The sequence below is a fragment of the Pedobacter suwonensis genome, assembly GCF_044762335.1.
Classification (GTDB): Bacteria; Bacteroidota; Bacteroidia; order Sphingobacteriales; family Sphingobacteriaceae; genus Pedobacter.
Map to the genome: position 1 here is coordinate 1 of NZ_JBIWEB010000021.1, position 57671 is coordinate 57671.

The 57671-nt window shown below is 39.2% G+C and carries 44 protein-coding genes and 2 tRNA genes (1 of these 46 running past the window's edge); 30 read left to right on the forward strand and 16 right to left on the reverse strand.

From position 1 onward, the window contains the following. From ACIQXP_RS21945 to ACIQXP_RS21965, 5 genes are all read left to right on the forward strand, one after another. On the forward strand, positions 1 to 456 hold a 456-nt coding region (locus ACIQXP_RS21945; RefSeq protein ID WP_387507803.1), incomplete at its 5' end, for a group II intron maturase-specific domain-containing protein. 212 nt (positions 457 to 668) lie between these two features. Next, positions 669 to 2210 (forward strand): choice-of-anchor I family protein, encoded by a 1542-nt coding sequence (locus ACIQXP_RS21950; protein ID WP_293742920.1) that lies wholly within the window; start codon positions 669 to 671, stop codon positions 2208 to 2210. A 394-nt stretch (positions 2211 to 2604) separates the two neighbouring features. Next, positions 2605 to 3438, forward strand: a complete 834-nt coding sequence (gene thiD / locus ACIQXP_RS21955; RefSeq protein WP_387507949.1) for a bifunctional hydroxymethylpyrimidine kinase/phosphomethylpyrimidine kinase — start codon at positions 2605 to 2607, stop codon at positions 3436 to 3438. Further along, positions 3435 to 4088, forward strand: a complete 654-nt coding sequence (locus ACIQXP_RS21960; RefSeq protein ID WP_387507946.1) for a TenA family protein — start codon at positions 3435 to 3437, stop codon at positions 4086 to 4088. Before thiD ends, ACIQXP_RS21960 begins: the two co-directional genes overlap by 4 nt. A 107-nt stretch (positions 4089 to 4195) precedes the next feature. Beyond that, entirely contained in the window at positions 4196 to 5401 is a 1206-nt protein-coding gene (locus tag ACIQXP_RS21965) for an MFS transporter (RefSeq protein WP_387507943.1), read from the forward strand. A gap of 436 nt (positions 5402 to 5837) precedes the next feature. Here ACIQXP_RS21965 and ACIQXP_RS21970 read toward each other — a convergent pair whose 3' ends face one another. The 7 genes from ACIQXP_RS21970 to ACIQXP_RS22000 form a co-directional block, all read right to left on the reverse strand. Beyond that, the gene (locus tag ACIQXP_RS21970) at positions 5838 to 6131 is read right to left on the reverse strand and encodes a type II toxin-antitoxin system RelE/ParE family toxin (RefSeq protein ID WP_293742924.1); all 294 of its coding nucleotides are present in this window, start codon (positions 6129 to 6131) and stop codon (positions 5838 to 5840) included. Positions 6132 to 6183: 52 nt separating this feature from the next. Further along, the gene (locus ACIQXP_RS21975; protein WP_293742925.1) at positions 6184 to 6423 is read right to left on the reverse strand and encodes a hypothetical protein; all 240 of its coding nucleotides are present in this window, start codon (positions 6421 to 6423) and stop codon (positions 6184 to 6186) included. Between the two features lie 626 nt (positions 6424 to 7049). After that, the gene (locus ACIQXP_RS21980; protein ID WP_293742926.1) at positions 7050 to 7853 is read right to left on the reverse strand and encodes a hypothetical protein; all 804 of its coding nucleotides are present in this window, start codon (positions 7851 to 7853) and stop codon (positions 7050 to 7052) included. A 196-nt stretch (positions 7854 to 8049) separates the two neighbouring features. Further along, positions 8050 to 11244 (reverse strand): efflux RND transporter permease subunit, encoded by a 3195-nt coding sequence (locus ACIQXP_RS21985; protein ID WP_293742927.1) that lies wholly within the window; start codon positions 11242 to 11244, stop codon positions 8050 to 8052. 64 nt (positions 11245 to 11308) lie between these two features. After that, entirely contained in the window at positions 11309 to 12376 is a 1068-nt protein-coding gene (locus tag ACIQXP_RS21990; protein ID WP_387507935.1) for an efflux RND transporter periplasmic adaptor subunit, read from the reverse strand. A 2-nt stretch (positions 12377 to 12378) separates the two neighbouring features. Next, on the reverse strand, positions 12379 to 13719 hold the full coding sequence (locus tag ACIQXP_RS21995; RefSeq protein WP_293742929.1) for a TolC family protein: 1341 nt from the start codon (positions 13717 to 13719) through the stop codon (positions 12379 to 12381). An 83-nt stretch (positions 13720 to 13802) separates the two neighbouring features. Continuing rightward, positions 13803 to 14414: a TetR/AcrR family transcriptional regulator gene (locus tag ACIQXP_RS22000; protein WP_090983088.1), complete on the reverse strand. Its 612-nt coding sequence runs from the start codon at positions 14412 to 14414 to the stop codon at positions 13803 to 13805. 175 nt (positions 14415 to 14589) lie between these two features. Between ACIQXP_RS22000 and ACIQXP_RS22005 the strand changes: the two genes are divergently transcribed. The 4 genes from ACIQXP_RS22005 (at position 14590) to ACIQXP_RS22020 (ending at position 17197) form a co-directional block, all read left to right on the forward strand. Further along, positions 14590 to 15021, forward strand: coding sequence for a sterol desaturase family protein (locus tag ACIQXP_RS22005; RefSeq protein ID WP_387507932.1), 432 nt, complete (start codon positions 14590 to 14592; stop codon positions 15019 to 15021). A gap of 10 nt (positions 15022 to 15031) precedes the next feature. Then, a complete protein-coding gene (locus ACIQXP_RS22010; protein WP_293742931.1) occupies positions 15032 to 15481 on the forward strand; it encodes a hypothetical protein in 450 nt (149 codons plus the stop codon). A 41-nt stretch (positions 15482 to 15522) separates the two neighbouring features. Continuing rightward, entirely contained in the window at positions 15523 to 16539 is a 1017-nt protein-coding gene (murB, locus tag ACIQXP_RS22015) for a UDP-N-acetylmuramate dehydrogenase (RefSeq protein ID WP_387507928.1), read from the forward strand. Between the two features lie 127 nt (positions 16540 to 16666). Continuing rightward, entirely contained in the window at positions 16667 to 17197 is a 531-nt protein-coding gene (locus ACIQXP_RS22020) for an RNA polymerase sigma factor (RefSeq protein ID WP_090983094.1), read from the forward strand. A 432-nt stretch (positions 17198 to 17629) separates the two neighbouring features. On the opposite strand, the gene ACIQXP_RS22025 is transcribed toward ACIQXP_RS22020, so the two are convergent. Continuing rightward, a tRNA-Asn gene (locus ACIQXP_RS22025) sits at positions 17630 to 17703 on the reverse strand. 142 nt (positions 17704 to 17845) lie between these two features. Here ACIQXP_RS22025 and ACIQXP_RS22030 point away from each other — a divergent pair. Further along, complete coding sequence (locus ACIQXP_RS22030; RefSeq protein ID WP_293744417.1) at positions 17846 to 18766, forward strand: PfkB family carbohydrate kinase; 921 nt, start codon at positions 17846 to 17848, stop codon at positions 18764 to 18766. 135 nt (positions 18767 to 18901) lie between these two features. Here ACIQXP_RS22030 and ACIQXP_RS22035 read toward each other — a convergent pair whose 3' ends face one another. The 3 genes from ACIQXP_RS22035 to ACIQXP_RS22045 all read right to left on the reverse strand — a co-directional run bounded on the left by ACIQXP_RS22035 (position 18902) and on the right by ACIQXP_RS22045 (position 20838). After that, entirely contained in the window at positions 18902 to 19144 is a 243-nt protein-coding gene (locus tag ACIQXP_RS22035; RefSeq protein WP_293744418.1) for a cytochrome b5 domain-containing protein, read from the reverse strand. 472 nt (positions 19145 to 19616) lie between these two features. Then, entirely contained in the window at positions 19617 to 20306 is a 690-nt protein-coding gene (locus ACIQXP_RS22040) for a lycopene cyclase domain-containing protein (RefSeq protein ID WP_293744419.1), read from the reverse strand. 1 nt (position 20307) lies between these two features. Then, positions 20308 to 20838, reverse strand: coding sequence for a hypothetical protein (locus tag ACIQXP_RS22045; protein ID WP_387507924.1), 531 nt, complete (start codon positions 20836 to 20838; stop codon positions 20308 to 20310). A 212-nt stretch (positions 20839 to 21050) separates the two neighbouring features. On the opposite strand from ACIQXP_RS22045, the gene ACIQXP_RS22050 reads away from it, so the two are divergent. After that, positions 21051 to 22532, forward strand: a complete 1482-nt coding sequence (locus ACIQXP_RS22050; RefSeq protein WP_387507921.1) for a phytoene desaturase family protein — start codon at positions 21051 to 21053, stop codon at positions 22530 to 22532. 628 nt (positions 22533 to 23160) lie between these two features. Here ACIQXP_RS22050 and ACIQXP_RS22055 read toward each other — a convergent pair. Both ACIQXP_RS22055 and ACIQXP_RS22060 read right to left on the reverse strand, forming a co-directional pair. Continuing rightward, entirely contained in the window at positions 23161 to 23373 is a 213-nt protein-coding gene (locus tag ACIQXP_RS22055) for a hypothetical protein (protein ID WP_387507918.1), read from the reverse strand. Positions 23374 to 23443: 70 nt separating this feature from the next. Further along, positions 23444 to 24256 carry an ion transporter gene (locus tag ACIQXP_RS22060; RefSeq protein ID WP_387507916.1) on the reverse strand — a complete coding sequence of 271 codons (813 nt, stop codon included), beginning with the start codon at positions 24254 to 24256 and terminating at the stop codon, positions 23444 to 23446. A gap of 94 nt (positions 24257 to 24350) precedes the next feature. Here ACIQXP_RS22060 and nhaA point away from each other — a divergent pair, with 94 nt between their 5' ends. The 3 genes from nhaA (at position 24351) to ACIQXP_RS22075 (ending at position 27820) form a co-directional block, all read left to right on the forward strand. Then, complete coding sequence (gene nhaA, locus ACIQXP_RS22065) at positions 24351 to 25685, forward strand: Na+/H+ antiporter NhaA (protein ID WP_293744424.1); 1335 nt, start codon at positions 24351 to 24353, stop codon at positions 25683 to 25685. Between the two features lie 32 nt (positions 25686 to 25717). Further along, positions 25718 to 27055 carry a TIGR00341 family protein gene (locus ACIQXP_RS22070; protein ID WP_387507913.1) on the forward strand — a complete coding sequence of 446 codons (1338 nt, stop codon included), beginning with the start codon at positions 25718 to 25720 and terminating at the stop codon, positions 27053 to 27055. 183 nt (positions 27056 to 27238) lie between these two features. Then, a complete protein-coding gene (locus tag ACIQXP_RS22075; protein ID WP_387507910.1) occupies positions 27239 to 27820 on the forward strand; it encodes a YdeI/OmpD-associated family protein in 582 nt (193 codons plus the stop codon). A 154-nt stretch (positions 27821 to 27974) separates the two neighbouring features. Here the strand turns inward: ACIQXP_RS22075 and ACIQXP_RS22080 are convergent, their stop codons facing one another. Further along, positions 27975 to 28502 (reverse strand): GNAT family N-acetyltransferase, encoded by a 528-nt coding sequence (locus ACIQXP_RS22080; RefSeq protein WP_387507907.1) that lies wholly within the window; start codon positions 28500 to 28502, stop codon positions 27975 to 27977. Positions 28503 to 28803: 301 nt separating this feature from the next. Here ACIQXP_RS22080 and ACIQXP_RS22085 point away from each other — a divergent pair, with 301 nt between their 5' ends. From ACIQXP_RS22085 to ACIQXP_RS22100, 4 genes are all read left to right on the forward strand, one after another. Then, positions 28804 to 32055: a TonB-dependent receptor gene (locus tag ACIQXP_RS22085; protein ID WP_387507904.1), complete on the forward strand. Its 3252-nt coding sequence runs from the start codon at positions 28804 to 28806 to the stop codon at positions 32053 to 32055. Between the two features lie 309 nt (positions 32056 to 32364). Beyond that, positions 32365 to 32438 (forward strand) — tRNA-Asn (locus tag ACIQXP_RS22090). A gap of 788 nt (positions 32439 to 33226) precedes the next feature. Next, complete coding sequence (locus tag ACIQXP_RS22095) at positions 33227 to 34093, forward strand: 7TMR-DISM family protein (RefSeq protein WP_387507901.1); 867 nt, start codon at positions 33227 to 33229, stop codon at positions 34091 to 34093. After that, positions 34030 to 35592 (forward strand): ATP-binding response regulator, encoded by a 1563-nt coding sequence (locus ACIQXP_RS22100; RefSeq protein WP_387507898.1) that lies wholly within the window; start codon positions 34030 to 34032, stop codon positions 35590 to 35592. The genes ACIQXP_RS22095 and ACIQXP_RS22100 overlap by 64 nt, the downstream gene beginning before the upstream one ends. Before the next feature lie 292 nt (positions 35593 to 35884). Here ACIQXP_RS22100 and ACIQXP_RS22105 read toward each other — a convergent pair whose 3' ends face one another. Further along, on the reverse strand, positions 35885 to 36298 hold the full coding sequence (locus ACIQXP_RS22105; protein WP_387507895.1) for a VOC family protein: 414 nt from the start codon (positions 36296 to 36298) through the stop codon (positions 35885 to 35887). Positions 36299 to 36512: 214 nt separating this feature from the next. Between ACIQXP_RS22105 and ACIQXP_RS22110 the strand changes: the two genes are divergently transcribed. Continuing rightward, entirely contained in the window at positions 36513 to 37667 is a 1155-nt protein-coding gene (locus tag ACIQXP_RS22110; RefSeq protein WP_387507893.1) for an aspartyl protease family protein, read from the forward strand. 182 nt (positions 37668 to 37849) lie between these two features. Here the strand turns inward: ACIQXP_RS22110 and ACIQXP_RS22115 are convergent, their stop codons facing one another. After that, positions 37850 to 38464 (reverse strand): hypothetical protein, encoded by a 615-nt coding sequence (locus ACIQXP_RS22115; RefSeq protein WP_387507890.1) that lies wholly within the window; start codon positions 38462 to 38464, stop codon positions 37850 to 37852. A 201-nt stretch (positions 38465 to 38665) separates the two neighbouring features. On the opposite strand from ACIQXP_RS22115, the gene ACIQXP_RS22120 reads away from it, so the two are divergent. From ACIQXP_RS22120 to ACIQXP_RS22170, 11 genes are all read left to right on the forward strand, one after another. Continuing rightward, a complete protein-coding gene (locus ACIQXP_RS22120; RefSeq protein WP_387507887.1) occupies positions 38666 to 40201 on the forward strand; it encodes a SulP family inorganic anion transporter in 1536 nt (511 codons plus the stop codon). 504 nt (positions 40202 to 40705) lie between these two features. Then, positions 40706 to 43720 carry a SusC/RagA family TonB-linked outer membrane protein gene (locus tag ACIQXP_RS22125; RefSeq protein ID WP_387507884.1) on the forward strand — a complete coding sequence of 1005 codons (3015 nt, stop codon included), beginning with the start codon at positions 40706 to 40708 and terminating at the stop codon, positions 43718 to 43720. A 34-nt stretch (positions 43721 to 43754) separates the two neighbouring features. Beyond that, a complete protein-coding gene (locus tag ACIQXP_RS22130) occupies positions 43755 to 45272 on the forward strand; it encodes a RagB/SusD family nutrient uptake outer membrane protein (RefSeq protein WP_387507881.1) in 1518 nt (505 codons plus the stop codon). 11 nt (positions 45273 to 45283) lie between these two features. Next, entirely contained in the window at positions 45284 to 46393 is a 1110-nt protein-coding gene (locus ACIQXP_RS22135) for a discoidin domain-containing protein (RefSeq protein ID WP_387507879.1), read from the forward strand. Positions 46394 to 46429: 36 nt separating this feature from the next. After that, complete coding sequence (locus ACIQXP_RS22140; RefSeq protein ID WP_293745239.1) at positions 46430 to 47521, forward strand: DUF5007 domain-containing protein; 1092 nt, start codon at positions 46430 to 46432, stop codon at positions 47519 to 47521. Between the two features lie 22 nt (positions 47522 to 47543). Then, positions 47544 to 50690 carry a SusC/RagA family TonB-linked outer membrane protein gene (locus tag ACIQXP_RS22145; RefSeq protein WP_387507876.1) on the forward strand — a complete coding sequence of 1049 codons (3147 nt, stop codon included), beginning with the start codon at positions 47544 to 47546 and terminating at the stop codon, positions 50688 to 50690. Between the two features lie 11 nt (positions 50691 to 50701). Beyond that, entirely contained in the window at positions 50702 to 52222 is a 1521-nt protein-coding gene (locus ACIQXP_RS22150; protein WP_387507873.1) for a RagB/SusD family nutrient uptake outer membrane protein, read from the forward strand. Positions 52223 to 52238: 16 nt separating this feature from the next. Continuing rightward, on the forward strand, positions 52239 to 52979 hold the full coding sequence (locus ACIQXP_RS22155; protein WP_293745236.1) for a fasciclin domain-containing protein: 741 nt from the start codon (positions 52239 to 52241) through the stop codon (positions 52977 to 52979). A 34-nt stretch (positions 52980 to 53013) separates the two neighbouring features. Continuing rightward, positions 53014 to 54633, forward strand: a complete 1620-nt coding sequence (locus ACIQXP_RS22160) for a DUF5008 domain-containing protein (protein WP_293745235.1) — start codon at positions 53014 to 53016, stop codon at positions 54631 to 54633. Between the two features lie 35 nt (positions 54634 to 54668). Next, on the forward strand, positions 54669 to 56366 hold the full coding sequence (locus tag ACIQXP_RS22165; RefSeq protein WP_387507868.1) for a DUF4983 domain-containing protein: 1698 nt from the start codon (positions 54669 to 54671) through the stop codon (positions 56364 to 56366). 31 nt (positions 56367 to 56397) lie between these two features. Continuing rightward, a protein-coding gene (locus ACIQXP_RS22170) for a PA14 domain-containing protein (RefSeq protein ID WP_387507865.1) crosses the window boundary here: on the forward strand, positions 56398 to 57671 show its 5' portion. Its footprint extends 163 nt past the window's final position; 1274 of the gene's 1437 nt are visible here — the first part of the coding sequence; it begins with the start codon at positions 56398 to 56400; its stop codon lies beyond the right edge, outside the window.

Here is a 57671-nt window from a genome sequence, read left to right on the forward strand (position 1 = left end):
GCCTTAAGTGCAATCAAAGAGAAAATAAAAGTGCAGACTAAAGGTAGCCAACCAGTTCCATTATACCAAAGGATACTAAAGCTTAAGGAAATCATCCATGGATGGGTCAACTATTTCTCTATTGCAGAAGCAAAGAGCCATATGTTAAAATTGGACGAAATGATGAGAACCAGACTGCGGATTGTTCTATGGAAACAATGGAAAAGTATAACTGGCAGAGCTCGGAATCTAATGAAGATGGGTATGGTAAAATCAAGGGCTTATCAGTTGGCTAATACCCGTAAGGGGTACTGCAGAACTGCAAACAGCCCCACATTACTTACAACCCTCGACAAAAAGTTCTTTATTGGCCTTGGACTAGATGGATTCGCTAATTATTACTATTGGAAAACGACACACCAAACGAAGTTATTCTGGCAAACCGCCGTATACCGATCGGTACGTACGGTGGTGTGAGAGGACAGATAGGGAAATAATCCCTATCTTCCTACTCGATAGCGCTATTTCGAGCGGAGTGCAGCGATCTATCTAGAAAATGCCTTTGATCCAGAACATTACGTTTTGAATTTTCTACATCCTTCACATTTTCTTAACTAAATCATAATATAGGTGGCTTAAAAAACAGCATGATTCGAATTTATTTTTGCGGTTCAGATATTAAACAAACCATGAACTGTAAAAAACTATTTGGTGCAATTTTTATTGCTTCGCTGGCATTTGCTGCCTGTAAAAAAGATTCAAAAGATGATCCGATTGTAGATCCTCCGGTCGAAGCAGTCGTTCCAGAAAAAATAGACAGCTTTAAAGAAACTGCATCTATTGATTTAGGCGGTGAATTCGCTTCAGAAATTTCTGCCTATGATCCTTTAACTAAAAAGCTGTTTGTAGCCAGTAATGATGGAGGTGCCAAAGTTGATGTTGTGGATATGAGTAAATATCCAACAGTTACAAAAATGCAAACCTTAACTTATGCAGCTAACGCCGGGATTAACAGCGTTGCTGTAAATAATGGTTTATTGGCAATTGCTTTAGATGGAGCTGATAAACAAGGTAATGGCGATATTTTAGTGCTGAAAACATCGGATTTATCAGAAGTTAAAAAAATCACCGTGGGCGCCATGCCAGATATGGTAACTTTTAGTCCGGATGGCAACTACATTTTATCTGCTAATGAAGGAGAGCCCAATCCGGCCTACACGGTAGATCCAAAAGGAACCATCTCTATCATTAACATCAAAGATAATTATTCGGTAAAAACAATAGATTTTTCAGCTTTTGAATCACAAAAAGCTGCTTTGCTGGCTGGTGGTTTCAGGATTTATGGTTACAATGCCAGTTTTACCCAGGATATAGAACCAGAGTACATCACCGTAAGTGTCGACTCTAAAAAAGCCTACGTTACCTTGCAGGAAAACAATGGTGTAGCAGAAGTTGATATCGTTGCAGGCAAAATCAACAAAATCATCCCATTGGGTAGTATGGATTTCAGTATTGCAGAAAATGCCGTTGATTTTACGGTAAAAGATGGTAAGCCAGAATTTAAAACATGGCCGGTTAAGGGTTTTTACCTGCCTGATGCCATATCTTATTTTACCGCAAATGGTAGTGCTTATCTGGCCTTGGCCAATGAGGGCGATACACGCGATTGGTCGAAAGAAACCTCCGAAGAAATAGAGGTGGGCAGCAGTAAACTGATCCTAGACCCTGTTAAATTCCCTAATGCGGCAACACTAAAGTTAAATGAAAATTTGGGTAAACTTGTCGTTGCGAAAAATTATGGCGATACGGATGGTGATGGTGATTATGATGAACTGTATTCGTTTAGCACACGCAGTTTCAGCATTATTAATGCCAATACTGGTCAGTTAGTAGCTAATGTAGGTAAAGAACTGGCGCAAAAAGTGTCGGATGCAGGAAAATACGACCCCAAAAGAGTAACTAAAAAAGGGGTTGAGGTTGAAGGAATCACCGTAGCTGAGGTAAACGGACAAATCCTGGCATTTATCGGTATGGAACGTGCAGATGCAATTGCTATTTATGATGTGACCAATCCGGCAGCACCAAAATTTGTTCAGTTATTTTCTACCGGCGATGCGCCCGAAGGTTTGATGTTTGTTAAACCAAAAGATAGCCCCAATGGCAGAAGTTTATTAATTGTTTCAAATGAAGGAGATGGTACCGTTCGGTTCTATCAACCCGACAAAATATAATTTATCAATCCCTTTATTAATCTTATGTCAATCCCGGTATTTATATCGGGATTTTTTATTGGTGTCAACTTTTATGTGCATTTGCTGTAGAATTGCCAGCTCTTGTTTATATAATTTATTTCGAATAGACGAAGAATTAAAATTAAGCCCTATATTGCAAACAATAAAAACTTTAGGGGTGCCTTCAAATAAGTTGGCTGAGAATATACCCTTTTTGAGGTTAAAGGTTGATGGTAAAAAGGTAGAGGGTAATTTCCTTCAACCTTAAAACCCTCTAGCCATCAACCCCGAATGGACCTGATCCGGATCATGCCGGCGTAGGAAATTAGTTTGTCTGCAATATTTGCATAAAAATGCCTTCGGCATTTGAAGACTCCTGAAGTTGTACAACAAAATGAAGTCTTTAGCAATGAACTATATTCAGGTGTTAACAATAGCTGGCTCAGATAGCGGCGGCGGTGCAGGCATTCAGGCAGATTTGAAGACCTTTTCGGCCCTGGGTTGTTTTGGTACCTCTGTAATAACTGCCATCACCGCGCAGAATACATTAGGAGTGCGTTCCGTTCACGGTATTCCCGCCACGATAATTAAAGATCAGTTACAGGCCGTACTGGATGATATCAAACCCGTGGCTATTAAAATCGGCATGATTAATAGGTCAGAAGTAGTTGATGTAATTGAAACAGGGCTTAAAAATTACGCTGCAGATGTACCTGTTATTTTAGATCCGGTAATGATAGCTACCAGTGGCCATAAATTGATCGCGCCTGATACTGTTGAGCAGCTGATAGGCAAATTGTTCCCATTGGTAAGCCTGGTTACCCCCAATATTGATGAAGCCGTTATTCTCGCCGGTCAGCCCATTCATGATCTTGATGATATGGTTGCCGCGGGCAGGAAAATTATCAAAAAAGGTGCAAAAGCCGTTTTAATCAAAGGCGGGCATTTAATAGGCCCGGTAATTTATGATGTTTTTATTGGCGCAAGCGATGCACCCGTTATACTCGAAAGTACTTTTATTGCCTCTAAAAATCTGCATGGAACCGGTTGTACACTTTCATCAGCTGTAGCCGCCGAAATGGCTAAAGGCAAAATGATGCTTGATGCCATTAAAACTGCAAAAACGTACATCAGGCAGGCTTTACAAGCTGGTAGTGAAGTAAAAACAGGAGAAGGCAACGGACCTTTAAATCACTTTTTTGAACCTTTAAAAATGATTATCCAATGAAGTGGAGCGAACAGGCATGGGAAAAGGTTGAACCCATCTATAACAAAATTTTAGCGATGCCCTTTAATACAGAGCTGAGCAATGGCACCTTACCAAAAGAAAAATTTATTTTCTATTTAGCACAGGATGCCTATTACCTTTTAGCATTCGGGCGGACGTTAAGCGCGATTAGCGGACGAATGCAAAATGCAGAGTTAGTGATGGCTTTTGCCGGCTTTTCTACAGGCGCTATATTTGCCGAGCGCAGTTTGCATGAAAGTTATTTTGTAGAATTTGGTTTACCCAGCGAAGTTAAGCCCACGCCATCTACGCTTTTATATACCAGTTATATCCTTAGTCAGGCGGCCTATGCCAATGTTGAAATAGCCGTAGCAGCTGTTTTGCCATGTTTTTGGATTTATAAGGCAGTAGGAGATCACATTTTCGCCCAACAAAAAGGAGAAGAAAATCCTTACAAAAGGTGGATCGATATGTATGCGGGCGTAGAATTTGCTGCTGCAGTAGAAAAGGCAATTGATATTACAGATGAACTGGCAGCGCAGGCAAATGCTGCAACTCAACAAAAAATGTTGGAAGCTTTTGAAATGGCAACCCGTTTAGAATGGATGTTCTGGGACAGCGCTTATGAAACGGAAAAATGGAAAATTTAATATTCTAACCTGATAAACAGCAAAATTTTTTGATAAAATGTTAAAAATCTGTCGGTATTTCCAATAGATTTAAAGAACTTTGTCGTTTTATAATTTACAACATCACATTGGAAGAGCGCACGAAAGAACAGGAATTTTTAATTAAACAAGAAGATAAACCTGCATTAGCGCAAAGTTCTCCAAAACAAGTACGTTTAGCCATATCTGCCTTTTACTTTATGCAAGGGGTTTGTTTTGCCAGTTGGGCCAGCAGGATTCCAACTTTTAAAGCCTCAATGGGTTTAAATGATGCAGAATTAGGATCTATACTTTTTGCATTACCAGCAGGGCAGATTATAACCATGTTTTTTTCTGCAAAACTAACCACACATTTTGGCAGTAAGAAAATGCTAAGGGCAACAGCGCCGCTTTATGCCATTGCCTTAACTTTTTTAGCATTGGCTACTACTGGCTGGCAATTGGCTGCTTTTTTGGTTTTATTCGGCATTACGGGCAATCTGTGTAATATTGCCTTAAATACACAGGGTGTTGCTGGCGAAAACTATTACGGCAAACCGATTATGAGTTCTTTCCATGGCGCCTGGAGTATCGGGAATTTAACCGGTGCATTAATTGCGCTTGGATTAGTGAACTTAAAATTAGGTATGTACACCCATTTTTGGATGATTGCCTTAATATCTTTAACCAATGTATTATTTAATGCTAAAAAACTACTCAATTATAATAAGCCCGATATTGTAGTGGAAAAAACGAAGTTTTTTACCATGCCACAAGGTATTTTGGTATTATTGGGCGTTATTGCGTTTTGCAGCATGGCCACCGAAGGTACTATGTTCGATTGGAGCGCTATTTATTTTGAGGATGTGGTGAAATTACCCCATAACAAAGCTATTGTTGGTTATGCATCGTTCATGTTTATGATGGCCAGCGGAAGATTTATGGGCGTATATTTAATCGGTAAATTCGGGCGGAAAAATCTCCTGCAAATCAGCGGTGCCATTATATCACTAGGTATGGCACTTGCCGTCATATTTCCTTATTTAATTACTGCCATTTTCGGTTTTATGCTCATTGGTCTGGGAGTTTCAAGTATTGTACCCATGGTTTATAGCATAGCTGGAAATAATAAAAAAGTACCCGCTGGTAAAGCCATCACCATGGTTTCGAGTATCGGTTATTTCGCTTTTTTGTTTGGTCCGCCGTTAATAGGTTATATTTCGCAGCTATCCAGCTTACGCTATTCTTTCGGAATTATTTCCGTTTTTGGTATGCTGATTATCTTTTTGGTAACGAAGATTAGAGAGATCAATTAGGCTTTCCATTTCATAAAAAAAATATATCTATTATTGAGCGCAGTGCCTGAGCGCAAAATAGCGTTTCTTCCCGCTTTTTGCTTGTACGCTTCGCTTCCTCGTACCTCGTTGCTGCAGGGTACCGCTTCAATCGGGGCTAACTGGCCAAAACAGCATTTTATTTTAGGGTGGTAAGGTGCAGATAACCAGTTGGTAAACCCGATTCGGAGCCGTCGGATACAATGGAAAGCCCGGAGCGTAGCGAGGACTTGTAATGGTAAGCAGGACTACTAACTGCCAGGAACTGGTGTATGCTCATTTCCAATTCTTAAGATACTAAATATATCTTAACTTATTTCGATCCGTGAGACACCAACCGATAGGGTAATATTTCGCAGATTATCTTTTTGGTAACGAAAATTAGAGAGGTAAATTACTAGGTTTATTAATCAGCGATTTAACGGGTAAAAGGCCGCCTGCTGGAATGTCTAATCCTAAGAATTCTAATTTCTTTGTCGGTTTTTCTGAATGATATCCTATATCTGTCAATTTCAAAAGCAAAGAAACTGCCATCATTATTCTTTTTTAACCGGTCTATTTGAAATGTGTTTAAATGATTCGGAAGAGACTTGATTTTTGATAAAATTTTAACTTCTATTTTTTCAGCATAATCAATCAGAGCATTATCCTCAAGGTATTGAATAATTTCCAACAGTTGTTTCACAGCAAGTTTATTCCACTTGATTTTCATTCATTTAAGCGAAGTTACTATTTGGACTGGCAAGTTTTTTTTCACTATTACATTAAATAGCCTTACGCCTTTTTTGGAAAAGCTGTTCTACAGCTCCGTGAGAAATAAAATTTCCCGATTCAATTTCTTTATCCGCTTGATCCAATTCCTGATTGTACTGATCTAGAAATAACGTTGCAATCTCAGCTGGCTCCTCGCTAATATCTGATTGATATTTATAATCTAAACTATCTAAAAAAGCAATTAGCACTTTTTCTTCCTGTTCACTTTTTGTATTTACGAATATGCTCATATCCAAATTTAGTGAAATTTTAGATAATAGTTATAAATTATCACCTACTTCTTTCCTGACGAATCTATGTTTCTTTGAAGCTCCAACCGGAGCTAACTGGCCAAAACAGCGTTTCATTTTTTGGGTTGCAGGGTGCACCGACCTTTCTTCGTAAACCCGGTTCGATAGGCATCGGGTGCAATGAAAAGTCCGGGGCGTAGCGAGGACTTGTAATGGTAAGCAGGACTAAGAACTGCCAGGAACTGGTGAATGCTCATTTCCAGCTCTTAAGTTACTAAATATGTCCTGATTTGTTTCGGTGGGTGGGACACTAACCGATAGGATGAAATAACATCAATGGTAGGGAGTGTACAGACCTTTGTTCATAAACCCGATAGCAATGAAAAGCCCGGAGCGTAGCGAGGACTTTTAATGGAAAGCGGGACTACAAACCGCCATGAATTACTGAACGCTCATTTCCAAGTCTTAAAATACTCAATATATGTTAATTCATTTCGGTCGGTGAGACACCAACTGATAGCATAACTGTTTCGCTAAGATCCTGAAATAAATTACCTTCGGTGAGCTCGCTAAGGCTCGGTTCAGGGTGATGATTACTCGAGTGAGTCTCAATTAAATTTGCCCTGCTATTCTTTCTTTATCAATCCATGTTCTTTTAAGGCTGCCACCGCAAGCTCAATTAACCTGAAGTTTTCTTCCAGGTGTCCATGCTGTACTTCCACATTGATATAGGGGATATTATTTTGCATGGCATAAACCGAAAGGGAACCGTCGTTGGTTGCGAATTTAGATTGAAGGATAACATTCACATTGGCCTTTTTTAAACTGCTGAACAACCTTGGCTCGGTAACATAAATCAGGTCGTCGCCATCCATCTGGAAGTTGATGTAAACAGAATCGGCAGTACTGGATAAATCGTAACCTGGTAAATAAGAAGAGATGCCAAAACCACCATCAGCATTGTTATGAAGGGTTAAAAAATAACCCGTAGTTTTTGGGTCATAAAAATCTACAACCTGTTTACCTGTGCTTAGTATTGCTTTTTCAACTTCGTTAGAGCTAAACTGGTTTTTCTTTAACCGGGTATTCACCCCGACTTCAGTATATATGGCGTTAGGGTCTATACGGTACTGGTCGTCCATATACGTGAAATAATAATCCCTCACCGCTCCGTACTGGCTGTCTATGAGTTCGCCCCCATACCAGCGGATATAATCAAAACCAGCCTTTACTCCGGTGTCTTCATTATCATGTACCACTAGAAACTTTACGCCGTTGGGTTTATAGCTATATTTTACCAATGTGATATCCAGATCGTACAGCTTGACAAAGTTTGAATCGGTACGCATTGCTGCAAAAACAGGTGGATGTTGGGCTTTTACGAGAAGTGTAGAAGAGATCAGCAACAGGCTAAAAATGATTTTGAACATAATCAATAATATACAATGCTGATTAACATTTGTTTGGCCGCAGTATTGTAGAATGACTTAAAAACTCCATTTCGAAAAAAAGGAACTACAGGAAGGCATTCGTGTATTTATGAAAAATAGTTGATGAGTTTTGAAACCATAAAAAAGCCCCGATTTGGGGTCGGGGCTAATTGATTGTTAATTTGGAGGTATATAATTAATGTCCGTGATCTAGATCGTATTCATTTACATCTTTATGGTCATATGGTTCAACCATTAACTCATCAATGGTTTTGCCTTTTTTGTTGAAGCCAAAGCGCTCTAACATCCTGTCGAATATTAAGTATACTACTGGTACCACGATTAAAGTTAGGAACAATGAGCTGGTTAATCCACCAACAATTACCCATGCCAGGCCATTTTTCCACTCAGCACCCGCTCCGCTGGCCAATGCAATTGGTAGCATACCGAATACCATGGCGATGGTTGTCATTAAGATTGGTCGTAAACGTGCATGGTTGGCCAATACAAGCGCTTCTTTGGTTTCTTTACCTTCAGCTTTTAAGTGGTTGGTAAAATCGACCAGGATAATCGCATTTTTTGCTACCAGACCCATCAGCATAATTAATCCTAAAATGGTGAAGATACCGATTGAGTTATTGGTTAAAGCCAGCGCTAATAATGCTCCGATTACCGCTAAAGGAAGTGAAAACATGACTACAAGGGGATAGATAAAACTATCATAAAGTGCAACCATAATCAGGTAAACCAAAATGATTGAAGCCAATAAAGCAATACCCAAAGTTCCAAAACCTTCGCTCTGGTTTTCCTGATCTCCTGCCCAGCTATAACTTACACCAACTGGTGCCTTAAGCTTGCCATTTTCCTGCAGCTCTTCCAGTTTAGCCTGAAACTCTGCAACTACGGTACCTGTTGGTCTACCAATTGATTGTGCTTTAACCGATACTGAAGTTGATTTATTCAAACGCTCCAGCTGACTTGGACCCGAACCTTCCGTAATGGTTGCAAACTGTGATAACTTAATCTGTTTACCCTCATTATTTACAAAAATAAGGTTACGTACATCGTCAATGTTCTGGCGGTTAAAGTTTTGATACTGGATGTTAATGTCGTATTCGTACTCTCCTTTACGGTATTTACCATCGGTGTTACCGGCGAAAGCAGTCTGCATAGTTGATCCTACGGTTTGCAAGGTCAAGCCTACAGCCGACATCTTATCACGGTCTACCTGAACGTTAATTTCCGGTGTTCCTTTCTCTACCGATAATTTAATCTCAGTAGCACCAGGAATAGAGGCAAGAACCTTTTGTGCCCCTTCAGCATATTTCAGGGCGCTGTCTAAATCAGAACCCATTACCACCAACTGAATGGGTGCGTTTTCCGCGATACCCAAAATACTGATCGGCACAGTTTTTACTTTTGCGCCTACCAGTTCTTTAGCCAGTGCACGGCTCATTTTTGTGGCGAAAATATCTGAAGAAACACCTTTACGCTGATCGCGTTCAACCAGTTTTACGTTAATTTCCGATTTATAGGCTGTAGCTTGTGTACCACCGAAATCACCGGTCGATTGTCCCACAGTAGTAATTAACTGCGTAATTTCCGGTTGTTTATCCAAGAAAGCTTCTGCTTTTTGAGTAAGGAAGTTGGTTTGCTCTAAAGAAGCATCTTTTGGCAATTCCAATTGCACCAGGAATTCACCTTTATCTGATTTAGGGAAGAATTCTGACCCTATAAAACCGCCTGCTAATAAACCGCATGAACTTAAGAACATCACCACCACGGCAACTAAAGTTAACGCTTTATGATTTAAAGACCATGTTAAAATGCTGGTAATCCAAAGTGTAAATTTCTTCAATTGTTTTTCGAACCAGAGAATAAAACGGCCAAATATATTTTTGCCTTCAATGTGTTCTAACTTACCGAAACGGGAGAAGATAAGTGGTACAATGGTAAATGAAGCTAACAATGATAGTAATGTTGCAATAATTACCACGATACAGAACTGACGTAAAATATTAGATACTAAACCGGTACTTACTGCGATCGGGAAGAACACCACCACAATTACGAAAGTAATGGATACAACCGTAAAACCAATCTCTCTTGTCGCATCAGATGCTGCCCTTACTTTGTTTTTGCCCATCTCCATGTGTCGCTGGATATTCTCCAGTACCACAATCGCATCATCCACCAGGATACCTACCACGAGTGATAGTCCGAGCAGTGACATTAAGTTTAAGGTAAAGCCAAATAAGCTGATACCGATAAATGTAGCGATTAGCGAAACCGGAATTGATACCATTACAATTAAAGCATTACGTAAACTGTGCAGGAAGAAAAGCATCACGAAGGCTACCAGGATAACCGCTAAGATTAAATCGTGAATTACCGCATCAGCAGACTCTAAGGTGAAGATTGAACTATCGTTTACAATCCTCATGTCTAATTTATTGGCTGCATATTCTGTTTTAAGTTTGGCAATAATGGCGTGTACACCTTTACTTACCTCCACAGCATTCGCATCACTTTGTTTAATGATCTGGATAGCGATAGATGCTTTACGGTCAATACGTGCCAGTTTCTCTGTTTCTTTCTGCGAATCCTGAACGTCTGCCACGTCACCTAAGCGGATTTGTGCACCATCTTTGCCTGTGGTTAATACCAGGTTTCTCAATTCATCAATACTTCTGTATTTACCCGATAAACGGATCAATACGTCCTGGTTCTGCGTTTTAACACTTCCTGTAGGGAAATCCAGGTTCGAAGAAAGGATCATTTGTTGTACCTGTGGAACCGCAAGGCCATAACCCTGTAGTTTATTGGCATCAAGTGAAACCTGAATTTCACGTTCAGAACCACCCACTAAATTTACCTGTGCAATACCATTCACCCTCGAGATTACCGGGGCAATCCGTTTGTCGATTAAATCGTAAAAACTTACGTCGTCCATATTGGCAGAAGCCGTCATGGTAATTACCGGTAAATCATCAAGCGAGAACTTACTCAATGATGGTGTTTTTACATCTTCCGGTAATTGAGAAAGGATGGCATTAACCTTTCTTTGCGCATCATTTAACGAGATATCGATATTTGCTGCATCTGTTAGCGTAATGGTTACGGTTGATAAACTCTCAAACGATACCGAATTGATTTTTTTGATGTTTTCCATCGATGATACCGCATCCTCAATTTTTTTGGTTACGGTATTTTCAACCTCATTAGGCGAAGCACCAGGGTAGATGGTTGAGATAGATACTACGTTGTTAGAGAATTTTGGAAGTAATTCATAACCCAACGAAAAGTAACTTAATAAGCCAAGCAAGGTAAGTGCGGTAAATACCACAATAACCAGCGAAGGCCTTTTTATAGATATGTCTGTTATCTTCATTTTAATTCGTGTTGCGTTGTGCGATTGGCATATCGCGTTTTTAAAAGCTGAAAATTCCGCTAACTTACTTTACGATAGTAACGGGAGTACCTTCGGTTAAGTTAATCTGTCCACTGGTAATTACAGTTTCACCTTCTTTTAGGCCATCCAGAATTTCAACGTTATCTCCCAAAATACGACCAGCTACTACATTACGCGTTTTAGCTGTATTGCTGGCTTTATCCAATACAAAAACCTGGTTACTGCTCACACTGCCCACAAAAGATGTACGCGGGATAAGAATGCTTGGTGCCTGTTTAGGGAACTTAAATACTGCAGTACCATACATGCCAGCTTTTAAAGTGTTTTTATGGCTGTTCTCCACTTCAATTTCAACTGGAAAATTCAGCGTTCCATCGGCCTTAGCAGCGATAAAGGTTACTTTTCCTGAGAAGCTATCCGTTGGGAAAACAGAAGATTTGATCTCGATCTGATCACCTATTTTGAGGTTGGCCACCTGCGATTCGTTCACATTAACTTTCAGTTTTAACTTAGAAACATCAACCAGTTCGAATAACTGTGTGCCTTGAGCTGTTACAAATGCACCAACTTCAATGTACCTTTTGTTTACAATACCGGTAATCGGCGATTTAATATTCGCATCACTTAACCTTCTTTGCGAAGCCTGTAAACGTAATTTTGCATTTTTTGTAGCCAGTTTAGCCTGATCTAACTGTTGTTGGGTAACGCCACCAGTCTGGAATGAGCTTTGATATCTGGCTTCATCTCTTTTTGCATTCTCGTAAGTGGCTTCAGCAGTTTCCCTGTCTGTGTTGATGATTTCTGCATCAACACGGGCCAAAACCTGTCCTTTGCTTACCCTGTCGCCTTCATCTACATAAATAGCTTTAACCCGGCCCGCATTTTCTGATAAGAAGTTAAGTTCCTGTTTAGGAATAAAATTTCCGTTTGCGCTGAAATCTAAATCTACAGCTTTTTTCTCTACTTGAGCAACCCGAACGGCAACAGCGCCACCACCTTTAGCAATGAAAGCAGTTTTTTCTTCGTTCTTCTTTTTATTGTTGCTTAAAACATAAGCTATTGCACCGAGGGCAACAACAACTACGATGATTATGGTAATTACTCTTTTCATTTCTATTGTACTAGCGATTTAATGTTTCCGTTTGATTTGATTAATTGTATTTCGGCTATTTTATAATTTAATAAAGCCTGTGTATAACTGTTTTGTGCCGAAGTAAGCGCATTTTCGGTATCCAAAAGATCGGTTAGTGAAGCTAAGCCGTTATTATAGTTATTTTGGGTACTTCTGTAAATCTCCTGTGCTAAATCGGCATTTTTACGTTGCGATTTAATGGTATTTAAGTTATTGCGCAACTGTATTTTTGCATTTTCGTAAGCCAGATTTAAGGCGTTATTGGTTTCTCTTCTGCTTTCCCTGGCTTTTTTGATATCGACATCTGCCTGGCGGATTTTAGAGCGGGTTAAGAAGCCGTTAAATATCGGTACCCTCAGGGTTAAACCAATTGCCGATGAACCAAAACCGATGGCCGAAGCGTTGGAGTTAAGGAAATCGAAGCTATTGCTCTGGCTCGAATAGGTGTAATTTCCAGTTAAAGATAAGCTGGGATAATATTCGGCCACATAGGCTTTCCGTTGTAAGGATAGCAGTTTGTCCTGGTTATTTAAAAGTTTAACTTCAGTTCTGTTGGCCAGATCGATAGAATCTGTAAACATAGGTAATGTAGTTACTTCTGTTAATTCGGTAGGGGGTAGGCTGATCGGGGTTGCAACCGCCATTCCCATCGAAAATTTTAACTGATTTTCCAATTGGGTAATCGCATTAACGACTTGCTCGCGTTGTGTATTCAGGTTGGTTAAGTTTACGCTGATCCGGTCTACATCAATCTTTCTGGCCAAGCCATTTTTATACTGCGTGCCCACAATTTTTTCAACTATCTTAACATTTTTGATGTTGGTGTCGATGACGTTAAGCTGTTGCCTGTTTACTAAAACCTGATAGTAATTGTTGGCTACCAGTTCGATAATTTGTTCTTCAGTTAACTGCGAGGTAAGCGCGTAATATTCTTCACTTGATCGTGCAGCCTGCAGGCCGGTAAAAACCTGTTGGTTAAACAATTGCTGTGAAAGCTGAACGCCTGCGGTTGAATTCCAGTTCTGGCCTAATTTAAACGATTGTGTTGCGCCGCCAATATTTGCAACCAGCTGACCGATAATTGGATTGTAAGTTAAACCCACATTTCCGGTTATTTGTGGTAGAGCTTGTGCCCTAACTTCCTGCACCTTGTATTTTCCACCTTCAATATCTAACCTGGCATTGCGTACTTTAGTATTGTTTTGGAGCGCAAAGGTAAGCGCATCTTTTAAGGTAATTTGCTGCTGTGCAATTGCCAGCTGCGGTAAAACCGAGCCGATAATAACAATGAGCATTAATCTTACCGCATTGATTCTAAGCATAATCTATTGTTTTTTTTGTTTTTGGGTTCTTCTCTTTTATTCAGCCTTTAAGTTGAGGCTATTTGTTTCTGCTAATGTTAAGTTTAATCCGCACATCTTAAGCCTCTTACAAATATGGTGGTCAGGTTTTTTTGTTTTAATGTCATTCTATTTAATGACTTTTTATCAGGAAAAAGATCTTTTCCGGTTTCCATAATACACATGGTGGAAAGACCCATTAAACTTTCAAGATACAATTCGGCAACATGTTCAGTGTCCTCATGTTCAATTTCTCCTTTTGCTTTGGCCTGACCAAAAATCTCTGCGAAAAAATCCTTTTCTGATTCTTTTAATGTACGCAGCTTGCCTTTAATTACATCATCATTCAGTAAATCCGGGATGCCCTCCGTAATGCGGAGCATATAATACTTCTGGAAAAATGTGTTTCGTACATCAACGATGTTAAAAAGAATTTCCTGTAGTGGTAAATCAGGATTATGTTTCTTTTTGATCAGTTCAAAGAAATCGTTAAATACCCTTTCTATTACTCCTAAAATTAAATGTTTTTTATCGGGAAAATAATAATAAAGAGATGGTTTTGATACGGACAGATCTTCGGCAATATCATTCATGGTGGTTTTGCCAATGCCAAAATGGATAAAGCGTTTTATCGCACCATCAATAATCTGTTCTCTCTTTTTATCAGCTACAATCATTTTACTTTTCTACTTTCTGACTTTTTTAATATTTTAGTCAAAAATAGTGCTAAAAAATGATTTGTCATGAAAATTGATTTCAAACCGAATTAAGCTTACAATTTTATGACATAATTTTAATTGTTCTGCTGTTTATATATCTTTACAAACCAATTATTTAGAAAAATTGTCAGTTTTGATCAACATCCTCACCGTACTTTTTACCATCATTTCGATGGAGTGTATTTCATGGTTTATACACAAGTACCTGTTTCATGGGCCGCTTTGGTTTATGCATAGAAGTCACCACGAGAAATCGAAATCGTTTTTCGAATGGAATGATTTGTTTGCGGTGTTGTTTGCCGCAACATCTTTGTATTTAATGTATGTTGATCAGGATAACTTAGGTTGTCGGTTTTTTGTGGGGCTGGGTATTACTTTGTACGGATTGATTTATTTTGTGGTGCATGATTGGTTTGTGCACCGACGTTTTAAAACTTTTAAAAGCAATAATGCTTATTTGCAGGCGGTACGGAAAGCACATAAAATCCACCATAAAAACAGGGGCAAAGAAAAGGGAAAAGCTTTTGGTTTGTTGTTTGTACGGAAAGCAGTATTAAAAAGCTAAATTATATCAAATGAAATCTTATCACCTGTCCTTTTTGATTGGAATTGTTTCTTTAAGCTTGTATTCGTGTGGCAAAAAAACGAATAAAGATCGCGCCATTGCACTCGTAGCATCCAATTATGAAAAAAGTAATCAGGGTTTGAATTTTGATAGCGCGAAACTTGATAGTTTATATAATATTTCTCCTCAGGCTTATGCTGATAGTTTAAAAAAGGGAGATGAATTGGATGTTACGCTGGCCGAGTTAGAGAGCCAGATTGAACACCTGGTACAGACAGAATCAGATAGCGTAGGATTGATCAGTGCTGAACTGACAAAAGAACGATACCGCCTCTTGGAACTAAAGAAGATCAAACCAGAATTTATTGGATGGAAACTTTCGGGTGTATCCGTGGCGGGTGATAAGCAAAAAGCTTTAAGCTTTAATTTTGATAAGGAAATTACCAAAGTCGTTCCTTAACTGTTTTTTATTTTACTTTTGCAGCATCATACAAAATCACCATGCTTCAAATTCAGGAAAATATTTCACTAAAACCATACAATTCCTTTCGTATAGATGTTAAGGCAAAGTTCTTTGCTGAAATTTTTTCTGAAGACGAATTGCGGTCGTTGTTTCAGGATGAACTGGTAAAAACGCAAAAACTGCTTGTTATTGGAGGCGGCAGCAACGTGCTTTTTACGCATGATTATGATGGTTTGGTGATTAAAATCAGTATCAAAGGCATTCAATCTGAAGTTATTGATGATAAGGTTATGGTAACCGCTGGCGCAGGTGAGGTTTGGAACGATTTTGTAAACTACTGTGTTGAGCACCGTTTTGCTGGTGTAGAAAATTTAAGCCTGATTCCGGGAACGGTGGGTGCATCACCAATACAGAATATTGGTGCGTATGGGGTAGAGTTGAAAGACGTTTTCGAAAGCTGTACGGCATTTGAAATCAAAACTGGCGAAATTAAAACCTTTACTTATCATGATTGTCATTTTGGCTACCGCGAAAGTGTTTTCAAAGGCGCATTAAAGGGGCAGTATATTATCACTTCTGTTACTTTCCGGCTATCGGCTGTGCCAAAAATAAATACTTCTTATGGTGCTATTGAAACTGAATTGCAAAGCAGGGGCATAGTGCAACCTACCATTGCAGATGTTTCCGCTGCCGTATCTCACATACGGGTGAGCAAATTGCCCGACCCATCTACCATCGGAAATGCTGGTAGTTTCTTCAAAAACCCGGTGATTGAAAAACATGAATTTGCAGATCTTGTGGCAAAACACCCCGATGTGGTGCATTACCCTACGGCTGATGGCAAAATTAAACTGGCAGCTGGCTGGTTAATTGAGCAATGCGGCTGGAAAGGTAAAGTGGTTGGACAAACCGGTACCTGGAAAAACCAGGCGTTGGTTTTGGTTAATCATGGGCAGGCAACAGGAGCAGAAGTGTATCATTTTTCTGAACAAATAATAGACAGTGTAAAGTCTACTTTTGGAGTCACTTTGGAAAGAGAAGTAAATATTCTGTGACGAACATTGATTGTTAGGTAGTTAGACATTGTAGATAGCTTTCCTGAAAATTTTGGTATTAAGTTTGTTTGAGTTTAAGAGAATGAACAATAATTGATTTGTTTTTAATCTCCTAAAGCTAAATATCATGACAAAATTTGAATTCAACCATCTAGTTAATCATCACTCGGTATCACTTAGATCTTATGCTTTAAATTTTACAAAAGACGCAGAAGACGCAAATGATTTGGTTCAGGATACGATGCTTAAAGCGATTACTTATTACAATAAGTTTAAAGAAGGGACTAATTTGAAAGGATGGCTATTTACCATCATGAAAAATACGTTCATCAACAATTATCGTCGATTGGTTAAAACTAATACTTTAATTACACAAAGCGAGGATATTTCTTCTGCAAATCTATCATATAGTGCGACCAAAAATAATGCAGAGAGTAAATTTGTGTTAGGCGATATTGATAAAGCATTAGCACAATTACCTGAAGAATATTATGTGCCTTTTATCCGCTACTTTGAAGGTTATAAATATCATGAAATTGCTGATATGTTAGAGATTCCAATCGGAACTGTTAAAACACGTATTCACGTGGCAAGGGGGATTTTGAAAAAATACCTTAAAACATATTCAAAAGAAATTGCCACAGCAGAATTAGCTTAAGATACATTTATTATGGAATTAAAGGCTCAGATTAATCTGGGCCTTTTTTGTTAGGGTCGACTTTTTTAAGCGGTTTGTTATCCAAGGGGGATGGAGAGTTTTAAAGTATCGCCATTTCGAGAATGTTAGCGAGATCTTTTAAATTCGATGTCTGAAGCTTGTTTCAAGATTTTTGCGACTTAATGTCAAGACTAAGCTTATATATTTAAATTAAACAGCATATTTCTCAGTCTGAAAAATTGCAAGTAAATGCCATCGAGAATTCCGCTTGATTCCTTTTTTTCCTGTTAAGGCAAACCAAATGTTTTGCTTGGTTCACAGGTTTTGGCATTGATCCCACAACTTTTGGTATTGATCCGTAACCGATCAAAATAATCTTTTGTTCAAAATAGACTATAAACAAAAAACCCACAACTTTCGTTGCGGGTTTTGCTCCTTCTGCTGGGCTCGAACCAGCGACCCTCTGATTAACAGTCAGATGCTCTAACCGGCTGAGCTAAGAAGGAATCCGGCTATCCAAAAAAACAGCTTATTTAAACTTTTCAGCAAACATCCGCTTGTTCGTTTTGGGAATGCAATATTAGGGCTTTTAAATTATTTATGCAATATTTGCAGTGAAAAAATTTTAAAAAAAATTAATACATATATATGAGCCTGATAATCATAGGTACTGTAGCTTTTGATGCTATTGAAACTCCTTTCGGAAAAACAGATAAAATTGTTGGTGGTGCAGCAACTTACGCAAGTTTGGCCGCTTCTTACTTTTATAATAAGGCAAAAATTGTGGCTGTGGTGGGCGATGACTTTCATCAATCAGACATTGACACCTTCACCAACCACGGTATTGATACTGAAGGGTTACAGATTAAAGCTGGTGAAAAATCATTTTTCTGGTCGGGCAAATACCATAACGATATGAATAGCCGCGATACTTTGATTACGGAATTGAATGTATTGGAAAATTTCGATCCGATTATCCCGGAGAGCTATCAGGACTGCGAATACCTGATGTTGGGCAATCTAACGCCCCAAGTACAGCAAACGGTCATTAAACGTCTTAAAAACCGCCCTAAACTAATCGTAATGGACACCATGAACTTTTGGATGGATATTATGATGGATGATTTATTAGAAACCATTAAATTGGTAGATGTATTAACCATTAACGATGCCGAAGCACGCCAGCTATCAGGAGAGTACTCATTGGTGAAAGCTGCGAATAAAATTCTAACAATGGGTCCGAAATATTTGATCATTAAAAAAGGGGAGCATGGGGCACTGTTGTTCCACGAAGATCAGATTTTTTCAGCTCCAGCCTTACCTTTGGCAGAGGTATTCGATCCGACAGGTGCTGGCGATACATTTGCAGGCGGATTTATCGGTTATTTGGCAAAAGTGGGTACTATCAGCTTCAATAACATGAAAAATGCAATTATTTACGGCTCTGCCCTGGCTTCCTTTTGTGTAGAAAAATTTGGAACGGAAAAGTTGTTGAATTTAACTGATGAAGAAGTTGCAGCAAGAGTTCAGGAATTCGTAAGCTTAAGTTCTTTCACGATAGAAGCGTAATCAGTTAACAGTTTTCAATAGCCAGTTATCAGTTACATCATACAGATAAATTGAGCCGTATATTTTAAGTGTAATGCTTAAATAATGCGGCTTTTTATTGGGCAAATGGTTATCGAAACCTGGAGGCTACCAAAATTAATTCGGTTGTACAAGTATGGCTATTGGCATAAATTTTTCGAAAACCGCTTCAGTATGTGGTGCATCTGCCAGTTCATCAGTCAGATCCTGCCCCGCCCAATGCTCATAATGTTTACCATTTTTCCATAATCTGCTATCTGTCATATCATAGATCAAACCTTTATAAGCCACCCAGATTTGAGGCTTATCCTGTCCGTTACGCAAAGCAAGCTGTTGTTTGGTATAGCCTGGTAAATCCATTTAAATTAATTTCGGGTTGAAGATAATCAAAAGGTTTTAACCATATAAGAAATATAAGGGCATATAAGCTTATATTTTCTTAATGCCCGTAAGTTAATTAGTTATTGTTTTTTAAGCAAGCACAAACGAGAAGCCTTCATTATAAGTGAATTTGAAAACCTTTACCTCAATATTTATAAATCGATCTTCATATTTTGGAGCGCAATACTTGTACAAATCAGTAAGTGTGTTCCCGTTTTACACTTATACGCTTCGCTGCCTCGTACCTCGTTGCTGCAGGGTATCGCTTCAACCGGGGCTATTTGGCCAAAAAGCATTTCATTTTTGGGGTTGCAGAGTGCAGAAACCGCTGTTCCTAAACCCGATTGCAATGAAAAGCCCACAGCGCAGCGAGGACTTGTAATGAAAAGCGGGGCTGAATCCCGCCAAGCGCTACTGCACATTTGTTTTCCAAAAAAAATAAACAATTTATTTATGCCTGGCTTTTACCACTCTTACTTCTAAAAACCTCGTACAGGTAGATATTCATCAGCAACAGCCCCATTAAATAAAAATGATCTTCGAACGGTATTGTACCTACCCTAAAACCTATATTTTCTTTATTATTATACATCACCACCGGAATAGCCGTTAAAAAACCATTTACGATATAAAAAGGAATAAGCGAAACCAGGTAAGCCCTGTAGAATCTATACATAAACCTGAGTTTTACATTCACATATTCTACGTAAGCCAGTACGATTAACAAAAAGCCAAAATTAATCAACGTATACCACCTGTTATAAGCAAAAAACAAAATGGCCACACTAAGTCCCAGAAATAGGTTACTTAAGGCGAGACTATACTTTTGAAGCTTGTTTTTGGGAAAATAGACGTTTAAACATTCGTAAATAAATACGCAGGCATAAGGCACAGTTAAAAAAAATAAAATCTCTTCCAAGGGTAAGCCGAAAAGATTTATACCTACGATGTAATCCGGATTAAAAGACCAGACATTAAGCTTGGTAAATAAAATGTCCCAAATTAAAAACACAATCCCCGTAAGGAGTATGGCTGGAAATATAAACTTCCACTTGCTAAAAAAGTGGACCTTTTTATCAAACGATAAAACCAGCGGAAAAAAAATTACGGCTATATTGATAATTAAATATATATAATTCATTCTAAAGGTATTTGGTTAAGATTTTAACTTCAGCGGCAGTACATTTCTTACTATCAATCATAAATTTAGCTACGTTTTTAACCAGCTCTGCATCAGCGAGACCAAAATTTCCATTTTGGTAATGTTTAACAATCTCTTTTTTGTCTACCGCTAAATCTTTACTAAAACCAAGAAAGGATGGCGTGTAAAATTCGATTGAAAAACGCATAAAACGGATTTCCATATTTTCTCCATCCATATCAATTGCTTTCTGCATGGTTTTTAGTGATCGGCCGACATATTTAATCTTGTTATATGGATTCCAGGAATGTTTGGCTTTGAGCGCTTCCAAAGTGCCTAAGTAACCGGTAACCAATGCGGTTTTATTGGGCAGTTTATTCAGTCTGTCAAACAGCGAATCAGTAAGTTTAGCATTTTCTACTGCTTTAACCATGTTGGCTTTCAATGTCGCAATTTCCTGTGTAGAGAGTTGTGCGTAAGTAGCGTTGCCTATGGCAAACAGTAAGAAAAATAGAATACGTAGTTTAATCATGAGATGGTGGCAAATGTAACAAAAGCTTAGCGTATTTGTTTGCACTGTAATTTTTAGTGTCGTACAAGGTTTTGCAAAAAAAATATTGCCCTTAATCAAACCTAAGGGGTTGAAAATACATCTGATAAAAGGTTTTTCATTGCATTCAGAATGACATATACAGAATGATAAAAAACCAAAACAAAACGCAATAAAATTCCTTTATTTACACCATGGAAAAAAGAACCTCCGTTACCATTATCGGTGCCGGTTTTGCAGGCATGGCTGCAGCAGCTTTATTGGGCAAAGATGGCTTTGATGTTACCGTAATCGAAAAAAACGAAATGGCGGGTGGCAGGGCCAGAACCTGGCAAAAAGACGGCTTCCTTTTTGATATGGGGCCTAGCTGGTACTGGATGCCCGATGTATTTGAAAATTATTACAACCTATTTGGCAAAACTACTTCCGATTTTTATGCACTGAAAAGGCTTAGTCCATCTTACCGTATCTATTTTGGTCAAAACGATATTATTGATGTTCCTGCCACATTAGACGATTTATATGCCTTATTTGAAAAACTTGAGCCGGGCAGCAGCAGCAACCTCAAATATTTTCTTGATCAGGCTAAGTATAAATATGATGTAGGCATGAACGAATATGTTTTTAAGCCCTCACATAGCGTAATGGAGTATTTTGATCCCAGGCTAGCCATCAGCGGAATTAAACTACAGCTTTTGGGAAATATGCGCAAACATGTGCATAAACTGTTTAAAAATGAGCGACTGCAGAAACTTCTGGAATTTCCTGTATTATTTTTAGGTGCTACTCCACAAAATACTCCCGCATTATACAGTCTGATGAACTATGCTGACCTTGTTTTAGGTACCTGGTACCCAATGGGCGGCATGCATCAAATTGTAGCTGCCATGCAAAACATTGCAGAGGCACAGGGCGTAAAATTCATGTTCAATACAGAAGTAACCAAAATTGAGGTAAAAAACAATCTGGCAGAGCACGTAATCACAAATCAGGGAAATTTTAAAAGCGACTTTGTGGTCGGTAATGCAGATTATCACCACATCGACCAATATCTCTTTGATCAACCTTACCGTAATTACGACAAAAATTACTGGGATAAACGAACAATGGCGCCGTCTTGTCTTTTATTTTACATAGGTTTAAATAAAAAACTAACTAATGTGTTACACCACAACTTGTTCTTTGATGAGAATTTTGATGAACACGCCAAAGAAATCTACAGCGACCCAAAATGGCCATCAAAGCCCCTGTTTTATGCCTGTTGCCCTTCAATAACTGATAAGAGCGTAGCACCGGAAGGTTGTGAAAATCTTTTCTTTTTAATTCCGCTTGCACCGGATCTGGAAGATAGCGAAAGCAAAAGAGAAGAATATTTCAATGTATTGATGGATCGCTTTAAAAAAATGACCGGAAACGATATAAGTGAAAGCATTTTATTCAAACGCAGTTATGCCATGAAAGATTTTGTAGAAGATTATCATGCCTTTAAAGGGAATGCATACGGATTAGCAAACACTTTGAAACAGACCGCTTTTCTAAAACCCAAAATGAAAAGTAAAGTAACAAATTTTTTATATACCGGCCAGTTAACTGTTCCGGGGCCTGGGGTGCCGCCTGCCATCATTTCTGGACAAGTGGTCGCAAAAGAAATAAAAAAAAAGTTAAAAAAAGCTTGACAAATTTAAAATTTCCCTTATCTTTATAACCACAAAACAAAAACACTGCAATAATCCTGCAAAACACATAATTGTTTGGGGTTTGCATTTGTTTCGAAATAAGAGAGAAGGCGAATTGTTGAAAGAAAACATAAGAATCAACTAACCAAATATATGATAAGCAAAAAGGCCTGGATTTTCCGGGCCTTTTGCTTTTTAATGCATTTTTACAAATGCGATCGTATTGGATCCTGGATCAGGTAAAAATTTTGGGGTTGATTTCAATTTTTATCTCAGCAGTTTAGCATTTAATCCTGGAAACCGGGATATTAAATGCTTGTTATCGCCAGTCTCCATCAATCAATAAGTAATATTTATATTTAATAAAGCTGTTTAGCTTATATCTTTGAGCGTATTATCCAGAAACATTTCGTTCCTGACATCTGAAGAAAGTTCGATAAATCTTTCGTATTGCTTTAAAACATCCGCTATTATTGCTCTCTCACTAAAGTATTCGATATTGTAGCCGGGCCTGTTATCGCCAAAATAAGTGATTGGAACAAAAGTGCCGTTTTTTCTGATGCCTGGTAGGTTTATTTCATCAACCAGGAATTCAGATGTTAATTTTGACTGACATTTAACGCCATACTTAATCTTCTATCACTTTATGTTTAAGCGTAATCTCTGCTGCAGAAGGATTTTGAGAGATCGTTACCGATGTGCCGATTTGTTTTTCCTGAAATGCTGCCGCCAGCTCTTCCAGCGCTGGTTTAACTTTGCCAGCGATGAAATCGTTCACGGCATCCTTGTTCTTGTACGAGAGAATATGGTTGAGCCGTTCTTTCCAAAATTCCCCAGACAAAGCAGGTCCTTTTTTGTTTGCCGATTGGAGGTAAGCACCATGACCAGAAGTAAGCTAACTAGCCTTTCATTTAGTTTTTCATTTGATGACCGCAATTGGAACAAAACCTGTCTTTTTCATTATGCAGTCCTGCGTAACAGTTCGGGCATTTGGTTTTTGCTGCCTCGGTCGCCTTTGACATCTCAACAGATACAATACCTGTTGGAACAGCTATTATGCCATAACCGATTACCATTAATATGCTGGCAAGGATTTGGCCAAGCGGGCTTTGAGGTGAGATATCGCCATAACCCACTGTTGTAATGGTTACGATTGCCCAATATATAGACATAGGAATGCTTGTAAAGCCACTTTTTTCTCCTTCTATAATGTACATTAGTGTGCCGATTATAGTAACCAGAGTAATTACGCTTGATAGGAACATAACGATCTTATAAAGGCTTGCCCTAAGCGCACTTTTAAGGATGTTGCCTTCATAAAGAAACCGTGTGAGCTTAAGGATCCTGAATACGCGTAGTAAGCGAAAAGCGCGAACAACGATCAGGTATTGGGTTCCGATAAAAAAAAGGCTTAAATAGGTAGGCATAAAAGCAATAAGATCTACAATCCCATAAAAACTGAAAATGTATCGAAGCGGTTTGTGGCTGGCGTAGATCCGGAGCAAATACTCAAACGTAAATAAAAAGGTAAATATCCATTCCAGTATATGGATTATATGATAATATTTTTCCCTTACCGAGCCTACACTTTCCAGAAATACAGAAAGAATGCTCAGCAGAATCAATATTAGCAACAATACATCAAAACTTTTTCCTGCTTTCGTGTCAGAACGGAAGATGATGATATATAGTTTTTTCCGTAATTTGTCGTTCGCTCTGATCATTTTCGCGGTACCGGTTTTCTGCAAAATAGCATAATAACTTCGCAATCGCAGACACGGGTTCTATTAAAAAGTTATATTTGGGATTTTGAAAGACATGGAAAAAACGACTATAGAAAAAATCATGGCTCCGGTGAGCCGCTTTATTCACTTGGAATACACTAGTGGAATAGTGCTGCTAATCAGTGTGGTTATTGCCATTGCTTGGGCTAATTCTTCTTTTTACGATTTCTATGAACATCTCTGGCATATCAATTTTTCTGTAGGGTTTGATAAGTTTTTACTCAGCCAGCCGCTTCATATTTGGATCAATGATGGTTTGATGGCCATATTTTTCTTTGTAATCGGTCTCGAGCTTAAGCGTGAATTCATGGAAGGAGAGCTTTCTTCGCTGCAAAAGGCTTCATTACCAATGACCGCAGCACTGGGCGGAATGTTAGTTCCTGCAGCTATTTATTTTTTTATTAATCGCGGCACTAACGCATCCCATGGCTGGGGAATTCCTATGGCTACAGATATAGCTTTCGCACTTGCGCTGCTTTCTATGGCCAGCAGGCATATACCGGTCTCGGTAAAGGTTTTTCTATCTGCCCTGGCGGTGGCCGATGACCTTGGCGCAGTATTGGTTATCGCATTTTTCTATACCAAGGAAATCAACTTTATGCCATTGGCAGTTGCCGGAGGATTTTTGGTATTGCTGATGATCGGAAACAAAGTGGGAATAAGAAGTGCTATGTTTTACCTTTTGCTCGGCATTTGTGTGTGGATCGGCTTTTTACTATCTGGTGTGCATGCTACAATTGCCGGGGTTTTGGTTGCCTTTACTATTCCGGCTGTTACCAGAATTGACGAACAAATTTATTCCAGTAACCTCAGAAAGCTTTCGTACGATTTCGAGTCCGACATACCTGAGCGGGGTAGCCTAATTACGCCCTTGCAAAACAAAACCATCCAAAAGGTAAAAACCCTCAGTATGGCAGCCGAAACGCCTTTACAAACGATTGAGCATGCACTACACCCATGGGTGGCCTTTGGGATTATGCCGCTGTTTGCACTGGCCAATGCCGGCATTGTCATCACAGCTGATTTTTTTGATTCAATCATAAATCCTGTATCCGTAGGTGTGGCTGGCGGATTGATTATCGGCAAGTTTACCGGGATTCTCTTATTTTGCTGGATTATGGTGAAGTTTCGCATATCAAAGCTTCCGGAGGGCGCCAACTGGAAACATATTGCCGGGGTTGCATTATTGGCTGGGATAGGTTTTACCATGTCGCTTTTTATCAGTGGACTGGCTTTCGATAATCCTCTATTTATTGATCAGGCCAAATATGGGATTCTGGTTGCCTCTATCGTGGCCGGGTTATTGGGCACCATCGTACTCAAGCGCATTGGGAAATCAGAAGGCAGCGAACAGATAGAAGAGGGTTAAACAATAACCAAAGGAAAAAATTGGATACAGGTATGGGGAGAAAAAATGACGATGTACGGGGTGCTGTTAAAGCTTTTATTTCAAAGCGCTTCAATCTACAGATTGATAAGGCAGATGAAAGTGAAGTGGTGGATTCCATTTCCAGAAATTCGATATTTGTTGGCGGCCCGTTATGGACGCTTATCTTTGCAATCATTATAGCCTCGGTTGGTCTTAACGTAAATTCAACAGCCGTAATTATCGGCGCCATGCTCATTTCGCCGTTAATGGGGCCAATTATGGGAATCGGGCTGGGCATTGGTACCAATGATTTTGAATTGGTTAAAAAAGGTGGCAGAAACCTGCTCATCGCCACATTTATCAGTATTGTAACTTCTTCCATATACTTTTACATTACGCCATTGCATGAAGCACAGAGCGAGCTTCTTGCCCGTACTACACCATCTATATGGGATGTATTCATCGCGTTTACCGGTGGATTAGCCGGAATTATTGCGGCTACCAGAAGGGAGAAAAGTAATGTTATTCCAGGCGTGGCCATTGCCACGGCTTTAATGCCGCCATTATGTACTGCAGGTTATGGATTGGCCATGGGTAACTGGCCTTTTTTCTTTGGCGCATTGTATCTGTTTTTCATCAACAGTCTTTTCATCTGCATCTCCACATATCTGATTGTACGTTTTTTAAAATTTGATAAAAAACATTTCGAAGATCCGGGTGTTGAAAAAAAAGTGTCCAGATATATTCTTTTCACCGTACTTATTACCATTATTCCCAGTATATACTTTGCTTATGATATTGTACAGAAAAGTATTTTTGAAAATAATGCACAGAAATTTATCCGTGAGCAGTTTGATTTCACCACAACCCAGGTCATCAACCGAAACCTGCGTTACTCGAAAGATGAAAAAGAGATCGATCTGCTTTTAATTGGCGCCCAATTAGATGATAACGTTATAAATGCCATAAAGGCGAAACTTAAAGATTATAAGTTGGATGGAACAACTTTAAGGATAAGGCAGGGGCTTAATGCAAGGCAGGAGGTCGATTTTTCACAGATAAAGGCCAGTATTATGGAGGATGTGTTTAAAAAAGGAAACCAACCGGCCAATTCCGTTAAAATTAATAAACTTTCCCAGCCGCTACCCGATATCAGGTCAGAATTAATTGCATTATTTCCTGAAATCAAAAGCTACTCGCTTTCCAATATTGTGATAAACAGGTTGGATACCCAAAGCAGGGATACGCTCACGCTTTTCAGTGCAGAAGTATCAAAAGTACCGCTTCAGGCAAACCAGGCCAGGATCCGTTACTGGTTGAAAGGCCGGTTAAAGGTTGATACAGTTAGGACGGTTTACATTCCAGAATAGGTGTTCAATGGCTTAAATAAAAAGGTTAATAATGGCTGGCTGGTTACTGATGAAGGAGGTTTACGCAGGCTTTTATTCCCGTTTTTGAAGTAGTTTCTTACGTTTTGTTGCTGCTGATCGTGTTATAACCCTGCTCTCCTTATTTAAGACCTGTACAAAGGAAATCGTTTCAAAGTACTATATATGATGAATCCTAAAGTTGATTTTTATTTTAATAAAGCAAGCAAGTGGCAGGAATCGTTAAATCTGTTAAGATCTCTTGCGCTTGATTGTGAGCTTACTGAGGAATTGAAATGGGGCCATCCCTGTTACACTTACAATGGAAACAATATCGTTTTAATTCATGATTTTAAAGAATATTGTGCCTTTTTGGTCTTTAAAGGTGTTTTATTAAAAGATCATGATCATATATTGATCCAGCAAACAGAGCATGTGCAATCAGCAAGGCAGATCCGTTTTCTTAGTGCATTGCAGATTGCAGAAATGAAAGCCATTTTAAAGGCCTACATTTTGCAGGCCATTGAGGTAGAAAAAGCCGGATTGAAAGTTGAACTGAAAAAAACAACTGAATACAGTGTCACCGCCGAATTTCAAAGTAAATTAGATCATATCCCGGATTTGAAGGCTGCTTTCAAAGCTTTAACTCCAGGTCGTCAAAGAGCTTATTTACTACATTTTTCTGCACCTAAACAAGCAAAAACCCGTGAAGCAAGGGTTGAGAAATGCATACCGCAGATTTTAAGTGGTAAAGGATTGAACGATTAGTTCAGGACAATTGCCACCATGAGCGAACTAGCGTTTAGGTTGGTGATTTCAGGTGTTTCCATCTGATAATATGGTCTTTTTTTGTGGTTGTTCACCTGTAGGATTTATTTTAAAATTGCATTTTATACTACATTATCCTTCTACAGGCTATGGGTTACAGTACCTTTTGGTAACAAAAGAAACGCAATCCAGGACGCTTGGCTAAGCCGATTTCGCCACTAAACTGATAGCCAAGCTTAGGGAAAAGTGCCTGGGTGGCCAAGTTTTCGCTATTGGTATCTACCCTTAAGATAGAAATACCCGAATCTTTTGCTGCCTGTTCGGCCTGGTTCATTAAAGCTTTGGCAATTCCTTTGCCCTGGCAATCCGGATCGACGGCCAGGCGGTGCGTAACAATGGCTTTTTCAGTAATGTCCCAGCCAGCATCGGCATATTCGGGATCCTGATCTGTGGTAATAGCCGAAACACCGACAATTTCTTTTTCCAGTTCAGCTACCCATAGCTGTCCAATGGCAATGTCGCTGGAAAATACTTCAGGATTCGGATAATCATCTCCCCACTGGAAATTTCCGGCGGCACGCATTAAAGGCACAACTTTGCGAACCAGTTGCATAATAAATGGTATGTCTTCTGTAAGGGCAAGTCTTATTGTCATTGCTGCAAAGATAGGGAATAGGTTCATTAGTTCATTTTTTATTGGTTAGCATGAGTCCGAACTTTGTACTGGTGATTATTTAAATCGGTTAATCGGCTCTAGGCTGCGAACTTATAGCTACAATCTTCATTAAATCTTCATCTTCATCTCTGATATTTGAGCATATTGCTCTTCATCACATTCCGGCTTCGAAATGGCTGTTAAGGAATTGTATTCTTATTGTTTTGTTCTGATTTTCATATTGTTAAATTAAGGTTAAACTTAATTTAGTGTTAATATTTAATTAACATTAAGGCTGTTGTTTTGTGTCAAAATAAAATAACAGAAAATGAAATCACGTATACTATCCCTGATCAGTATTCTTGTACTCCTGATTACTTTTGCTCAGGCACAGGTTACAACATCTAGTATTAATGGAAAAATTAAGGATGCCAAAGGCATTATTCCTGGTGCAACCATTGTTATGGTTCACGTTCCTACCGGAACGGTATCCAAGGGTTCCTCAAACGAATCAGGACTTTACCGTATCGGCAATTTAAATCCTGGCGGGCCATACAAAATCACCGTGACCTTTGTGGGTTATAACCCGGTAGTAAAAGAAAATATTTATTTAACCCTTGGCTCGGATGTAAAGGTTGATGTTGATCTTCAGGAGCAGGGCAATCAATTGGCAGAGGTGAATGTGAAAGGCCAAAAAGGCGGAACGAAATCTGGTGCAGGTACCAGTATTGGCGAAGGCCAGATTAAAACCCTGCCAACCATGAACCGCAGTTTGCAGGATGTTACCCGTGTAACCCCTCAGGGCAGTAAAGATAATACCTTTGGTGGTACCAATTTCAGATACAATAACGTAACCATTGATGGTGCTATTAATAACGATGCAATTGGCTTTAGCCCTTCATTGGGTGGACAGAGCGGAAGTTCTGGTATGCCGGGGAGCAGTACACGTACCAACCCGGTTTCGCTGGATGCGATCCAGGATGTTACTGTTCTGCTTTCTCCATATGATGTTAAAGTGGGTAACTTTTTAGGTGGCAGTATTAATGCAGTTACGCGTGGCGGTACCAATGAGGTAGTGGGTTCTGTTTATGGATATGGCCGCAACGCTTCATTAATCGGCAGAAATAAAATCGGCGATAACAGCAAAGAGCCTTCAGCGTTTCACGATTATCAAACCGGTTTCCGTGTGGGTTTCCCGATTATAAAAGATAAATTATTCTTCTTTACCAATGAGGAGATTACGCGCCGCCAGGACCCGGTAATATTAGGTGCCGGATCATCTGATATGAAATTGCTTACGGCAACGGATGCTCAACAGATTTCTGATTACATGAAAACCGCTTATGGTGTTGATGCAGGTTCGTTCGGCAATTACAATATCTATTCACAATCTAACAAATTCTTTAACCGTTTGGATTGGAATATCAGCGAAAGCACTCAATTAACCATCAGAAATAATACCATTATTTCTAAAGCAACAAACCTGGAAAGAGACCAGCTTAACTTTAGGTTTGGTGGCATCGATTTCAGGCAGAACAATAACCAGACTTCAACGGTTGCCGATCTGAAAACCCGCTTTGGTAATTCTGCCACCAATAACTTAATTGTTGGTTACTCTACGGTGCACGATTACCGCAATCCGCTTTCTAACCCGGCTTTACCGCAGATCGAGATTGCTTCGAACGGAGGGACATTGTTTTTAGGTACAGATCGTGAGGCGAGTATCTTCAATATGAAACAGAATACTTTCGAGTTTACCGATAACTATACTTACAATTCTGGTATCCATACCTTTACCGTTGGTACGCACAACGAATTTTACAACATCAATTATGGCTTTGTAAACGCATGGAACGGTCGTGTGGCTTACAGCAGTATTGCCGATTTCCTGGCAAACAGGCCAAACAGGGTACGTGCAAGTTATAATTATGACGACAATACCCGTGATCACATCATTAATAACCCAACGGCTGAGTTTAATGTAAACATGTACAGTATTTATGGTCAGGACGAAATCCGTATAGGCGACCGTTTTAAATTAACACCGGGTTTACGTTTTGATATGGCAGATTTACCTACTATGCCATCTTTAAGTTCAAAAACCACCAATTCTCCTGTTGATCCCAATTACGGTACAACATATACTTATACACAGCCATCATCAATTACCGGAAAATTCTTAAACAAAATCCAGATTTCGCCACGTATTGGCTTTAACTTCGATGTATTGGGTAACCAAAGCCTGGTGATGCGCGGTGGTACGGGTTTATTTACCAGTCGTGTGCCTTTTGCCTGGATCGGTTATGCCTATTATAATAATGGTGTAAACTATGGTGCTTTTGATAAATCTTACGTTTATTCAAACGCAGATCCGACCAAAATCACTACACCGGCAGCAGGCTCAGATCCGGTCAGAGATGCTTTAACCGGTAATGGCGAGGCGGGTTATGTAACTAAACAAGGGGTAAATGTGAAAGACGCCAGTGGTGCTACGCAGGTAGATTTGGTTGACAACAATTTTAAAATGCCTAAAGCCTGGAGAAGTAATCTGGCTTTCGATTATAAAACAGATGATCAATGGAAATTTACCTTAGAAGGTATTTTTAGCCAGGTAATTAAGGATGTGCAGTTCCAACAGATCAACTATGTAGATAATCCAAAATACATGGTTTATGATACCCAAAAGCAACAGCCTATTTATTCAGGTGCTAAAATCAACCCGTTGTATACCAATGCCTATTTATTATCGAATACCGATAAAGGATACAAATATAGCGTAACTGCACAGGTAAGTAAATCACTTCCTTTCGGTTTAGATATGATGGTGGCCTATACCTACGGAAGATCGAAAGATATTGCCAATGGTATCCGTAACTCAATGGAATCTAACTGGCAGTTAAACCAGGCGCTTAGCCCCAATAACCCGGGATTGGCTTACTCAAACTTTGATATCCGCAACAGGATCATTTCAACCATAAACTATAGATTGGACTGGGCTAAAAACGGCAAATATGTGTCTAACTTTTCATTATTCTTCAGCGGTCAGTCGGGTTCTCCATACTCATTGGGTTTAGTAAATACCAGGATCAATGGAACAGGACAAACAGTAAGTTTAATGTATGTACCTGCAGTGGGCGAAACACAGAAATTCTTTGCCAACACAGCCGATGGGATTGCACAGGCAGCTGCGTTTGATAACTATATCAACGGAGATAAATATTTAAGCAGTCGTCGTGGCGATTTTACAGAACGTAACGGTGCACGTACCCCTTGGAACGTACAGGCTGACTTCCGTTTCGCTCAGGATCTACAAGTAGCCAAAGGAAAACACCCCCATGTACTTACGTTAACCTATGATATTATTAACCTGACCAATTTGGTGAATAAAAACTGGGGAATTCAGTATTTCTCTCCTAATACTTATAACTCAATGGCCAGTATGGGTATTAAAGTTGCAACCGCAGGAACGCCAACCACTTATCCGGTTTATACTTTCGCACAAAAAGATGTCACTTCTTATTCAAAAGATTTCTTTGCCTCGCGTTACCAGATGCAATTGGGATTAAGATATAGTTTCTAATCTTTTTTAAATAAATGTTTATAACGGTCTGGCCTGAAAAAGGTCAGGCCGTTTTTTTGTTTAACTAAGTGAATATATACCGAGCGGAATATTAATCACCATAGATTGTTGTTCTGATTCTTAATGTACTGATAACCAGTATTAAATAAGTAAAGCGCTTCTTTGTTTTAAACAGAGGAGCTTTTTTTAAATAATAACTGAATATTTTTTTGGATAAATAATTTAAAACCGCTAATATTGCACTCCCAAAACGAACGAGCATATATTTACTGAAAAGTTTAAATAAGCTGTTTTTTTGGATAGCCGGATTCCTTCTTAGCTCAGCCGGTTAGAGCATCTGACTGTTAATCAGAGGGTCGCTGGTTCGAGCCCAGCAGAAGGAGCAAAACCCACAACGAAAGCTGTGGGTTTTTTGTTTATAGTCTCTTTACTATGTTAGATACACCGGTGATTATGTCGGCTGACTTGAGGAGCACAACAACTTAGCTGTTAGCACATTTACCTCAAAGCACAGGCCCTGGCATTTGGAAGCCGTGTTCTCTTGTGGGCATGTAGAGGCTGAAGCAATTCGTCTGGAACGATTAATCAAAAGCCAGAAGCCGGAAGTTGATTGAGCGTATGGTAAAGGAGAAATGCTGACTGGAATTTTGGCTCAGCTGGTTAGAGTCCCGCACGTGCGGGATTAATCAGAGGGGCGCTGGTTCGAGCTCAGCAATGATCAAGAAAATGGTTGGTGTCCAAATCTTTTCTTATCCCAGGCTGGCAGTGGCTTTAATATCTCTGTTTAAACTTCTAATTACCCTAAAAAATCTCATAGTATTACCCGAAGTACTGTCGGCAAAAAGAATTTTTTCTTTGAAGACATGTAATAAATTTTATCAGAACCATAGTAGCCATAAATTTATCACCCAATTTCTATTTATCTGGACTACCAAAATCCGTATTAAATTATACCCAAATTTAATTAATTTTTTCAGCAACATATTCCCAAGGAAATTTTCATTGTGCCGCAGACAATCTAAAAAATGCCAACAGGCAACTGTAATTTTCAAATTTTCTATTACATTTACTGCTTATTTATATCCTTAAAGGTCGAATTCAATTGCTGTAATAATTCAATTTTTTTAATGCGTGAGTAGGCAGGACATTAGCCTCACTCCAATGGTCTATTGTGAGAATACTATTTACCTTATCGCTTTTATTGCTTTGCTTATTAAAAGCTAAAGCCCAATACCAATTTCGCGAAGATAATTTACCTGAGGAACTATCGATACTAAATCATGCGCAAATACTTAATACTGGCTCAAAAACGGTAGCATTAAATGAAATCGTTAGTAACATCGGAAAGCTTCCTTTCAAAAAGTTAAGCGGAAAATTAGGTAATCTTGGTTTCACGAGTTGCAATTACTGGCTAATATTTCAATTAAAAAACACGACCAAAACGCCCTTAACCTATTACCTACAAATAGCAGAACCGTCAACAAATCAGGTAAATCTTTATTTAATTGATGCCCATAACAAAATTGAATCTCAAAAAAGTGGTGATGATTTACCCTTTTCAAGCAGAAGTGTGAAAAGCAGGCAAACAATTTTTAAGATAGTTCTGGAACCGGGCGAAACAAAGAAGGCATTTGCAGACATTCGAAATGATGGACAGGAAAACAGTCTGCCATTGTTGCTGATCAGCCAGCAAAGTTTGCTCGAACGCACGGCTGGTGAATATTTGATAATGGGTATTTTTTACGGCATACTTACCGTAATTGCTACTACTTACTTCTTTTTCTACTTGGCCATGAAGGAATTGTCCTTCCTGTATTATGCGCTTTATGTGGTTTCTGTAGGCCTTTGCCAATTTGCTCTGGATGGTTTTTATCATCAATACATCGGTACCGGAAATTCCTGGCTAAGCCTTCATGCGGTCATCATTTCTGGTATACTTTGTAGCTTTTTTTCGCAAGATATAGTCAGGAATTTTTGGAGATCAAGCGAAAAAATCAAAGAATCAATAAAGTTTTTACCCCTCTTTATATTTCATTAGCACTTTTGCTTATTGGTATTATTTTATGCCCGGTCCTATTAAAATATGGCTATCTGCTTATCAATATTATAATATTGCTTGGGCTGCTTATCATTTTTCTATCCATTAGTGTAATCCTTTACAAAAGACAGCCTATTGATCTATTCTATACTACAGGTATTGTAATTCTGGCCTTAACCATTATTACGGGAATAATAACAAGATTCGGTATTTTAGCCGACGACCTTTCTATAAACAATATAACCAAAATTGGAATTGGCTTAGAAATCGTTGCCTTATCCCTCTCCATGGCAAACCGAATTCGAATGCTCCGAAATAAAAAGGAAGAGCTTCAAATCCTCGCACTACAGAAATCAGAAGAAATGAGCGATATGAAATCTTACTTTCTTTCCAATATGAGCCATGAACTGAGAACGCCTTTGAATGCAATTCTCGGGCTTGCTTCAATCATGGAAAAAGATAGTACCGACCCGAGGGTAATCGCAAATTGTGAGATAATCAAATACGCATCACATGGTTTAATTTCCTCAGTAAATGACATTATTGATTTCTCAAAGGTTGAAAAAGGTGAGCTAAAGCTCGAAAAAGTAAATTTTAATCCGGTTAATATCTTAAATAAACTTTCATTAAGCGCAGAGAAACAGTGTAAAGATAAAGGCCTGAAATTTAGCTGTATAAAGTCGCTGGACGAGGACGTTATGCTGCTTGGCGATCCGGTCAGGCTTGAGCAAATTATTCACAATGTACTTGGCAATGCCATTAAATTCACTTCCCAGGGAAATGTCACAATGCAAGTCAAATCAGCGATAGAACAAAACATATTGACCCTGCAGATTAGTATTAAAGATACAGGAATCGGCATTCCTAAAGAAAAGCTGGGAATTATTTTTAGTTTATTTTCTCAAAACAGGTCTGACAATAAAAGAAAACACGGTGGTTTTGGAATAGGCTTAAGTGTCGTTAAAGTTTTAATTGATTTGCATCAGGGTAAAATAAATATTGATAGCGCAGCGGATACGGGCACTACCTGTGAAATTCTGCTCACTTATCCTGTTCAGGAAACCATCAAAACGATTAATCTGTATCCAGAAGATGAACATGATCTTTTAGGAAAACATATTTTGGTTGTTGAAGATAATCCAATGAATCAAATGATCATTCAGATGATGCTGGAAGACTGGAAAAATACAAAGGTAAGTATCTGCGATAATGGAGCGGAGTGCCTGAAGATACTGAAGAGTGATGACACCATTGACTTAATTTTAATGGACCTGCAAATGCCTGTTATGGATGGTTACGAGGCCATTTCTGCCATCAGAAATAACTTAACCGGTATAAACAAAACAACGATTCCAATTATTGTAATTACTGCAGATACAACTACAAGTACTAAAGATAGGGTTTTTGGCCTCGGAGCCGATGACTATATGAATAAGCCGGTTGACGAAGAACTGATGTATCAAAAAGTGACTGGCGTTTTATCGCGCAGGAGGAATTAAAGCATAATACAGGCGTCCGCAACCTAGCACCTGCTTTGCTAACTAAAGTAACCGCCTCCATTTTTAGCAGCAAATAATCTACAGATTTCGGATAATTAGCCGCTATTTTGGCATTATTGGTAAAACATGGGTATTGGCAATACTGCTATCATAAATTGATCAGTAATGTGGCGATTTTCTTTAGTCCATTATATTTTTATGCTTTTAACTTATTTGGTTTACCTGCCCGTTCTAACTAAAAAAGTAAGCAAAGGATTTTACCCTGTTTGCTGTACTTAAAGTCATTATCTAATTAACCCAGATGTTCCGGCATGCCATTTGGGTCCATCCATACATATTCCCAGTGGTGTCCATCAAGATCATCAAAACTATGCTGGTACATAAAACCATAATCAGTAGCCGGATTGGGTATGGTGGCACCGGCAGCGACTGCTTTATCTACCATTTCATTAACCGCTTCCTTACTTTCTGCGGATATTGCAATGGAGGTTTCTATGGCTTTACGGGCATCTACAATTTCTTTTTCGGTAAAGGTTTGAAAAAATGTTCTGGTGAGCAGCATCACGTAAATGGTATCGCTGATGACCATGCAGGTTGCTTTTTCGTTGGTAAATTGCGGGTTAAAAGTATAACCCAGTTTGGTAAAGAATGCTACAGATCGGTCAAGATCTTGAACTGCCAGGTTTACAAAAATTCGAATTGCCATATTGGTTTTCTTATTTAGTTATTCAAAGATAACTGCATCGCCTATAGCTGTTCGTGTACAAAAAAGACAAGTTTAGGGGTAAAACGCGACTTTATGATATCTATTCACTTAACAATCCAGGGAGTATAGGTGCCGTTTCAAATTTTAAATGGATGGAATATGACAAAGCTTGATGATTCTTTTTATCTTTATTCTTTCAACCCATTCACTGCTCATGAAACGAATATTGCCTGTCTTAATCCTCTTGCTTCCCTTTTCTGTCTTTGCTCAAAACAAACTGCAAGTAGTAAAGGCAAATGCAGGTCAGGCAAAAATTTACGAAGAGCCTCATGCAATTTCACGCTGGTATATCAATCCCAAAGTTAAACTTGATGTTTATACTACGGGTAAGTTTACAAAATCCAAAAGGATAAAATTCAAAACGGATGTCGATTCGATCGTTTTTAACATTAGTCCGGGGCAAAAAAAGGAATTTATTGTTTTATTGAATGGAAAAGATTCGTGCCTTACGCAAATTGCTGCTCCCGAACTAAAAAACTTCAGCAAGGTATCGCCCGAAATTCATGATTCAATACCTTTCTTTGTAAATAAATACAATACGAATTTCCTGCCGATCGTATTTAACGGTACAGATTCGCTGTTAATGAATTTTGATTCAGGCGCAAATGATATCGACCTTACCCATGCCGCACTGGCAAACAAAGTAAAATCCAAACCGCAGCTTTATCATCCCGGTTATGATATCAAAATTGGAAACCATACCTACAAAACCAAAATTTTTGATATTGAGTTGGCCGGGAACGAAACTGACGGATTGTTAGGGTGGGATATATTTGATGGGATGATTGTCGCTTTGGATTATGATCAGAATAAAATGATGGTGCATTCGGTTATGCCCAGGGAGATTTTACAGGATAAGCAATATACCAGGTTTAAGATTACTTACATTAAAAATAAACCTTTTATAGAAAGTGAAATTTCTCAGAACGGTACTAAAAATAAAAGCCTGTTTTTCTTCGATTTAGGATATCAGCGTACCGTTATGCTTGATCATGACCTGCTGCGGAAAATGAAGTTTCCTGCCGAAAAGATGGAGGTGATGAAAAAGGTAATGATGCGTGGGGTAAACGGCAATGAAGTGCCGGTAACTACGGTAAAACTTCAAAGCCTGAAAATCGGTAATTTTGAACTGAAGAACGTTCCGGCGCAGGTGATGGAACAGAATAAACCCATGCCAGGTGCTAACGTTCATTACCTCGGAAACGATATTCTGAAAAGGTTCAATACGGTTTTTGACTTTCAAAACAATGTCATCTACTTAAAACCCAATCATCTCTATGATGTTGCCTATGCAGATCAAAAAAGTTAATATTTCTGTTTTGTGCCGCCAAGATCACGAAGTAAAACCGCAAAGCACACAGCGTTAGGAACGTCATCTCTACTGTGAAGTGCGACGAAATGGAGAGATTTCAACTTAGGGCTTTAATTCCATCAGATGGAGGTCTGACGTCCATCTTACATCATCCATTTTACCTCTGTCCGATTTTTTAGTTAATTCACAAACTGTATCTGTTGTACCATATAGGCTTTCCCAAACTTTTGTGGATCGTGTACTACCGTAGCTTTAATGGCTTTCCATTTCGGGCGTTGTCCTTTTACTGAGTTTGCACGGATTTCCTGTACGTTTAACCAGATTTCTTCCAACTCGTTTTGAATGCTGCTGTTTGCATAAGTGAGCTGTAATTTACCTGGAATCAGGTAATATTCATTTCCCGTTTTGCTCAGCTTTATTACCGGTCCTCCAGGCACATATGAAGTAATCAGTTGTACCGTAAAAGATTCATTTCCTTTATACTGCTCCTTGCTCAATATCTTTTCCAAAACAAAATAGTACTCAGGCCCATCCTGCAAAGGTACCTCATCGCGGTTAAACCTCGCTTTAACCCGGTAATTATAACCTGGTTCACGTTGATCAAAACCCCATAGTGAAGCGCCGGCATCTACATTACCAGGCAATTTTAACAGCACATCGTTATCTGCACCATAACGATGGCTGACCAGTAATTCCACTTCCTGTCCGTTTTTTAAGTTCAACGGACCATATCTTTCTGATTTTTTGCAAGAAATAAACGCGAAAATAATGACTAGCATGAATATATTTTTCATAGCGTTGTGATGATTTAGATGAATTGTCTCTATAAAACGTAACGCTGTTGGCATACGCTACACCAGGGTTAGTCATTTTATGGATCTTTTTCCCGGATCTGAAGTTCTGTTGCAGGGCTAAAGTGATTTCTGTCTATTTTATAATAGAGTCAATGTTCCGATAAAGTTTAGATATTTGCAGCTTATTAATAATTTTTACAGATGAAGCCTTACCTGCAACTTTTCGATTTTTCTAAGAAAATAAATTACAGAACCGAAATTCTTGCAGGTTTAACGGTGGCTATGACCATGATTCCCGAATCGCTATCGTTTGCTATTCTTGCGGGTTTCCCCCCTTTAACAGGATTGTACGCTGCTTTTATAATGGGTTTGATTACTGCTGTTTTAGGCGGCAGGCCAGGCTTGGTATCTGGTGGGGCAGGTGCAACGGTAATTGTACTTATTGCGTTAATGAAAAGCCATGGCATAGAATATGTTTTTGCTGCAGTGGCTTTGGCAGGGCTGATTCAGATTATGGTGGGTTTGTTTAAATTGGGCAAATTTGTAAGGCTGGTTCCGCAGCCTGTTATGTTTGGTTTTGTTAACGGTTTGGCGGTTATCATTTTTATGTCTCAGTTGACGCAGTTTAAAACCCTTATTAATGGCAAGGTAGAATGGCTGAGTGGTATGCCTTTGTATACCATGTTGGCTTTGGTATTGCTAACGGTGGCTATAGTGCTTCTTTTACCCAAGATTACCAAAGCCGTCCCATCTTCGCTGGTGGCGATTATTGTGGTGTTTCTTATTGTATTTTGTTTTGGAATTGATACTAAACTGGTGAAAGATATTGCTTCCGTAAATGGTGGCTTTCCGCCTTTTCACATTCCTGGAGTACCGCTAAACCTGGATATGCTCAAGATCATTTTCCCTTATTCGCTTATTATGGCCGGTGTGGGCTTAACAGAAGGTTTGCTCACGTTAAACCTGGTTGATGAAATCACAGCAACCAAAGGTAATGGGAACAGGGAGAGTATTGCACAAGGCATTGCGAATATTGCAAATGGTTTTTTTACTGGCATGGGCGGTTGCCCGATGATTGCCCAAACTTTGGTAAACCTCTCGGCAGGTGCCAGAGCAAGGTTATCGGGCATTATTGCAGCATTAACCGTTCTGTTGATCATTTTGGTAGGTGCCCCGGTAATCGATCGTGTACCTATGGCTGCGCTGGTTGGTGTAATGATGATGGTTGCCATTGGTACTTTTGAATGGATGAGCTTTAAAGTAATCAATAAAATGCCTGCGCAGGATATTATCATTGGTATCCTGGTGGCCGTTATTACCATTTGGCTGCATAACCTGGCACTCGCCGTACTCATTGGTGTAATTATTTCGGCACTTGTTTTTGCCTGGGAAAGCGCTAAACGGATACGGGCCAATGAACATACCGACGGGAGTGGTGTAAAAACTTATGAGATATACGGGCCTTTGTTTTTTGGATCGGTTACTCATTTTAATGAATTGTTTGATGTAGGCCAAGATCCTCAACAAATTATAATTGATTTTAAGCACAGCCGTGTTTTTGATATGTCGGGTATTGATGCGCTTAATAAACTAACTGAACGTTACCGCTTAGTAGATAAAAAACTTCAATTGAAACATTTGAGCAGCGACTGTAAACGCCTGCTGAAAAATGCTGATCAGATTATAACGGTAAATATTATAGAAGATCCCATCTATATGGTAGCAACAGAAAAATAAAAGGTGGTAATTTCGCCCAAGCTAACCTTGATTTATGATGGCTGTTTGAGCCATGATAAACATAAGGATGTACTGGTGTCTAAAACAAGGCGAATCCAAATTTCCTGTTTCAACTTAAACGTTTAAGTATTTCAGTTAAATCGCAACAAAAAAATGTTTAATTTATTGTATCCGTAGCTAAAAAAATGTTTACATGCTGTTTTTTAGTGTGTTACTTTGATAAGAAATATTAGCAATATTTATTTTTTTATCTGTCTGGTTGACATTTATTTTGTCATAATTCAATATTATCCCTCTATTTAATAAAAATTTCATAAAAATGACAATTTGTTATTAAAACGTTTTAGCATATTATATATTTGAATTAACCAAATAACTAAATTATGAGAATCCCTAACCACTACCGCCAGAGTACTTGTCCTTTTAACTTCAGACATGTCTCGCCGTTTCCGAAAAAATAAGTTTTAGTAATCATTTTTTTACCAATTAAAAGATCCATTAACTATGCGATACTTATGGGCGTGCCTTGCTTTTTTTGCAGTGTTTACGTTAAACGTTTTACCAAATTATGCTGCAGGCAAAAAAAAGTATAAAGGCCTTACAATTAACTATTTGATCTTTCAGGATACAACTAAAATAAAGATCGTATCGCCTAAAGACTCCTTGCGGAAGGATAGTCTTGAACAGATCAGGAAAAAAACACTTTACAACAAATTGTCTGGAGGAGTACAAAAAGATACCAGGGATTTAGCACTCTTTCCGGCTATTTCATTGCAACAGAATTTAAAGGGCAATTTTGCCGGTCTTTATGTTCAGGAACCTTCCGGTGAACCTGGTTCTATGCAGAATATGTTTATCAGAGGGGCTGCAATGCCATTATTATCCAAAAAGGATTTGTACGATGCCCAGCCATTGGTGGTGCTCGATGGTATTCCTTTGGTAAGAGAGCACCCTTTTGCCTTTGATATACAGCAGTTTGATTTCAACAGGATTGGTCCGGCCACCAACCTGCTGGCGGGCATCGATATGAATAATATTGCATCGGTAGAAGTGCTTAAAGATCTGGGTTCAACCTCTATTTATGGACCAAGAGGTGTTAATGGGGTAATTGTGTTAACCTCAAAAACAGCTGTTGGCAAATACCGCGCGATATCTTTCAATTCTTACATCGGTATGGTGCAAAAGCCATTCGTAAATACCATCAATGGTAAATATGAAAATGACTTTAGGCAACGCTTTTATGGCGTGTACACCACAAATGGCAGGTATTCTGACGATGAAGAATACCCGGTATATCTAAGCGATTCTCTAAACAATGTGTATAGTGGTAAATCAGACTGGACCGATTTATACTATAAAAATGCATTGGTGTATGGTGTTAATTTCTCGCTTGCAGGTGGTACAGACCGGGCTAACTTCAGGTTTGCATTGGGTAATACCAAAAGTGAAGGTGTAGCTGATGAAACGGGTATCGACCGGTATAGCGCTACTTTTAATATCAACATGAAGCCAACCAAGTGGTTGCTGTTTTCAACGATGATTAATGCAAACCGTTTGAACCGCGATAGAAATAAAACCTTGCGCGACCGCTTTGCACAACTTAATTATTTCCCTGATTTGAGTGCGCCACTGCCGCCAAATAAAGATTTCTATGGTTCATATCTACAGCAATACAAGAAAGGTTTTGATGATAACAAAACAAACTCCATTCAAGGTTATGCCAAATTAGAAGGAACTTTCGGCCTGTTTAAAGTAACATCGTCATTTAACGCAGATTACAGTGAGGGCTACAGGGATGTTTTTTATGCCCGAACGCTTTTGCAGGGAAACAGTTACGCATCCAATTACTATGGCTTTAGCCAAAGGTTAATGATGGATAACAAGGTAACTTATGATCTAAACCTGAATAAAATCCACGATTTTCATTTTGCGTTAGGGCAAACCATGCAATGGGATATTTACAAATACAGTAATGCCTACGCTTATAAAGGCGTTAACGATTATATCAAAATCAACTTACTTGATTCTAAACCTAAAAACGATGATGGTTCAGATAATGGAGGTTATTTAACGCCTGTTGCCTTTCCAAGAGAGTTAACGTATCGGTTCTTAGATAAAACTGAAGATAACTTATTGTCTTTCTATGGAAAAGCTGATTACTCATTCGCCGATAAATACTTCTTATCAGCCATATTACGTTTAGACGGCTCTTCAAATGCACAGCCTACAAGCCGGTGGTTTTATTCGCCAACTATTTCTGCCGCCTGGAATCTTAAAAACGAATTCTTGAAAGGGAACAGCTTGGTTGATGATCTGGTATTGCGTGCAAGTGCGGGCAGAATGGGACGTACCTTCAGTTACGATAACTATACCCAGGGCCCACAATATACCGCCTCGGTTGGTTACACCGGTAACTTAACGGTGCCGGGTTATAATGCATTCGGGGTATTAACCCGCCCTTACCAGTTTGGTTGGGTAGGTTACGGCGTGCCCTGGTCGTATTCAGATCAACTCAATATTGGTGCTGATGTAGCGATGTTGAAAAACCGTTTGCACGTTTCAGTTGATCTTTATAGCAAAACGGATAAAAACCAATTGATTGGTATCCCCGCTTATGCAGAGTATGGTTATAAACAAGCCATCGAAAGTGGCATGTCTGTAAACAACATGGGTGTCGATTTTACCTTAAGTGCCCAGGTGATTGCAAAAAGTAAATTCTCGTGGAATTCAGCTTTAAATTTTAACCACAATGCTAACAAATTAAAAGCATTGCCCAGAGGACTGGATCAGTTGGTGGTGGGTAACAGGTTCCTAAAAGTTGGCCAGCCCGTAGATCAATATTGGTTATTGGAAAATAATGGCATTTACACGGCAGATGCAGACGTGCCTACGGTTAACGGACAAAAGTTAAAATACAAGGGAATTGTTTTAAAGGCAGGTGATCCACGCTGGAAAGATCAAAATGGTGATAACACCATTGATGATAATGATAAAGTATTAAAAGGCCACTCCTTACCAACTCTTTCAGGCGGTTTTGATAACAACTTTAAGTATGGCAACTGGAGTTTGGGTACGAGCTTCTATTTTAATCTGGGCAGGAAGCTCATTAATCAGGAAATGGCTAACCGTTTTGATTTTGTTAACCGCGAGGGTAATACCGATATCAGTTCTGTTAAAGAAATTACTTTCTGGGAGAAACGTGGCGATTACTCAAAATATCCGCTTTACAATCCCTGGAGTACGGTTATCCCATATCGCGCAGATCAGGACCTCTTTCTGGAAAATGCATCATTCATAAAATTAAGGCAGGTTTCATTGGGTTACGAACTGGGTAATCTATTAAGTAAGAAGAACATCAAAATCAACAAATTCTTCGTGTATGGTGCAGTAAGCAATATTTTCACCATTACACCTTACACCGGCCAGGATCCCGAACTGGTGAATTATGATGGTATTGATACCGGTTATGGTCAGCCCATTCCGAGAACATATACCCTGGGTGTTAAAATGGATTTATAAGATGAAAACAAGAACGAACAAAACATCAGGTAATATGAAAAATATATTTTACGTACTACTACTTTCTGTAATAACCTTTTCAAGCTGTAATAAAGCTTTAGAAACAGATTCTACCAGGGTTGTTGGCGAAAAAAATGCCTGGAATACAATAGAAGATGCCCGATCCGGAATTTTAGGTGTGTATGCTTTAACCCGTGCAGCATTATCAGATAACAATGGTCATTGGATTTATGGTGATGTAAGAACAGGAGAATTTTTAAGCCCGAAAAGGCAGGATTTAAAGGCTGTGATCGGCAATAATTTAAATGCCGCATATCCTGTAATGGAGGCACTATCTGATTGGACTAGGTTCTACGCCATTGTAAATGGTGCCAATGTGTTCCTGGAAAACGTAGGGCATGTAAAAGACACAGACAAACGGTATACCAGCAACAACATGACGGTTGATATTGCACAAGCCAGGTTTTTAAGGGCTTTTGCCTATTTCTACATGGTGAGAATATGGGGCGATGTACCTTTCATTACCTCATCAGATGAAGGTAAATTTACCAATAAGCCCCGTGAAAGCCAGGCCAGGATTTTGGCATGGGCCGAGCAGGAAATGCTAAAATCAGCAGCTGATCTGCCGTTTATCTATAGCGGTGGTGATGTACAGCAGCCAACTGATTATTACAATGAAACTTCAGGAAGATGGGGCGGTGCTTTGGCTACAAAAGTTACGGCATATGCTGTGTTAGCTCATTTGGCAGCCTGGAATGGCGATTATACCAGTGTTTCTAAATATGCCAAATTTGTGGAAGATAATTATGGCAGAAGCGCCGGCGGTTTTACAGGAAGTGCCGATTTATCGAACTCCAATGGATTTTTCTACAATAAGAATACCAGGCAGATGTTCGGTTTCAACTCCGATTATGGTCACGTAGATGGTTCATCAACCGGGCATATTGAAGAGTTGACTTTGGCTGAACCGGTGATGACCAAGTCGGTTCCGGATATTTATCTTCCCAAGGATTCGATCCTGAAATATTTCAATCTCCCAAAAGATCAAAGGTTTGCGGTCGATACGCTGGGCCAGGCCAAATACGATGGAAGATATTTTACCAACCTTAATGGTAAATATCCCATTTTCAGCAAAATCAAAGTCATACAGGGAGGCGGAACAGATCCAAACTTCAGGTATTTTACCAGTGCTTTGGTTTTTACCCGCCTGGAGGATATTATCTTGCTGCGTGCAGAGGCCTTATCCGTATTGGGCGATCAAAATGGCGCTTTAAATGAGTTGTTGGTTGTACAGGGTAGAAGATACGATGATGTTACGGCTTTGATTGATGCGATCAACGGTGGTGATGTGATTAAACTAATCTTCGAAGAACGCCACCGCGAATTGTTGGGCGAAGGCTCCAGGTGGTATGATCTGATCCGTTACAACAAAATCAAACAGAACGATGCCAAATTTATGAACCTCATTAATTCTGGTGGCATCTACTGGCCAATATCCAGAAAACTGCTTTCTCAAAATAGTTTATTAACCCAAAATGCTTACTGGCGCTAATGATCACAGATATGAAAAATTCAATAAAATATATAGGTGCATTGGCAATCTTATTATTGCTAACACTCATCAATTCTGCCTGCAAAAAGAACGGGGGATTTTACGACGAACCAGATCAGAATGTAACTTTTTCTGGAAATACTTACGATTATTTGAAAAGTAAACCGGGGGTTTTTGATTCGCTGATTGTAGCGATAGACAGGATGGGTTTGAAAAAGACCTTAACCGATAGCAATGTTACCTTATTTGCAGTAAGTAATCCAAGCTTTCAGCTGGCTTTACGGAACTTAAATACCCTACGCAGGCTATCAGATAAGGATCCGCTTTTTTTGGCAAACATTGATGCTGTTCAATTAGATACGATGACCTCTTATTACATTGTACGGGGCAAAAAAACAACCGATTCTTTAAAACTTCAGGATGGTTTAGACTTAAAAAGTGTTCGCATCGGTTACCCTATGCACGCAAGTGTAACTAAAATGTCTGCTTCTGGACAAGTAGGCGCGGGACCGGAGGTTATCAATTTCGATAATACCAAAAAAAGCAAATTCGTTCGTAACTGGGCAACCAGTACCACATCATCAAATAACATCCGGACCAAAAATGGTATTGTGCACGTCATCAGTGCCGATCACGTATTTGGTTTTAATGAATTTGTTACCCGATTAACTTTTGTGCCACCACCACCAAACCTTTACCTCGAAATTGGCGGGATATTTTCATCCAACCGCGAGAACGGCGGCGGTATAACCAGTGGAGAAAACTCAAGAAAAGTAATTGATGGTGATGATCATACTAAATTCCTGGCCGATTTACAGGGCGAACTATGGATGAGGTTTGAACTTAAAACGCCTGCAGTTTCATCAGTATATACCTTAACATCTGCAAATGATGCTAACGAGCGGGATCCAAAAGCCTGGACTTACGAAGGCTCAATGGATGGCTCGAACTGGGTAGAATTGGATAGAAGATCTAATTTCTTCTTTGAAGAAAGGTATCAGCAAAAGGTATTTAGGTGTACCAACACAGTGGCTTACAAATTTTACCGCATTGTGATCACCGAGCTTAGAAACAGCGGCACATTTCAACTGGCTGAGTTTACCATAAACAAAACGAAATAAGTGATGCGAAATAGAAAAATTAAACCAAATAGTCCGATGAAATCGATCATATATAAATATTTTGCGCTCCTGTTACTTGCTGCAATTCTTTTTAGCGGCTGTAAAAAGATATTTGACCTACCTGATGAGAAAGATTATATCAGCAACAATGTAAATTTTAGCAATAAAATTCTGGAGCCGATCATCGGAAGAACCAACCTTATCGGTGGCTTTAACAGCGATAACTCTACCAATCCGATTACGTTTGAAATTGTAAATGTGAGGTTTGGTGATGGAAAGCCGGTGAATGATCTTTTTACACCTGCACCAACTTATGTTTGGACAGCTCCTTACACCGGTCTGGAAAAAAGCCTGGCCGAAATTGAGGCCAAAAGAAAAATTGAAACACATCCCATATTCGAGATACGTTCATCAGGTGAATTTATTTTGTGGCCATCGGCAACTAACCAGATATTAAAACCTCGTCCAACAGATAGTACCAACTTTTCTCAGGATACCCGCTTTTTTGATGTAAAGGTTAAAAATTCGGGTGGCGAGCGTCTGATCAGGGATTTTCAGATCAGGCCGTTCAGAGAGCGCCCTTACGAACCATCGAATGATTTTAATGCCTACACGGGTTTACCTGCGCCTGATCCAAAGTTTCCGTTAGACAAAAAACTGAGGGATTACATCCGCCCTTATCTGAATAATGTAATCGGTGCAACTTCAAGTTTAAATCTGGTGAGCAACAATGATAAAAAGGATGCAGTAGTGTACATCCGCCCGTTTACATCTGGCGGTAACGGACATTCCCTGCGTATTGTGGTTTTGGGTAAAGATTCTTTACCGATCGATCCCAAGTTTTTTAATGAGACGGTTTGGGATAAGATGATCCATGGATTCAATATCCAAAAAACCGACAAATATGTGCAGTATGATGTTGCTTATCCAATTCCATTGGTTGAAATCCCTACATCTTACGCCAGAGGCGGATCTAGAGCAAAAGCAGAACTGAGTTACTCCCGGATTGGTTTTGGAGGTACACGTACAGTAGGCAGTTTCGGTGTCGATTTCGCTATTTACAAGGCCGGCGACTGGGAAATCGTTTTTCATTTCAAAAATGAGAACCCAAAATTTGCTAACGAATAGTTGATCCATAAAGTTAATTACGATGAAAAGAAATATACTTTTATATACATTACTTATAGTATGTATAATATGTTGTACGAATGCCTATTCGCAAGAAAAAAACATTATTGTAAATGGCAGGGTACTCGATAAAGACACCAAACAAGGGGTGCCAGGCGTATCAGTTATTTTGCAAAGCACAAATAAAGGTTTAACGCAAACCAATGGTGATGGAAAATTTTCGGTTAACGTACCTGTTGGCGAAACGTTGCTTTTTAAATTTTTAGGTTACAATACGGCATCAGCCAAAATTACCGGTCAAACCAATATTACGGTTACCATTAGCGAAAACCGTAAAGATCTGAATGATGTAATTATCGTAGCTTACCAGAACAGACCAAAAGAAACAACTGCCGGATCGGTAACTGTCCTTAGCGGTAAAGATGTATCAGACGTTCCGGTATCAAACATTGAAACGCTTTTACAGGGTAAGGTTCCTGGATTAAATATCCAGAACAATACCGGTGCTCCCGGTTTTAGGGGGTCGGTTCAGCTTCGTGGTTTATCCAGCTTAAGTATTTCCGGTAGCGGCAACGAGTCATTTTTACAACCTACTTCGCCTTTATATATCATTGATGGTGTTCCTCTCGACGCGGATAAAGCTGCAGAGTTTGGTTTTCAAACGCAGGGGCCTGGAGTGAGTCCGCTTTCGTTGATCCCTCAGGAGGATATCGAAAATATCCAGATCCTGAAAGATGCGCAGGCCACTTCCATGTACGGATCAAGAGGGGCCTACGGGGTAATCATTATCACCACTAAGAGAGGTAACTCTAAAGTGCCGCGTATTAAATATGTATCGAACTTTTTCGTAAATGCTCCGCCTAAATTACGCGAAACATTAGGTGGTAATTCTGAGCGTCAGTTAAAAATCCAGCAGATTATTTTGAATGCGGAAACCCTCAACCAAATCAGGGGAATCAGCAATACGCCTTTCCTTGCCGATAGTTTAAATGCCTACTATAATAACTCTACCGATTGGCAGGATGTATTTTACCAAACTACCTTCAACCAAAGTCATAACCTGGCTTTAGATGGTGGTGACCAGAAATTTAATTACAAAGCCAATATGGGTTATTATGCCGAGAAAGGCGTAATTAAAAACACAGGTTACGATCGTTACAATTTAAACATGAACATGGAGTTTAAACCGAACGATAAATTTAGATTTTTCGGTTTCGTTAATGGCTCTGTTGGTAAACAGAATAAAGGTAACGGTGCAGGCTTACTGCAGTCGGGGGTAGCTTCAAACGGTCAGGCATCAACACTTTTACCGCCTCCGTCTTTTTACCAGGCTTCTGGTGGGGTGTTATCTGCTTTGCAAACGCTGAACGATAACAACTCCAGAAATTTAAGGGCAAATATCGATGCCCGTTACGAATTTATACCAGGTTTGGCAGCATCTTCCACCTTAAGTTACGATTATACATCAGATACCGAAACCACATTTACACCAGCTGCGGCAAATGGATCTTTTGCCAAACTTTATGATTATAACGGCAGAAATTTTCAGTTGTATAATAGAAATGCCATTACCTATGCAAAAACATTGGGTGAAAAACACAATTTCTTCATCAATACTTTTAATGAAATTTATAAACTGGGTGCCCAATCATCCATCAGCAGGCAAGAAAGGATCCCAAATGATCAGCTTCAGGGACCGGTTGGATTTGATGGTTATTACTCAAGAGGTGGGGGTGTTTTAGGTACCTATAAAAACGGCACAATAGCCTCTTTTGCAGGATCGCTATCTTACGATTACGATAAAAAATACGTAGCCGAGTTCTCTTACCGTTTAGATGGCACGTCATCAAGCGGTTTGGAAAATCCGTATTCTAAAAACTCTTCAGTAGGTTTAAGATGGAATTTTAACAAAGAGAACTGGTTAATTGATCAAAAATGGCTGGACTATGGTAGTTTAAGGTTAACGTGGGGGCAAAACATTGTACCTACAGGTAACCTTCAGAGTATTTATGGTATCTACAACCTGAATGGGAATTACAACAATACCCAAACCATTGGTATCAATTACGATTTAATCCCAAATCCGGCATTAAAACCAACCACTACAAGTCAGTACAATGTTGGTTTTGATATCGGTTTCCTCAACAGATTCTCAATCGTTGTAGATAGTTATTTCAAGAAGGTAGATAATTTATTGTTCGATCGTGTTTTATCAAATACCACGGGTTTTAATAAACTGGCGAGTAACGATTTGGGGATCGCCAACTATGGTACCGAGGTTAGCTTAATTGTAAAAGCCATTACCAGTAAGGATTTTGATTTATCTTTTTCCATAAATGGCGCGTATAACCGCGATGTACTGTTAAAATTGCCCGAAGAATATAACGGACAGTATATCCGCTTTGATGGTTCCGGTTACCTGCAGCATAATGTTTTTCGCGTAGGCAGGAATACCCTATCAAACTATCTACGGATTAACCAGGGGGTTTACAAAACAGATGCTGATGTACCTGTAGACCCGGTTACCGGAAAAAGATACCAGACAAACAACACTTTCTTTTATGGTGGCGACCCGATTTTGAAAGATATAAACGGCGATTATATTTTGGATGGCCGCGATTATGAAATTACCGGAAACTCTCAACCTTTGTTAACAGGTGGGTTATCCTTAACCATGAGGTATAAAAAATGGGGTTTAAACGTATATGCCAGTTACACCGCTGACAGAACAATCTTAAATAATGCCCTGGCAGACCGGATTGCCATTATGAGAGATCCTTATGCGTTGAACGCCGTAGTACCATTAGGCGATTTGAATATCTGGCAGCGCCCTGGCGATGTAGCTAAATATCCTTACCCTTATGATTTTAGCCGTTATGGAAGCATTCAGCCATTAAGGGCCGATCAAACTTTATGGCAGGAGAGCGGTACTTACCTAAAAATTAACAATCTAACCCTTTCTTATATGTTCGATAAAAAGATGATCCAAAGATTTGGGCTGGCCAATTTAAGAATATTTGCTTCAACCAATAACCTAATTACATTTTCTAAGTATAGTGGCCCCAATCCGGAAAATGTGACCTCATTAGGTCGCGATATTTCTAACGGCTACCCTGTACCACGTACCTATAACATTGGTTTAAACTTAGAACTCAATACAGGCAATTAAAAATATTTATTATGAGAAAAGTTATTATTTACACTTTGGTTATTGCGGCATCTTTTTGCTTGCCTTCATGTAAAAAGTTTTTAAATGTACAGCCTTTAGATAAACTAACCGGAAACAATTTTTTCCAGTCTAAAGAAGATGTGGTTGCCAATATTTATGACTTGTCAAGGATTGTTTTTAGCAAAATAAACGAAACGCATTATGTTGGTGCAGTGGGAGAATACAGATCGGGCGAAGTATTGCACGAAAGCCAGTCTGATAATGCTCCTTCACGGGAATATGTGGAGTATTTAGGTAGAAACGATCTGTTAAACCTGATCAGAAGAGGGCAGCCCTGGGATTATTACAATTTTGATAGAATAACGGATTGGACCGGTTACTACAGGGCCATTCAGGGAGCCAATATCCTGATTTCGAAATTAGAAGAGGGTGTACCGGGTGTTACAGAAACAGAAAAGGGACAATTTAAGGCCGAAGCCGCATTTATCCGTTCGCTTTGTTACTTTACCATGGTGCGGTTATTTGGCGATGTAGTATATTATACCGATGCATTTCACTCTACATCATTACCCCGCGAGAATTTCGTATCCGTATTAAATAAATGTATTGCCGATTTAAATAGTTACAAAAATCAGATTCCATTTACCTATAGCGACCCTGCTTTAAAAGGAGTTCGCGCAAGCAGAGGCAGTATTATTGCCCTGATGATGGAGATGAACATGTGGAATGCAGGTTTCGATGGCGCCAACGCAAAAAAATATTATCAGGCTACCGCAGATTTAGGGAGAGAACTGGTTACAAGTAATGCCTATCGGTTATTACCACTTTCAGATTGGTCAACAGTAATCAAAGGCCGTTCGGATGAAAGCTTATTCGAATTTTATCAAAGTATAAACTATGGTGATGCCGTACTGAACGTAGCACCTATCGCCGATATGTTTTTGCATTATCCATACAAACGGCCAGAGTATACCCACCGGGTAAGTTTTGCTTATTACCGTGGCGAATACATGCAGAAACTTTTTCAGGACGGAGGCGACAAACGGATCACGACCTGGTTTAACGAAGATATTTTTGCCGACAATGGCAAGTTCATGATGTTAAAATATGCCAAAAACTCTTTTATCGTAGGTGAAGAAGATGCCAATCCTGATAACACCTTTATGATTTTTAGATATGGGGGGGAACTTTTGCTTGCAGCAGAGGCGCTTGCCAATATCGATGAAGATGCCGAAGCCATCAAATTGGTTAATATGGTAAGGGCCCGCGCTGGCGCATCTCCCTATACCTCTTCAAACGGAGATCTTAAAGAATTTATCTTTTACGAACGTTCAAGAGAACTGATTGGTGAGGGGCACCATTATTTTGATCTCGTTAGAACGAAGAGAATCTTGAACAGTCAGTATTCTTACAACGTACTTACATCCGATAAATTTAGTCGTGGTGCCTGGACCTGGCCAATTAACCAAAATGCGCTAAACAACAACCCGTTTATGAAATTGAATGATTACTGGGTTAATGGTGGTAATTAATTATAATAAAAGACATATGAAAAAGCTAATTTTTGCTTGTACTGCTTTACTGCTTGTGTTAAATGCTTGTAAACGTGATGAATATTATCGGGATGGAGGTCTGGCCAATCCTAATTTTAACGGGAACATGCTCCAATATTTACAGGCTAAAAAAGTGCCATTTGATACCATAGCCCAGATTGTAAAACTTGCGGGTATGGAAAGCACCTTTTCTAATGAAGACTTTACATTTTTTGCGCCTGATGATGAGGTAATTAAGAAAACAATTGGTACAGCTAAAACCGGTGGATTGAATAATTTTCTCTTTTATTCAGGAAAAGATACTGTTAAAACGCTGGATCAGATTAGTCCGGTAATCTGGAAGAGATATTTGCAGCGCTATATGTTTAAGGGTGTGAATAAATTAAAGGACTATCAACAGATCGATTTTGATGTTAAAAGTGTTTATCCAGGCGGTTTGTATTATTCTCTTGGGGGTAATATCTCAAATATCGGGGTAACCTATGGCACCGCAAATAATATCAAGTATATCGGGTACCGCCAGTTAAATCTGACTTATATCCCTGATGCTTCAAAACCTAATGATAACTGGTACATCAATAAGGTAGCATCATCTGATATAAAACCTACCAATGGTGTTGTGCACACTTTGGCCTATAATGAAACAAGGGGTGGCGCTTATTTCGGTTTCAACGAGAGTGATTTTTTTAGCGATGTATATTTTAGCGGTTTAACGCCTTCTGATTCCTCCAAATAAGTCATAATTGGTTTCTACCTCAAAAAATTAAATAATGAAAAAGATTAAATTTATATTCACAATAATCACTTTGATTGCTTTAGGCTTTCAAGGATGTAAAAAGGCAGATGATGTCATCCCCGATCCTTATGCTGATGCTAAATCGCCTTTAGGGGTGGCCATTTCACAAACTGATGTTCCAGTTCCTGCTGTTGGTAATGTTGGTACATCCGTGGTGATCAAAGCTTCTGGCTTTGATAAATATAAAGATCAGTTAACCTTTATGTTCAATGGCGAAAAGGCCGAGGTAGTTAGTGTAACTGCTACAGAAATTACCGTTAAAGTTCCGGAGAGCGGAAGTACAGGCGTAACCTCCATTGCCATTGGCGATCAGTTATTTATTGGCCCAACTTTTACCGTTAAGGGTCTGATTCAGATTGATCCTACTTTTAAAGCTACAGCGGGTACCAATGGTTATGTAAGTCAGGTGTACGAAATGCCTGATGGAAGGAATATCGTGGTTGGTAATTTTACCAACTTTGATAACAAAGGGGGGGTGGTTCCAATCAATCGAATCGCCAGAACATCTACTGACGGGGAATATGATCGTACTTTTCGTACCGGGAAAGGGGCGAATGGTTCATTGTTCAGGGTTTTGGAAATTGGCGGTCGCTTTATTGTTGCCGGCAGCTTTAGCGGATTTAACCAGCGTACCGAAAACATCAGTAACATCACCAGCCTGTTTACCACCGGAGCTATAGATACGGTAAAAATCCAAACAAAAAGAAAGCCAACGGTTACCGATACTGTTACGCAAAAATGGTTTCCGAGGTTTAATGGGGGAACGAATGGTTACATCAACCGTTTATATGCCCATCAGGGAAAAATTTTAGCGACGGGAAATTTCAGATTTTACGTAAAAAGAACTTATGATAAGTTTAACTACGACTTATCAAGAGATACGGTAATATTGGATAGTACAGATATTCGCCAGGTTTTGCGCTTTAATTTAGATGGTAGTCTTGATAAAACATTCCGTTTCAACACCGCCACTAATAAAGGTAAAGAGAGTGGAAATGGAAATATTGATAGTTACATGCATACCGATGCAGAGAAACTGGAAAAATTGGTGGTATTTGGTAGTTTCAATACGTTTGATGGTCAACCTGCCAATCGTATTGTTCGTTTAAACCCTGACGGAAACATCGATCCATCTTTTACACCCGGCTCGGGGGCAGATAATACCATCAGTTCATGTACTTATAATGCTACTACAAAAAAATATATAATCACTGGAATCTTTAGCAAATACAATGGTAAACCAGCAGTTGGTATAGCGGTTTTAAATGATAATGGAACCCTAGATGAGACATTTGCTTCCAGAACATTTGAAGGCGGTTTCCCTGGTTTTGCCAAGCAGCTCAATAATGGATTAATTGTAACAAGTGGGAACTTTATTAAATATAATAATGTGACTAGAAATGGTTTTATGGTATTAACGTCAACGGGAACATTGGCAAAGGGATATAATTCTACCGGTCCTTTTAACGGGGGCTTATCTGATGTAATTGAAACCAAATCTGCAGATGGTAAAAAAGCACTACTATTAATTGGCGAATTTTACCGTTTTGATAATTTACCATTATATCACATCATTAGGGTAACCATCGAATAACAGATTAAGCTAACCAGATATAAATTAAGATGAGTATGATGAAAAAATATAGATTATTGATTGGCTTAATCGCAGCAATAACCACTACAGCCATATTTTCTTGTAATAAAGAATTTGAAAGAACCATTGGCGATAAGAATGCAAGTGATACCACAACCGTTAAATACGGAAACAGAAAGGTTCTTTATTTAATAGTTGATGGCGCTAGGGGGCAATCGGTTTTAGATGCCAATACACCAAATATAGATGCCATTTTACCACAAGCAATCTACACCTGGGTAGGTTTAAGTGATCCTGATGCAACGGCAAATGCAACTAATTGGGCAAATATGTTAACCGGGGTTAAAAAGGAGAAGCATAAAGTTACCAGTGATGCATTAACGAACAACAATCTGCAGAATTACCCGATAATCTTCAACAGGATCAAAGAGGCAAATGCAAAATCGAAAATTGTTACCTATACGCCTTCGGCGGTTTTTAAATCGTTAAACACGGGGGCTGATGCCAGTAATCTGGTGGCAGATGATGATGCCGTTAAAGCAGGTTTGATCAGCAATATCGGAAGTGATACCGCATCAGTTATTGTAGGCCATTTTACAGGAGTTAATGCAGCAGGGGCAGCCTCTGGATATGATGTTTCTTTTCCGGCCTATAAAGCAGCGATCGAAAAATTTGATACCGGTGTAGGTGAAATTCTTGCAGCATTAAAAAAACGCCCAAATTATAACAATGAACAATGGTTGGTGGTTATTGCCTCAAGTGCTGGTGGGCAGTATACCTTACCTGCAAATGCCGATGACCAGACTATTTTTAGCCAACCCAAAGTAAATGCATTTGTAATTTATTATGCACCAACCTACAACAAACGAATTTTAACAAAGCCGTTTACGGGTAACAGGTATTTGGGCAAAACCATCCGTTTTAAGGGCGAGAACGTGAGGGCACAGGTTGACGCTGCTGATGCCAATGTTTATAATATTGACGATACAACAAAGGTGACTATTGAGCTAAAGGTTAAAAAGAATGAAGACAGATTTTTCTGGCCAAGTGTGCTTGGCAAGCGTAACGAATGGTCCGGTGGCCATCCAAGTGTAGGTTGGGTAATCTATTTAGAAGAAGACTATTGGTATTTTGAGTGGCGGGGCACTAAAGATGGAGATTATCACCAATGCAGGGGCGGAAGTTTTGCTAAAGGAAAATGGACAAACCTGACTGCAAAAATTGAAGTGCGTAATGGACAGCGTTTTGTACGCACCTATACCAATGGTACCTTTAACAATGAACTCGAAATTACAGGTTCAGGTTCATTGGCAAATTCCAATCCTTTAAAACTGGGATTTTTGAACGGAAATGGCCACGGCTCGCCTGATGTATATGTCAGCGACATCCGCTTTTTTAAATTCTCTGTTCCTGATGGAATGATTGGTAACTATGCCTGTCAAACTTCAATTGATCAAAGTCATCCATACTTTAATTTTCTGGTAGGGTACTGGCCTGCAACAGATGGGAATGGCAATATCATGGCAGATATCAGTTCGCAGGCACATGATTTTAAATTTCAGGGAACTTATGACTGGGAGAGTTTTAATGATCTGATCTGCCCGCCAGCTCCGGAAACACTGGCCGTATTTGTTCCGCAAACAGCAGATATCCCGGCGCAGGTTATAAACTGGTTAAAAATTGCCAATAAACAAACCTGGAAACTTGATGGCCGCGTTTGGTTAGATCAATAAAAGATTTGCTGACCATTTAAAATAGCATAAAATGAAAAAATATATATATATCGCATTGATAAGTTTAGCCATCATTGGCGTTTATTCTTGTCGCAAATCAAAAATTGAAGACTTAACACTGCCAGATCCCAATACCCGGAGTATAACAGGGGAAGGTATTGTTGCCGGCAAGGTTTCCATAGATAACGAATACGTTAAGGTGCCTTTTAAAATTTCTTTAACCGGCGTTGCAGAAGAGGCCTTCCAGGTGGGTTTAACTTTAAATAATGATACCGTTGCCCAGTTAATTAATAATGGAACCATCACCAACGCGGTACTCATGCCGTCTACAGCAGTTGAGTATCCAAATGTAATCAATGTGGCTTATGGTACCGATAACAGTGAAGGTATTGCCATTGTCCGGCGGTCCGTATTGGAGCGCAATTATGGTAAAAAAGTTGTCTTTGCACTAAAGCTTTCAGCTCCGGGCAAAGGAAACAAAATTGCTGCCGGCAAATCTACCATCATGGTAATTATCAATACTTCTGATCTGCTGAAATCTACCGATTTACATTACTTAACATTCAAAAACGCAGGTATCTACAACGTGGTATATCAGGGAGATTATTTAGTGGGGCCTGCAGGGGTAACCATTCCACTCATTGTAAATCTAGAAAATCAGCCATCAACAGCTTTCAATATTAAAATCAAAGAAAATATTGATACCGTTAGTACGCTGGTAGGTAACGGAACGTTGCCTGTTGATGCCATACATCTGGCTGCTAGAGATTATAGTGTTGATACTTTGGTTCGCTTTGCCACAGGCGCTTCCAGTGCAGTGGTGCGGCTTCAGATCCCATGGCCGGTTTTTGATGCCAACATTGTTGCCAATAAGAAATTTGCATTCGCCTTCAGTATTAGCGAGGCAAACAATCATGTAATTCACCCTACAAAAAGAAAGTTAATCGTGGTAGTGGATCCTAACGTAAACTTGGATAATAACTCTTACATTACTGGAAACGGTACTGGTTTAACCGCGAGATATTATACCAACACCCAGTTAGACCCGGATGATGGACGCGCACCATTTGTAACAAGGATTGATCAGCAAATTAACTTTAGTGGTGATGGTTGGCCTGACAACGTAAAAAATGATGCAGGAACTCAATTAAGCCGGGATAATTTTGCTGTTAAATGGAAGGGCGAATTTTTAGCTCCAGTGCGTGGTACCTATACTTTCTATCAAACCCGTTGGGATGATGGTTCCAGACTGTATGTAAATGGTGTTGCTTTGGTTGATGATTATACCACTCAATGGGATAAAGA

What these genes read in the sequence shown, in the direction of transcription:
- nhaA (WP_293744424.1), top strand. Translation starts at nt 24,351, where the DNA reads ATGGAAAAAACGACTATAGAAAAAATCATGGCTCCGGTGAGCCGCTTT.
- ACIQXP_RS21970 (WP_293742924.1), bottom strand. Translation starts at nt 6,131, where the DNA reads ATGAAAATCAAGTGGAATAAACTTGCTGTGAAACAACTGTTGGAAATT.
- thiD (WP_387507949.1), top strand. Translation starts at nt 2,605, where the DNA reads ATGAAGTCTTTAGCAATGAACTATATTCAGGTGTTAACAATAGCTGGC.
- ACIQXP_RS22135 (WP_387507879.1), top strand. Translation starts at nt 45,284, where the DNA reads ATGAAAAATTCAATAAAATATATAGGTGCATTGGCAATCTTATTATTG.
- ACIQXP_RS22140 (WP_293745239.1), top strand. Translation starts at nt 46,430, where the DNA reads ATGAAATCGATCATATATAAATATTTTGCGCTCCTGTTACTTGCTGCA.
- ACIQXP_RS21950 (WP_293742920.1), top strand. Translation starts at nt 669, where the DNA reads ATGAACTGTAAAAAACTATTTGGTGCAATTTTTATTGCTTCGCTGGCA.
- ACIQXP_RS22040 (WP_293744419.1), bottom strand. Translation starts at nt 20,306, where the DNA reads ATGAATTATATATATTTAATTATCAATATAGCCGTAATTTTTTTTCCG.
- ACIQXP_RS22120 (WP_387507887.1), top strand. Translation starts at nt 38,666, where the DNA reads ATGAAGCCTTACCTGCAACTTTTCGATTTTTCTAAGAAAATAAATTAC.
- ACIQXP_RS22075 (WP_387507910.1), top strand. Translation starts at nt 27,239, where the DNA reads ATGATGAATCCTAAAGTTGATTTTTATTTTAATAAAGCAAGCAAGTGG.
- ACIQXP_RS22115 (WP_387507890.1), bottom strand. Translation starts at nt 38,464, where the DNA reads ATGAAAAATATATTCATGCTAGTCATTATTTTCGCGTTTATTTCTTGC.
- ACIQXP_RS21975 (WP_293742925.1), bottom strand. Translation starts at nt 6,423, where the DNA reads ATGAGCATATTCGTAAATACAAAAAGTGAACAGGAAGAAAAAGTGCTA.
- ACIQXP_RS22130 (WP_387507881.1), top strand. Translation starts at nt 43,755, where the DNA reads ATGAAAAATATATTTTACGTACTACTACTTTCTGTAATAACCTTTTCA.
- ACIQXP_RS22165 (WP_387507868.1), top strand. Translation starts at nt 54,669, where the DNA reads ATGATGAAAAAATATAGATTATTGATTGGCTTAATCGCAGCAATAACC.
- ACIQXP_RS22035 (WP_293744418.1), bottom strand. Translation starts at nt 19,144, where the DNA reads ATGGATTTACCAGGCTATACCAAACAACAGCTTGCTTTGCGTAACGGA.
- ACIQXP_RS22160 (WP_293745235.1), top strand. Translation starts at nt 53,014, where the DNA reads ATGAAAAAGATTAAATTTATATTCACAATAATCACTTTGATTGCTTTA.
- ACIQXP_RS22070 (WP_387507913.1), top strand. Translation starts at nt 25,718, where the DNA reads ATGGGGAGAAAAAATGACGATGTACGGGGTGCTGTTAAAGCTTTTATT.
- ACIQXP_RS22150 (WP_387507873.1), top strand. Translation starts at nt 50,702, where the DNA reads ATGAGAAAAGTTATTATTTACACTTTGGTTATTGCGGCATCTTTTTGC.
- ACIQXP_RS22045 (WP_387507924.1), bottom strand. Translation starts at nt 20,838, where the DNA reads ATGATTAAACTACGTATTCTATTTTTCTTACTGTTTGCCATAGGCAAC.
- ACIQXP_RS21960 (WP_387507946.1), top strand. Translation starts at nt 3,435, where the DNA reads ATGAAGTGGAGCGAACAGGCATGGGAAAAGGTTGAACCCATCTATAAC.
- ACIQXP_RS21990 (WP_387507935.1), bottom strand. Translation starts at nt 12,376, where the DNA reads ATGAAAAGAGTAATTACCATAATCATCGTAGTTGTTGTTGCCCTCGGT.
- ACIQXP_RS22105 (WP_387507895.1), bottom strand. Translation starts at nt 36,298, where the DNA reads ATGGCAATTCGAATTTTTGTAAACCTGGCAGTTCAAGATCTTGACCGA.
- ACIQXP_RS22110 (WP_387507893.1), top strand. Translation starts at nt 36,513, where the DNA reads ATGAAACGAATATTGCCTGTCTTAATCCTCTTGCTTCCCTTTTCTGTC.
- ACIQXP_RS22010 (WP_293742931.1), top strand. Translation starts at nt 15,032, where the DNA reads ATGAAATCTTATCACCTGTCCTTTTTGATTGGAATTGTTTCTTTAAGC.
- murB (WP_387507928.1), top strand. Translation starts at nt 15,523, where the DNA reads ATGCTTCAAATTCAGGAAAATATTTCACTAAAACCATACAATTCCTTT.
- ACIQXP_RS21995 (WP_293742929.1), bottom strand. Translation starts at nt 13,719, where the DNA reads ATGCTTAGAATCAATGCGGTAAGATTAATGCTCATTGTTATTATCGGC.
- ACIQXP_RS22085 (WP_387507904.1), top strand. Translation starts at nt 28,804, where the DNA reads ATGAAATCACGTATACTATCCCTGATCAGTATTCTTGTACTCCTGATT.
- ACIQXP_RS22050 (WP_387507921.1), top strand. Translation starts at nt 21,051, where the DNA reads ATGGAAAAAAGAACCTCCGTTACCATTATCGGTGCCGGTTTTGCAGGC.
- ACIQXP_RS22030 (WP_293744417.1), top strand. Translation starts at nt 17,846, where the DNA reads ATGAGCCTGATAATCATAGGTACTGTAGCTTTTGATGCTATTGAAACT.
- ACIQXP_RS22060 (WP_387507916.1), bottom strand. Translation starts at nt 24,256, where the DNA reads ATGATCAGAGCGAACGACAAATTACGGAAAAAACTATATATCATCATC.
- ACIQXP_RS22020 (WP_090983094.1), top strand. Translation starts at nt 16,667, where the DNA reads ATGACAAAATTTGAATTCAACCATCTAGTTAATCATCACTCGGTATCA.
- ACIQXP_RS22000 (WP_090983088.1), bottom strand. Translation starts at nt 14,414, where the DNA reads ATGATTGTAGCTGATAAAAAGAGAGAACAGATTATTGATGGTGCGATA.
- ACIQXP_RS22155 (WP_293745236.1), top strand. Translation starts at nt 52,239, where the DNA reads ATGAAAAAGCTAATTTTTGCTTGTACTGCTTTACTGCTTGTGTTAAAT.
- ACIQXP_RS21980 (WP_293742926.1), bottom strand. Translation starts at nt 7,853, where the DNA reads ATGTTCAAAATCATTTTTAGCCTGTTGCTGATCTCTTCTACACTTCTC.
- ACIQXP_RS22080 (WP_387507907.1), bottom strand. Translation starts at nt 28,502, where the DNA reads ATGAACCTATTCCCTATCTTTGCAGCAATGACAATAAGACTTGCCCTT.
- ACIQXP_RS22145 (WP_387507876.1), top strand. Translation starts at nt 47,544, where the DNA reads ATGAAAAGAAATATACTTTTATATACATTACTTATAGTATGTATAATA.
- ACIQXP_RS21985 (WP_293742927.1), bottom strand. Translation starts at nt 11,244, where the DNA reads ATGAAGATAACAGACATATCTATAAAAAGGCCTTCGCTGGTTATTGTG.
- ACIQXP_RS22125 (WP_387507884.1), top strand. Translation starts at nt 40,706, where the DNA reads ATGCGATACTTATGGGCGTGCCTTGCTTTTTTTGCAGTGTTTACGTTA.